The organism is Psychromonas aquimarina ATCC BAA-1526 (assembly GCF_000428725.1).
In the GTDB taxonomy this organism is placed as follows: Bacteria; Pseudomonadota; Gammaproteobacteria; order Enterobacterales; family Psychromonadaceae; genus Psychromonas; species Psychromonas aquimarina.
This window is the reverse complement of record NZ_AUAM01000031.1, coordinates 1-52638: the sequence shown is the minus strand read 5'-3', so window position 1 is coordinate 52638 and position 52638 is coordinate 1. Positions and strand designations below refer to the sequence as shown.

The following is a 52638-nucleotide window of genomic DNA, read 5'->3' as shown; positions in this document are numbered from 1 at the left end:
TTGAGGATTATGATCTATCTGCAAGATCGTTCAAGTTTTCTTAAACGATCGGCATTAAGTTTTCACTGGGCTTTTTTGTATTCAGCGCTTAATGAAGTTTATGCAACATACTGTACGTTGATAATTTCATATTCAATCGTACCGCCGGGAGTTTCGATAGCAATTTCATCATCCAGCATTTTTCCGATTAAACCGCGTGCAATCGGAGAACTGACTGAAATTAAGTTTTTCTTAATATCGGCTTCATCATCACCTACGATACGGTAAGTAACTTCATCATCGGTATCAATATTAACAATCGTTACCGTTGTACCGAAAATAACCTTACCGTTATTGGTCAGTTTACTAACATCAATAATTTGTGCATTGGATAATTTTGCTTCGATGTCTTGAATTCGGCCTTCACAAAAACCCTGCTGTTCACGCGCAGCATGATACTCAGCATTTTCTTTTAAATCACCGTGTTCGCGGGCTTCGGCAATCGCGTTCACAATTTCCGGACGCGTCACGGTTTTTAACTGTTCTAATTCGGTGCGTAAACTAGCCGCACCGGTGGCCGTCATTGGATATTGAACCATTAAAAATCACCTTATATAAACATTATTTGTGTTTACAGTATCTGTAAAAGGCAGACATTTTACGGTAATTTTCCGGTTTAGTCATTGTCTAACGAGAAAATAGAGACAGTATTTTTATAAATCTGCGCGGCCAAACAGTCTATTGATTCACTGCGCAGTGCAGCAAGCGACTCAAAAACAGAGAGAATATTAAGCGGAGAGTTATTAACCTGTACCTGCTGATAGAGAGGCATATCAGGCGCATCAGTTTCTAAAACTAAAGACTCAAGTGGTAATTGAGTGATCGTTTCATTTGTTTTTGTTGAATTAGGATAGCTAATCACACCGCCAACTCCAATTTTAAAACCTAAAGCAATAAATGCACATGCTGTTTCAAAACTTCCGGAAAATGCATGATAAACACCGCCCTGAGTAAATTTCTGCTCTTTTAGAATTTCCAGCACCCTGCCCTGCTTTTTCACAACATGCAGAATAATCGGCAGCTGCATTTTTTGTGCAAGCAGCACCTGACGGATAAAGACCTGTTCCTGCAGCTGCATATCTGCATCGGCGAACTTATCTAAACCAATCTCCCCCAGCGCAACGCACTGCTTACTATTCGTTTGTAATAGTTTTTCCAGATACTGAAAATCACTTTCTTTAAAGCAGTTAATAAAACGAGGATGAATGCCGAGCCCGTAATAGAGCTGTTTATGAGCAGCACATAGGCTAATAATATCAGACCAGCTGTCTGGAGTTGTTCCAGGAATAACTAACCGCTTTATATCCTGCTCCTGCAGTTTGTTTAATAATGTTTCGCGCTGCTCATCAAAACAGGCAAAATTCAGGTGGCAGTGGCTGTCAATAAACATATTTATCCAATCTGTAGATACAAAAAAAGCGTCCGAAGACGCTTTAATTAATAGCACAACATATATTAATGTTCGCGTGTTTTTCTAAAGTTAACTGCAGGGTAACGCTCAATCGCAAGATTCAAGTTAACCATAGTCGGCGCAACATATGTTAAGTTATTACTGCCGTCTAAAGCTAAATTATCATAAGCTTTCTTCTCAAATTCAGCCATCTTCTGCGGATCTTCACTATCTACCCATAATGCAGTTGCAACACTAATACCTTCATAGATTGCTTCTACTTTATATTCAGATTTCAAACGCTGCACAACCACTTCAAACTGCAGTACACCTACCGCACCAACAATTAAATCATTACTGCGCAATGGACGGAAAACCTGCACAGCACCTTCTTCAGAAAGCTGCATCAGGCCTTTCAACAGCTGTTTCTGCTTAAGCGGATCTTTTAAACGAATACGGCGGAACATTTCCGGTGCAAAGTTTGGGATACCTGTAAATTTAAGCTCTTCATTAGAAGTAAAGGCATCACCAATCTGAATAGTACCGTGATTATGTAAACCGATAATATCACCAGGATAAGCTTCTTCAGCAGCCGCACGATCCCCGGCCATAAAAGTAACCGCATCGGAAATACTGACCATTTTACCGGTCCGCACATGACGCATTTTCATGCCTTTTTCATATTTACCTGAACAGACACGCATAAATGCAATACGGTCACGATGTTTCGGATCCATATTCGCTTGAATTTTAAAGATAAAACCTGAAAACTCTTTTTCCGTCGGCTCTACAACACGCTGCTTCGCTTCGCGAGAAAGTGGTTTTGGCGCCCACTCCACTAAACCGTCTAATACATGGTCTACACCAAAGTTACCCAATGCGGTACCAAAATAAACCGGGGTTAATTCACCTTTTAAGAATAACTCATGGTCAAACTCATGGGAGGCACCTAAAACCAGTTCCATCTCTTCACGCAGATCTTCCGCATACAAAGGCAGTGCTTCATCAAGTTCCGGGTTATCTAACCCTTTAATGATCCGGCTGTCTTGAATTGTGTGCCCCTGACCCGTTGAATATAAGATCACTTCATCACGCAGCAGGTGATAAACACCTTTAAACTCTTTACCCATACCAATAGGCCAGGTAATTGGAGCACAGGCAATATTTAAAACTTCTTCAACTTCATCCATTAATTCTATCGGATCGCGAATATCGCGGTCACATTTGTTCATAAATGTAATGATCGGCGTATCACGCAGGCGTGTAACTTCCATTAATTTAATCGTACGCTGCTCAACACCTTTGGCTGAATCAATTACCATCAAACAAGAATCTACAGCGGTTAATGTACGGTAGGTATCTTCCGAGAAATCTTCGTGTCCGGGAGTATCCAGCAGATTAACTAAGCCGTTATTATACGGAAACTGCATCACAGAGGTTGTAATTGATATACCACGGTCTTTTTCCATCTCCATCCAGTCAGATTTGGCATGCTGACCTGATTTTTTACCTTTTACTGTACCGGCTTTCTGCAGCGCGTTACCAAACAAAAGTACTTTTTCAGTGATGGTTGTTTTACCCGCATCGGGGTGTGAGATGATAGCAAAAGTCCTTCTCTTCCTTACATTCTCTATGATGTCTTTGTTCGGCATTTATCTTTTTCTCTAATTATGTACATAACAATGTATGTTTTAATCACGTTAATTTAAGCGCGTTAAACAGGTATTGGGAATATTTTGCGCGATTATAACAAATTCGCACGATGGTTTCCTTTTGTAATTTAAATAAAAAACACTTGCTGCCTCACCGCAGTAGGACAATTAAAAATTGCCTTTTATATCAATCTCTCACTTTGTTTTTTACCTGCGCTAACTCTTTACTATACTTAATTTGTGTCCTGGTTGTTTTTTGCGGACACACAATAGTTTTATCAATGGTCTCCATTACCACAGAGAGGTTCATTTCATGAGAACTTTCCTTTTAATCTTGTTTTGCGGAACGGTAGGTGGTTTAGTTGTATCGTCGATAAACAGTATTACGCCATTTGGCATGGTACTGATATCACTAGTTATTTTGTGGGGAGCAACAAAAGCACTGGATCTAATTGAGCATTCTTATCATGACACAAAGAATGAAAAAAAAGAGTGACAGGAGATTTATGTTTTACCGCAGAAAAACTGTTAAAAGGGGCCGAACGGCCCCTTTAATGATTGGAGTTTACAAATAGGTGAACTTGTTACTACTATAAATCATAATGCCATTCAGCGTTTTTTGGATAAACACACTCACCGCAGCTATGACAGGTTCTAAGCAGGTCATCGATCAGCTTTTCAGGAATAGACCAGGAGTCCAGCTCTGCAACAACATTATCTAAAGAGTTAACCGAACCTGTAACGGTCCGCGCAATATTATGAGTTCGTTGAGCCTGCTCCAGCCCTTCCTGAAGTATCGTTTTAGCCCTTGATATTTCATTTTCATTACCCATCGCACCGGCAACCGATTTTGAAAAAACTGTATAAATCTTACTTATCTGCACAAAAAACGCATCGTCTATAGCCTGTTGTATAATATTCACAGCGAATCTCCTTACTGATAATACCAAATCCGATAATTTTCTATTCATTTATGCTTGTTAAAATGAATAGAAAATTAGTGGATTTGGTATTATTACCTGTCTCACGCCTGACTGCGTATATGCTCCCTATTAACTAAGCGCAGCCGCAGTTCATCTTTACATTGATTAAATGTAGTCCCCCTTTTCAGGTATTTCTATTACATCCCATTACGACCACACAAAAAATATGGGTATAAAAGTAAGGATCAATAGTTATTTCAACCAAAATCAAATAAGACAATGATTTAAAACAGTTAAATGTAAAGCTGCTTATATCGTAATATGGATGGTGATAAACAAGTTATTTAGAAGGGAGTGATAACTTTGAGCTGGTTGTGTTTTATTTATAGCTGATACTCAACTTAGGCGGAGCTTAGTAAAGCTTACCCGGGATTAAAATTACACTGCAGGTTTAATTTTTTAAACCTGCAGTGCATACCTTAATCTAACTTACAGCTGTTATTTCAGCTGACGCTATCGGCGTTTTTTTCGCTTATCACCTTAGCTTTCTTATTTTGTTTACCTGCCAGATTACTTAAATGCAGTCCTGATAAGGTTAATGCAATACCGGTAATAGAGCCGATCAATGCTAATGAACCAAACCAGATTAGTCCAACCAGAGTTAAGGTTTCATTTTTAATCTCTTTATAGTGGCTGACATTATCAACGTATGATGCCATACGGTAAACTTGATTAGACAAGGCCATTGTATTAGCTTCAATTTCAATCACGCGAATATCATAACGCAGTTTAGTGTTCTCCAGCTTCAGTTCTTTAATGTAATCATTTTCATTTGAAAATTCGCTGTTAACCCGCTCAAGTTTGTTCTCGAGATTGAGCAGTGACTGTCGTTTTTCTTTAGACAACTGGCGCTGTCTTTTCGCCAGATTCTGGCTGCTGGCATTAGCCGCCTGCTTATAACTGCGCGACAGCGATTCCACCTGTTGACTTTTATGCTTAATCATATCGTCTTTAAGCGCTAATAATTCAGCATAATAATCATCTAAAAACTTAACTGATTCCAGATTAGGTTTTTTACTTTCCCCGGTAATGGTCCGATTATTAATACTATTCAGCTGGTTTTCTGCGTAACGGATCTTTTCATCATAATCTTTCTTCACGGTTGCTGAAGTAAAGAAGTTGGCATCATCCAGAGCTTGTTTTTTTTCTGCTGTCAGGGCATTAATTTGTCCAAGCAGACGCGCACGCTCCTGTTTAATGGTGTCCGCACTACCCTGGAAATTTTTCATGCTCGACTGGAAACGCTGTTCTTTTTTAGCTGACAGCTCCTGCAGCAGGGCTGATTTTTCAACTTTAAGCTGATTCAGCTCTTTTCTTGCTTTAGCAAGTGAGCTTCGCAGCGGCTGCACATTCTTGGATAAACGTTCGTTACGCTTAACCGCACTGCTGTACCGCGCCTTATAGCTGCTGTAAACATTGTTTTTATCCGATGCTATTTTTTCAGTTTTGTCACTGAAATTCTGAAATGCGATCTGAATGTTTTCGTTATTGACTTCGATCTGGTTTTCAATACGGCTGATTTCAATTTCGCTCAGGTTTATCTGGCTGTTAATTGATGAAAATGCCCTTTCAAAACCATTGAGCAGAGTTTCAAAGGTAATCAGTGACAAAAAACAGATGATAAGCAGATACATAACAAATGATTTTTTAGAGTGCCATAATCCGATCACAAAAGGAATTTTAGTCAGCTCAACTAGGGAGATCATTACAAATGGTGCAGATAAAGTAAAAGAACTGACCATATTGTCGCCGCCGGCAACTAGTGAGATTGAAATGCAAAGACCAATAAAAACAACAATAATTTCAACAATCCAGGCTATTTTACGTAAAAATCGACTGTGTCTGTGAAGTTCATGTGCACCGTTATCCATAACACTGCCGCTATTTAAAGCAGCTCCAATAATATCGCTCATTTGCTTAATGACTACCTCATAATTAATAAAATGATACTTTCAATACAATAATATTTCTGCTTAAAAGAGAGAAAAAACAGAATGTTACTGACTATTAAAAGTACTGTTAGTACTTGTTTTCCACTCTTTATATGAACAAAATAACAGCACTGAACTGTCTATAGTAACTCAACTGCTGAAGTTCGTATACTAACTCAAGCTGGTTACAATTTGCAGGGACAGCAATCCACATCTGAGATGAGCATCATATCTTTTGCGCTTTCTTCTACCCTCAAACCAGTATGAGCAGCCGATATCACAGCTGATTGAATTACCTTTTGCTAAGTCAGCGCTATTACATCTAAATGGAGATAAAACAGCAGCCTTTATAATTTTTCACCGCAAAGAGATAACAGACAGAATTAAGATTCAATACCTGTTAAGATAGCGGATTAAATAATTGTTCAATAAAAATGGTGTCCCATGAAATTACTAGTACGCAACCTTGCCGCCGCAACAACCGAAGAAAAACTAAAAAGCTTATTTATCGAACACGGCACAGTGCAGTCGTGTACCTTGGTATTAGACAAAGTAACCGGAAAATCTAAGGGTTTTGGTTTTGTTGAAATGCCCAAAGCCGGTGAAGCAAAAGCGGCAATGAAAACATTAAACGGCTATAAATTGGCGGGTAATTTAATTCGAGTAAAGAAAGCCGAAGCGAAAAAAAATAATACGGAAGTAAAAATTGAAGCCGCAGAGCCTGCACCAGTAAAAGTCAAGAAAGCGCAGCTAAAACCAGAAACATCAGTAGAAATGCAAAGCAATGAAAATAATGCCATGAATATTTACGGCACAATCAAGAAATCTGACGACTAGTTTTAACCGCCAAATTCATTAAGTAATGCCGTTAAGCTTTAACAGCATTACTTACCTGCCAGCTTATTTTCCTGCATTTTTCTCGATAAAAGATCAAAGCGGCTTAAACACAGCAAACCTACACTTTTCCTGTCTACAGCAGCCAGTTTAAACACGCTCCAGTACTGCTCTGCAGTGACTGTTTTTACCTGAGCAGTGGAATAAGCCTTAAGCTCAAGCACACTATCGTTATACATTTCACTGTAATAATTGAACATAGCTTTATCGTCTAATTCTACAGAAATATCGCTGCATAACTGATAGTTAGCTAATGAACGTCCTAATATTTTTAAGTCCTGTTCAGCAGCTGCAGCCGCAGACAATAATTGCGCATTAAACAACAGAACAAAAATCAGTAATTTATTCATAAGTACCTGTAAACAAAAAAGAGACACTAGGTCTCTTTTTTGTCAGCCCAGATTTAGTTAAGCAAGCGCCTGTTCGAAGTCTGCTAATAAGTCAGCCGTGTTTTCAATGCCGATTGAACAGCGAACCATATTTTCACTGATGCCCATCTCCTGACGAATATCTAAGCCCATTTCATGATAAATGGTCGGCGCAACCGGTAATGCTAATGTGCGGTTATCACCCAGATGAGTTGCACTGATAACGACATTGAGTTTATTTAACAGCTCACAGCAGTCCTCACCTTCAACAAGATCAAAACTTAATATTGCACCAAACTTTTTAAACAGACGTTTGGCAGTTTCATGCTGCGGATGACTTTTTAATCCAGGGTAATAAACTTTAGCAACTTTCGGGTGCTGCTCAAGGAACTCGGCTAGTGCAGAAGCATTATCACACTGGCGATCCATACGCAGTTCCATTGTTTCACTGCCGACAGAAATCAGATGAGCCGTTTGCGAGCTTACACAAGCTCCCATATCACGCAGTCCCTTTTTCTTAATCTGGCTGATTCCCCACATTCTGCTGTCGCCCTGGCGGTAAGCCTCAAAGATATTCGGGTAACTTTGCCAGTCATATAAACCACTGTCGGTAACAGAGCCGCCTAACGCGTTGCCGTGTCCGGCAACATATTTTGAAAGCGAGGTCACAATCAGACTTACTTTAACTTTTCGAGCATCAAACAGGTAGCTTGAAGTTAATGTATTATCAATAACATAAACAAGTTTTTCCGCTTCACAAAAATCACCGATCTCCTCAAGCGCACTAATTTGTGTGACCGGGTTAGCAATTGTTTCAACGAATACCATGCGAGTATTTTCGCGGCGGGCTGCTTTTACCTGCTCTATATCCGTTGCATCAACTAGAGAAATTTCAATACCGTAACCTTCAAGAGTGCCTATCATGCTGCTGGTATTGCCGAATAAATAACGGCTGCAGATCAGGTGATCACCGGACTTTAACAATGATAAAAAGGTGGTAACAATAGCGGCCATACCCGAAGAAAAAACTAAGGTCGCAATGCCGTTATCCATCTGCTTAATTTTATGCTGCAGGGCATCGTTGGTTGGTGTAGATGATCGCGCGTAAGCATGGCCGGGATGACCTTGAAAAACATCAATTAAGCCTTGAACATCATCAAAGCCGAAAGGTACTGAGTTATGAATAGGCGCATGCACGGCACCGAATTCTAAATTTAATAAACGATCTGAATGCACTATCTTTGTTGTAAAACCTTGCTCTGACATCTCAATTCCTTCGGTTATTTTATTAAAACGTTAGTCTGCATTAAATAATTAATTGTTTTTTAAAGTATTATGCTTAGTCGGTTAAGCATTATACAGAGATAAGGAACTAAGTTGAAATCGAATCTATATAGTATTTTCGTCTTTCTTATTGGTTTATTGGTAACTTATATCGTCAGTGATTACTATCAGAAAACACAGTCTGCAGCTCATAAACAGGAAGTTATCAGCGAAAGCCAGAAAATAAGTCACAATATCCAGCAGCAGATTTTAAAGTATGCACAGCAGCTGCAGTTAACGGCTCAGAGCTGGTCAGCAGCGGCAGAAATCAATCAGCACTGGGCACGCCAGATCCGCGCACTGAAGCGCCTTAATCCGCATATTATAGATATAAAAATATATGATTTTACAGGTAATAAAGACTTAAACATCAGCACTGCTGATTACGTCCGCTTTGACAGTGAATTACAACAAGCCCAGCAGGCTAAACACCGGGAATATCTACCCAAACGGCTGCCTGTTTCAAATCAGAACAGAATATTTATGAGTCCGGTTTTTGTATTAACTAACAATAACACTGCCGTTTATATACAAACCCCTATTTTTATAAATAACAAACTGTTCGCTTATTTAGAGGCATCAATAAATATCAGTAAGTTACTGGAACAGCAGAAACAGACATTTCAATTAACCAGCCCTTTTTCAATATCTGAAAACGGGCGGACAATTTTTTCTGTGCTTCCCGAAGCCTCGCATATAAATGATGTTCATGAGCAGCTAAGCTTCCCTGTTTTCGGCCATCAGTGGAAATTAATGGTGTGGTTAAATCCGCAGCCTGTTACCTACTTGTATGTGCCTTATATTGGAGGGTCTACAGCACTGCTTCTGGCACTGTTAACTTATTTAATTCTGTTAAATAAAGACTACAGGAATAAAATACTCAGAAAAGATGAGCGTTTAATAAAAATAAACAAAGACTTTAATGCCAGTAAATCAAGATTAATGCATTCCAATAAGCTCTCTTCGCTGGGCGAGATTGCGGCCGGTATTGCTCACGAAATTAATCAGCCGCTGCAGGTTATCTGTATTCACGCAGATTTATGCAATGAACATTTAATTAAGCAGGAGTACCACTTAGTCGATAAGAGTTTCAGAACGATATTAGCGCAGGTGGAACGTATCGAAAAAATAGTCAAGCAGGTAGGAAGTTTCGCTCGTGACAGTGAATTAGATAACTACCATGAACAGAGCCCAGCCGAGATATTTTCCAGTGTTATTAATATTGTCAGCAGCCAGTACCAGCAGGAGAAGGTTGAATTAAGGCAGGTGCTGCCGCGGTCTCTGCCGTCTGTTTACTGTAATAAAACACAAATTGAACAAGTATTAGTTAACTTGTTAATTAACGCCAAAGATGCAGTGGAGCACAGTGACAACAAAGTGGTATTTATTAAAGCACATAGCAGAAACAACTACTTATATATCGAAATATCCGACAGCGGCTCTGGTATCGAAGCAGATAAGCTGGAACGAATCTTTACTCCCTTTTACACCACAAAAGCCCTCGGTAAAGGCACAGGTTTAGGCCTGTCTATCAGTTACTCAATTATCCTGCAGCATAACGGTGAATTAAAAGTATCCAGTGAAATAGGTAAAGGCAGTACATTTTCTGTCAGCCTGCCTCTACAGAAAAGCCCTGACTAATCACTCAGTCAGGGCTTTTCTTTTAACAGTGCAGATTACTGCAGCTGCAGAATTTAACCGTCCTGGTTAATTCTACTTGCGACAGCACCCTGCTGATCTTTATATTTTGCATCACTGCGTTTGTTATACGGTCTAGCAGCCGGTGCAGACAATAGTTCAAAGTTTAATGCACCGATAGTCATTTTAGGACGCAGCGCCAGAGGCAGTTTACCGCTGTTATAAAACTCTAAAACGATTTTTCCAGACCAGCCCGGATCAATCCGGTGTGCTGTAACGTGCACCATCAGTCCTAAACGGGCAAGTGAAGATCGCCCGTCCAGCCAGCCGACAACATCAGAAGGTAAAGTAACTTCTTCATAAGTAACAGCTAAAGCCAGTTCACCTGGATGCAGAAAGAAAGCATCACCTTCTTTAATTACAATCGCTTCACTCATCACTCTGTCCAGTGATGCGGCCACTTCTTCTTTAGGTCCAGACAGATCAATATAAGGGGTTGTATGTTCACTGAACACTCTGAATTCATCACCTAAACGAATATCAACACTGACGCCTGAAATAGCAGACTGCGGCGGACGAGGATCTATTGTTATTTTCCCGGCATCTAAATATTCTTCGATATGGGTATCACACAAACGCATTTGTTTCTCCAGGCAGCTAAAGTCTTTAATTAATTTTGTGCATTATACACAATAATACAGATCACATAAAATAAGGGTAAAATCAGAAGGGGTTTAAACTATTAGGAATTTTCTTACGGGCATAAAAAAAGGCAAGTCATTGACTTACCTTCTTGTTCAATCAGAATGAGCTAATTAAAGCTCATCGAAGCAATATTAAAGAGCTACGATGTTTTCTGCTTGAGGACCTTTTTGACCTTGAGTTACAGTGAACTGTACTTTTTGGCCTTCAGCAAGAGTTTTGAAACCAGTGCTTGCGATTGCAGAGAAGTGTGCGAAAACGTCAGGACCGTTTTCTTGCTCGATGAAACCAAAACCTTTAGATTCGTTGAACCATTTTACTGTACCAGTAGTTGTAGACATAATAATATCCTATTTAATATTTTGAGTAATTAACCTTGTGAATCAAGGCATTTGGCTAGAAGTGTTGCTATTACTTATGAAGTATAGGATTCGGTACATAATACGGAACATTGAACATAAATATCAAACGAACTTTCAAGCTGGGAAAGAGTATATAGGTCTTTAAAAAACAGTACAATACCTATTTGGGAATTAAATCGAAAAATATAAAAAAAAAAACATTCTAGTTTCACGCTTAAAAATAAAGGCAATAAAATCAACAACTTTAAAAACCAACAATGTTAAAAAGATGTTAAGCCTACAATTCAACAGCTCCAACAAACTTAGCTCAGTCAGCCCTCAGCAGTTAATATTTTTGCATTTTTCAGTATTTATCCGTAATTATACCGGTTTAAAAATATGCATTACAAAACTTGTCAGTCTGCTTACTGGCTAAACAGATCTTATATTTGCTATATTGGCGGCTTAAATATTTAAATAGGAATACCAATGACAATATGGATTGATGCAGATGCCTGCCCGGTACCTGTCCGAGATATGGTTCTACGAGCAGGTCAAAGGACCTCTACAGCACTGGTTTTTGTTGCTAACTCACCTTTACCTGTCCCAAGACGCCCTTTAGTCAAAACCGTCCAGGTCTCACAGGGTTTCGACGTAGCTGATAACTATATCAGCCAACATGTTCAGACGAATGATCTGGTGATAACTCAAGATATTCCGTTAGCTGCAGAAATAGTCGAAAAAGGCATTACCGCGCTTAACCCTAGAGGGGAACTTTATACTGTGGAGAATATTCGTCAGCGTTTAGCGATGCGCAATTTTGCAGAGGAGCTTCGCAGTATAGGGCAAATCAGCGGCGGGCCGAATAAGTTTGGCGACAAAGAAAAACAGACATTTGCTAATGCGCTGGATCGCTGGTTACAAAAAAACAAGAAATAAAAAATGGGGAAATATTCCCCATTCTTCTTATACCTTAAAAAAACTTAAAGAATACGATCTGTACTATTAAGCTTAGCGGCACGCTCAGCTTCAAGATTCTTCTTCTTACGGTTTTCACAGGGTTCTGGACAGTCGCATTCTTTTTCAATGCCCACTGACGCTAATCCGCCGCAGCTTCCGCCGATTGTTTTTTTATTAAAAATATAACCGACAGCCATGGCGGCGATCACCAGTAAAAAAACGATAAATGTAGCAATAAAATATATCATTATTTTTCTTCAATAAAATAAGGTTCAAATTCCGGAGTATAAGATTCGATAAAATCATCTCCGTTTTTTACCAGCAGAAAAACCGCTAACTGATGCTGTTTCGCAAAAGCCAGACCTTTTTCAGGGCCCAGTACCGTAATAACTGTCGCTAATCCGTCAGCATACATACTGCTTGGGTGAATGACAGTAACAGAGACTAATTTATGATTAATCGGTTTACCTGTCGTAGGATCAATCGTATGTGAATAACGGATACCGTCAAATTCGTAATAATTACGGTAGTCACCGGAGGTCGCAATTGCATTATCACCAATATTAATTAAGCGCTGTACATTCTGCCCCGCTGACGGCCGTTCAATTGCCAGCGTCCAGTCTTCATTACCAGGCTTCATACCGTTAACACGCAGCTCGCCGCCGATATCAACCAGATAATTATTAATGCCTAAAGACTGCAGGTACTGTGCAATATCATCAACTCCATAACCTTTAGCAATTGAAGAAAGATCCACATAAAGCTCTGGAATATCTTTATTAAGTATATTACCACTGACTGATAAATGCTGACTGCCGACCACCTGATTTTTCTGTTCAATCAGCGACTGAGCAGGTACTTTTTCCGGACGTTTATCCGGGCCAAATCCCCACAAGTTCACTAACGGTCCAACCGTCACATCAAATGCACCGTTACTCTGCTTAAACAGCTCTAATGATGCTTCAACAACGCGGCGTGTTGCGTCTGAAACCGTTAAAGACTTTTCAGCCTGATTAAAGCGGGACAGTTCAGAGTCAGGCCGATAAGTGGACATCTGATCATTAACTAACTCAAGTCTCTTATCTATTTGTGACTGTAAAGTTTCAGTTGATAAGGCTTTATTTTCACTCAAATCACCATCTAACACATAGGTTATATGGTAATACGTTCCCATCGTTTTCCCCTGAATTTTCAGGAGTTCCGGCTCTTTTTTTGAGCACGATGAAAGAAAAAAGGCCAGCCCGATTAAGGCCAGCCATTTACTTGTAAGCTTAATCATCAGGATCAGCCAAAATCGTCAAGCATGATGTTTTCGTCTTCAACACCTAAATCTTTAAGCATCGCAATAACTGCGGCATTCATCACAGGTGGACCGCACATGTAGAACTCACAGTCTTCCGGCGCTTCATGGTCTTTCAGATATTCTTCAAGTAATACGTTATGAATGAAACCTGTATAGCCTTCCCAGTTATCTTCCGGCTGCGGATCACTTAAGGCAACATGCCATTCAAAGTTTTCATTTTCAGCGGCAATCGTATCAAAATCTTCTACGTAGAACATTTCACGCTTAGAGCGCGCACCGTACCAGAAGCTGCACTTACGTTTGGTATGCAGACGACGGAACTGATCGAAGATATGTGAACGCATCGGCGCCATACCGGCACCACCACCAACAAATACCATTTCGTTTTCAGTTTCTTTAGCAAAGAACTCACCAAACGGACCAGAGATAGTAACCTTATCACCCGCTTTTAAGCTGAAGATATAAGAGGACATTTTACCACACGGTAGAGTCAAATCACGCGGAGGCGGCGTAGCAATACGCACGTTAAGCATGATAATGCCTTCTTCACCCGGGTAGTTCGCCATAGAATATGCACGAATAGTGTCATCATCAACTTTAGATTCCAAGTCAAAGAATTTAAAGTGCTCCCAGTCACCACGGTACTGCTCTTCAATGTCAAAATCTTTATATTTAACATGATGGGCAGGCGCTTCAATCTGGATATAACCGCCCGCTTTAAATGGTACCGTTTCACCGTCAGGGATCTGCAGTTTAAGCTCTTTAATAAATGTTGCTTCGTTACCGTTAGAGATAACTGTACATTCCCATTTTTTAACACCGAAGATCTCTTCCGGTAATTCAATGTTCATGTCTTCTTTAACGTTAACCTGACAAGCTAGACGCTCACCTTCTTTCGCTTCACGTTTATTAATATGATCCAGTTCAGTCGGCAGAATATCACCGCCGCCTGATTTAACTTTAACGCGGCACTGTCCGCATGTACCACCACCACCACAGGCAGAAGAGACAAAGATCCCTGAATTTGCCAGTGCGCCAAGCAGCTTGCCGCCGGCCTGGGTGGTAATGCTTTTATCAGCATCATCATTTACAGAAATTGTAATATCACCTGTGCTTACCAGTTTTGCTTTGGCTGCTAAAATAATAACAACCAGGGCTAAAACGATAATGGTAAACATGGCAACGCCGAGAAATATTTCCATCGACTTTTTCCTTGTTATAAGGGAGGCCTAAACCTCCGTTAATTCGAATAGATTGAACAGTAATAATTACAGTTGAATACCAGAGAACGACATAAACCCTAATGCCATCAGCCCTGCAGTGACAAAAGTAATACCTAAGCCGCGTAAGCCGTCTGGTACATCAGCGTATTTCATTTTTTCACGAATACCCGCAAGCGCAACAATGGCTAATGTAAAGCCTACACCACTGCCGATACCATAAACAGCCGACTCTACTAAGTTATATTCACGCTGTACCATAAATGATACGCCGCCGAATATGGCACAGTTAACAGTAATAAGCGGCAGGAAAATACCTAATGCCTGATACAAAGCCGGAAAATGCTTATCTAATACCATCTCTAGAATTTGTACTAAGGCGGCGATAACACCGATGAAAGTGACAAAGCCTAAAAAGCTAAGATCGGCTTCCGGTAAACCAGCCCACGCTAGTGCACCAGGTGCTAACAGGTTAAAGTAGATAAGCTGGTTAACCGGTACTGAGATACCCAGTACAACAATAACTGCCACACCTAATCCCATAGATGTTTTAACTTTCTTAGATACAGCAAGAAAAGTACACATGCCGAGAAAGAAAGCTAACGCCATATTTTCTATAAAAATAGAACGAACAAAAATACTTAAATAATGTTCCATTTTATTGCTCCTTTGGCTCTACTTGTTCTGGTCTGACAGTACGGATCGCCCAGATAATGCCGCCAATGATAAAGAATGCACTTGGAGGAAGCAGTAACAGACCATTACTTTGGTACCAGCCGCCGTTTGATGTTAATGGTAAAATTTCAATACCGAATAACGCACCTGAACCAAACAGTTCGCGGAAACCGCCAACCAGAATAAGAATGAAACCGTAACCTAGACCGTTACCTATACCGTCCATAAAGCTTGGGAACGGTTTGTTTTTCATCGCAAATGCTTCTGCACGGCCCATTACAATACAGTTAGTAATAATAAGGCCGACATAAACTGATAACTGTTTAGAGATAGCAAAAGCGTATGCTTTTAATACCTGATCAACCAGAATAACCAGAGATGCAATAATCGCCATCTGTACAATAATCCGCACACTGTTGGGAATATGATTACGAATCATCGAGATAAACAGGTTAGAAAACGCACATACAAACATTACAGCTAATGTCATTACAAACGCTGTTTCTAACTTGCTGGTTACCGCTAATGCAGAACACACACCAAGAATCTGCAGTGCAATCGGGTTATTACTAACAACCGGTGAGGTTAATACTGCTTTCAACTCATTTGAATTAGCCATTATTTAGCGCTCCTTCACGTATTTTGTTAAGAAACGGACCAAAACCCTGCTCGCCTAACCAGAATGTAAAGGTATTCTCCACCCCTACTGCTGTTAATGTTGCGCCGGAAAGGCCGTCAACAATATGCTCTGAATCATCAGGAGCCTGACCTTTGGCTACTTTAATTGCAGGTTTACCATTTGAATCAAGTAATTTTTTACCCTGCCAGGCAGCACGCCAGGCCGGGTTTTCAATTTCCCCGCCAAGCCCTGGAGTCTCTCCCTGCTCATAATAAGTTAACGCTTCAACCGTATTTCCGTCAGCTTTAACAGCAACAAACGCATACATAGTTGACCATAGGCCGGCACCATGAACAGGTAAGATAATACGCTGCAGCTGGCCCTGGTCATTAGAAACTAAGTAAACCGTCGCTAGATTGGCACGGCGGCCGATTTTCGCCACATTCTGCTCAGCTGTCAGCTTGATGCTTTTTGCCGGATCTTTAGCGGCTGCCCGCTGGTCGTAAGCGGCATCATCAGGCGCAAACTCGCCTGTTGATAAATCAACCAGTTTGGTCTGAATGTTAGAGTTAAAAATTTCAGTTATTGTTTTATCCGTTTCTAACCCGGCGACAGCAAGAATGCTGCTCTGCTTATCTTTTTCTTTATTAGCAAGCTGCGTTGAGCGTAAACCGACCGCCGCGCCTGCAACAATAACTGAACAGACTAGACAGACTGCCAGTACCACCGTCATTGTTTTGCCGAATGTTTCATGTTGATTAGACATTACGAGACAACCTCCGTTTGATATTTCCCTGCACCACAAAGTAGTCAAATAACGGTGCAAACAGGTTAGCAAAGAGAATTGCTAACATCATACCTTCAGGGAAGGCTGGATTAACAACACGGATAAGCACAACCATCACGCCGATCAGAATACCGTAGGACCATTTACCCTTATCGGTAAATGATGCAGATACCGGATCGGTTGCCATAAACACCATACCAAATGTAAAGCCGCCCATAACCAGATGCCAGTACCAAGGCAGTTCAAACATATAGTTGGTATCGCTGCCGATAATATTAAACATGGTGGAAACAGCAATCATACCGATCATCACACCGGCAATAATGCGCCATGATGCAATACCGGTAATAACAATAAAGGCACCGCCGATTAAGATAGCTAATGTAGAAACTTCACCGATACTGCCCTGCATATTACCCAGAAAAGCATCCATCCAGGTTAAACCTGACTGCGCAACTGCATCCAGCCCGCCTTGAGAAGCAACACTTAAAGATGTTGCACCGGAGAAGCCGTCTACCGCAGTCCAGACCGCATCACCTGAAATATCAGTCGGGTATGCAAAGAATAAAAATGCACGGCCGGCTAACGCAGGGTTTAAGAAGTTACGTCCGGTTCCGCCGAAGATCTCTTTAGCGACAACAACACCGAAGGTAATACCTAATGCGACCTGCCATAACGGGATAGTAGCGGGAACGATTAATGCAAATAAAACAGATGAAACGAAGAAACCTTCATTCACTTCATGTTTACGCACACTTGCAAAAAGAACTTCCCAGAAACCGCCGACCATAAAGGTAACAGCATAGATAGGCACAAAGTACATAGCACCGAACAACAGGTTATCAAATAAGCCTGCACCGGAGCCCATGGTCACGCCGAGGATATTTAGAATCGCTACGCGCCAGTCATCTAATGCGGCAAATCCGCCGATAATAGCTTCATTTGCCTGGACACCGGTATTGTACATACCGAAAAACATAGCCGGGAATGTGGCTAACCAGACAATAATCATCATACGTTTAAGGTCGATACCGTCACGCACATGAGTAATGCCTTTAGTTACCAGCCCGGGAGTATAGAAAAATGTAGCCGTTGCTTCGAACAGAGCATACCATTTTTCATAACGGCCCCCTGCTTCGAAATGCGGCTCCATTTTCTCAAGTATATGCTTAAGATTCATTCTTAGCCTTCCTTCTCAATTTTGCTTAGGTTGCTGCGTAAGATTGAACCGTAATCATATTTACCAGGGCAAACATAAGTACATAATGCTAAATCTTCTTCGTCTAATTCTAAACAGCCTAATGTTTGTGCACCGTCGCTGTCGCCGACAATCAGATCACGCAGTAACATAGTCGGTAAAATATCAAGCGGCATAATACGTTCATACTGACCGATCGGCACCATGGCACGCTTGCTGCCGCCTGTTGTGGTAGTGAAAGCAAAACGTTTAGCTTTATTCAGTGCAGAAAGGAATACGTTAGCAACAGAGTGTTTATTTAAACCGGGAGCTCCCCAGCCGAATAACTCTTTCTCATAACCTTCAACAAGAGCAGATACCTGGTTATGGTAACGGCCTAGGAATGCATGGGGACCAAAAGCAGTAACACCGCATAATACCGAGCCGGAAATAACACGCACTTCCCCCTGAAGCAGTTCTCCAGCAGTTAGCTCAGCAATCGACGCGCCCATTGTGGTGCGCAGCAGTCGAGGTTTTTTAACTGCAGGGCCCGCTAAAGAGATTACTTTATCGGTATACAGCTCGCCGCTTGTAAACAGCAGACCAAATGCAATCACATCCTGGTAATTAATTGACCAGACCTGTTTAGTCAGCGATACCGGATCAATAAGGTGGATATGTGTACCGGCTAATCCGGCAGGGTGAACACCAGAAAATACTTTCTCCTGAACATTGGCCTGCGGAGATTTAGGCAGACTGCTTTCACCTTTACAGACATAAACATTACCGCCTGTTAATTGTGATAACAGCGCCAGACCGTCTATAAATGCCTGCTGATTTTCATTGATAATCAGTTCTGCATCGGCAGCCAGCGGGTTGGTATCCATCGCGGTTACAAAGATCGAAGCCGGGACCGCTTCTATTTCCGGCACTTTGCTGAACGGGCGAGTGCGAAGTGCAGTCCAGGCCCCTGATTCAACTAAATTCTCAACGATTTTACCGCGCTCTATATCAGCTAATTGTGCGCTTGCAAAAGTCGGAAAACTAATACTGTCCTGACCTGCAACTGAAATAACAACTGACTGCAAAACACGCTTTGCGCCACGATTAATCTCTTTAACTACACCAGATGCTGGAGCGGTAAACTTAACGCCGGCATTCTTTTTATCGCTAAAAAGAACCTGACCTTTTTTTACTGTGTCACCGGCTTTAACAGCCATTGACGGACGCATGCCAACATATTCTTCACCCAGTATAGCAACTTCAGTAACGGCTGGACCATTCTGAATTATCTGCTCTGGCGCTCCTGAAATAGGGAGGTCCAGTCCTTTTTTTATAGTAATCATATTTTTTTGCACTATGTTTACGGGAAGAAAAGTTAGATGCCTTGCGGCATAAAAACAATACTCGTTATGTGGTTAAAATATTTAAATTAACAACCAATTAACAAGCAGACGAAAAAATTCCAGCATATAGTACCACTATAGCGAGAGGGATTGCTATTAGTAATGACGGAGCTTACTGATTCTACTTCAAACTTTCATGTGAAATAAATTTACATAAATAAATGTTTTTTAACAAATTATGTTAATTAATGTTATCAACGGACATAAAAGGTCTTATTTCAGCATGGTAAAGTTCTATTATTTTTAATATGTAGTTATTTTCCTCCGCCTAAACAGTCGGCAGAATCGGGGGCTAAGCGGTGTTTCTCATCCCATTGAAGGGGCGTGTATGTATGCAGTGCCAGGGCGTGAACCGGGCCGGCCAGCTCATCTTTTAAAAGCTTATTCACTAAACGATGACGCTGCAGCAGTGACAGTGAGGTAAACATTTCACTTACGATGACAATTTTAAAATGTGTTTCTGAATTATCAGGTACGGCATGGCGATAACTTTCATTTTCAATCTCTAAAAATTCAGCTGAAATACCTGCCGTTATTTTTTTTTCGATTATTGTTTGTACATTCATTTTTGCTACCCTTTTAGATCTTAGTGGTAACAATAACAAAGACCTAGTAAATTAGTAATAGTTAATTATTTTCCCGGGAGCTTAAAAATACAGCTTCAGCTGCGGGAGTTACAACTCACTTAATCAGACTATCTATGGGTATATTTTGACTTCACCAACAGCGTCATTAAATGTAGGCATCACAAAATCTTTCCCCTGCTCTTATCTAAAAGAACAGAAGGAACGGCTTATTATGCTTATCGATCCGCAGTTAAACGCCCGGGCCTTTTATCCTACTCTGCTGGCAAACGGTTTTCGCCGCAGCGGTGATCAGGTCTACCGCCCGCACTGTGAACACTGCCGCGCATGCCAGTCACTGCGGATCCCTGTCGCAGACTTTAAAAAATCACGCAGTCAGAAACGCCTGCTGAACAAAAACAAAAATCTGCAGGTTAAAATCAGCGCCTGCGTCAACGAAGACTATTTTAATTTATACCAGCGTTATATCAGCCAAACTCACTCTGACGGTCCGATGTTTCCGGCATCGAAAGAACAGTATGAAGATTTTATTAAATCTTCCTGGAATGAAAGCATTTTTATAGAAATTTATGATCAGCACAAGCTTGTTTCAGTGAGTGTCACCGATGTTATAAATCATCCAGGCAGTACTGCCTGGAGCGCTTTTTACTGTTTTTATGATCCCGATTACCGGGGCTGCTCTCTGGGGAAATTTGCCGTATTAAAGCAGTTAGATTTAGCAGAAAAGCATGCTGTTGACTGGTTATACCTGGGCTATTACATAGAAAACTGTCAGAAGATGAATTACAAAACACAGTTTAATCCGCATCAGCGCTTCATTGACGGTCAGTGGTTTGATTTTGATAAATCAATGAACTGAGCATATAGTTAATATAATTAAGCAGAACGGCTCAATAAATAAGCAACAATCCTTTACCCTACCGCATAATTCTGGCATTATGCGCCGACTGAAATTAGCACAATATTAAATACAAAGGATCCATCGCCAATGGCAAAAGAAGACAGTATTGAAATGCAGGGCACAATCTTAGATACACTGCCTAACACAATGTTCCGCGTAGAATTAGAAAACGGACACATGGTTACAGCACATATCTCTGGTAAAATGCGTAAAAACTACATCCGTATTCTTACTGGTGATAAAGTAACAGTACAGCTTACACCTTACGATTTATCTAAAGGTCGTATCGTATTCCGTGCTCGTTAATTGTTAACAGCAGCGAATACCCGGTTTTTAACAGCAGTTTAAAAGCCTAATAAAAAACCAGCTTATGCTGGTTTTTTATTGTCTAAAATACCTCTGTAAAATCAATTACTCAATTCTAAAGCTTTCGCATATTCAAATTTTATATTTTCAGCGTCCGCATCCAGAGACACAGTCACACTGCCGCCGTCCTGCAGCTCACCAAATAAGATCTCATTAGCTAAAGGTTTCTTAAGCTTCTCCTGAATCAGCCTTGCCATCGGACGAGCCCCCATCGCACGATCATAACCATGCTCGGCCAGCCATTTACGAGCCTCTTCAGTCACTTCCATGGAAATCTGTTTTTTATCAAGCTGCGCCTGCAGCTGCACGATAAATTTGTCAACAACCTGATATATAACATCCAGTTCAAGGTGATTAAACCAGATAACGTTATCAAGACGGTTTCTAAATTCCGGAGAAAACAGCTTATTAATTTCATCTACTGCTTTATGTGAATCTTTCTGATCTTTAAAACCAATACTCTGCTTTTCTGTTTCACGCACGCCGGCATTAGTTGTCATCACCAGAATAATATTTCTAAAATCTGCTTTACGGCCGTTATTATCCGTTAAAGTGCCGTGATCCATTACCTGTAGCAGGATGTTATAAATATCACTGTGTGCCTTTTCTATTTCATCTAATAACAGCACCGCATAGGGATGCTTAACCACAGCATCGGTTAATAAACCGGCCTGCTCATAACCTACGTAGCCTGGAGGTGCACCTAATAAACGAGAAACCGTATGTTTCTCCATATATTCCGACATATCAAAACGTAAAAGTTCCACCCCCATCGCTTTGGCAAGCTGCTGCGTTACCTCGGTTTTGCCGACACCAGTAGGCCCGGCAAACAGGAATGAACCGATTGGTTTTAACTCTTCGGACAACCCCGAACGGTTGAGGTGTATCGCGTCAGTCAGCACGTCAATAGCATTATTCTGACCAAATACCGTCATTTTCAAACGTTCAGGTAACTTAGCAAGCTGATCTTTATCCGAACTGGTTACTGATTTTTGCGGAATACGGGCAATCTTGGCGATAATCGTTTCTATTTCCAGCACGCCGATGGTTTTTTTACGCTTACTCGCAGGTAATAAACGCATCTGCGATCCGGCTTCATCAATAACATCAATCGCTTTATCAGGAAGATGGCGGTCATTGATATATTTGGCACTGAGCTCAGCGGCAGCCATTAATGCCTTGGTGGTATAACGAATACTATGGTGATCTTCATAACGGGAACGTAAACCTAATAAAATCTGTCCTGTCTCTTTTATTGAAGGTTCGAGTACATCCACTTTCTGGAAACGGCGTGATAAAGCATGCTCTTTTTCAAAAATCTGTCCGAACTCTTTATAGGTCGTTGACCCCATGCAGCGCAGTTTACCGCCGCTTAATAAAGGTTTTAATAAATTTGCCGCGTCAAGCTGCCCGCCTGTAGCAGCTCCGGCCCCGATAATAGTATGAATTTCATCAATAAATAAAATCGCATTTTCCTGTGTTTCGAGCTGTGTTAATACGGTTTTAAAACGCTGCTCAAACTCACCGCGGTATTTAGTACCGGCCAGTAATGCGCCCATATCAAGCGAGTAGATAATATTATCTTCAATAACATCCGGTACGTTTTTATTAACAATCCGGTAAGCCAGGCCTTCAGCAATAGCTGTTTTACCCACCCCGGCTTCACCAACCAGCAGCGGATTGTTTTTCCGGCGGCGGCATAAAATCTGTACACAGCGCTCGACTTCTTTGTCACGTCCGATTAAGGGGTCGATAACACCAGATTCCACCTGCTCATTAAGGTTAATGGTAAACGGCATATCGTCATTCTGTTCAACCACAGTTTCACTGTTTTCCTGCTCTTCAAATACATCAGGAGTTGAATCAGCTGATTTGCTGATACCGTGGGAAATGTAATTAACAACATCCAGACGGGAAAGATGCGCTTTTTTTAAGAAGTACACGGCTTGTGATTCCTGCTCGCTAAAAATAGCAACCAGTACGCTGCCCGCAGAGACTTCACTGCTGCCCGATGACTGCACATGAAAGATAGCCCGCTGCAGAACACGCTCAAATGCAATTGTCGGCTGAATTTCAATCTCCTGATTACGTACTTCCGGTATGGCAGGCGTTGTTTCTAAAAAGGTCATTACTTCTAAATGCAGAGAAACAATATCAACGGAGCAGGCTGTTAATAATGTTTTAATTTCATCATTTTCCAGCAGCGCAAGCAGCAGATGCTCGATTGTCATAAATTCATGCGATTTTTCAAAAGCAATACGGAAGGCTAAATCTAAACTGTTTTCTAACGCTTTATCTAACATAAACGCCCCTTGCTGGGTTAATTACTGAGAATACCGAATGCTGTATAATACTTACGATTCTTTTTCCATTGAGCATCGTAACGGGTGTTCATTTTGTTTCGCATAATTCATGACCTGCATTACTTTTGTTTCCGCGATTTCGGCAGTAAAGGTGCCGCAGATACCCACTCCTTTATAATGAACATTGAGCATTACTTCGGTCGCGCTTTCATTATCCAGTCTGAAGAAGCGCTGTAACACATCAATTACAAAATCCATCGGTGTATAGTCATCATTATGCAGCAGCACATTATACATCGAAGGCGGAACCAGCTTAGTTTCAGATCTTTCGATCGTTGCTGATTCATTACCAGTTTGAGGGGTATTTTTATCACTCATCTTTAAGTCTAGTCTTATTTAATAAAGTTACGAAAATTATATAGGCCCGAAAGGCCTGTCAGGTAGAGCTAGATTAATGATTAGTTGGGCAATGTGCAAACTGTGATGGACAATAAAAATCAGTGACCTGCTTATTCATCAGCGGCGGCAGGTTTTAACAGCACCCGGCAGGCAGGCGGACAACCCCGTCACACTAACAGCAATTTGTAAGCACTTAAAAATACAGTAAAAAATGTGCGCCAGCCCACTAAAATGCAAAACAGATAAGGTAATATAAATGCATTATAAAAAAAACATAACCTACACAGCTTGTTAAAATTAAAGGAGAAATTTGTGAGTCACGGTGAATCTGTCTATCTAACCTTAGCAAATAAGATCAGTGAAAAGTTTAAAATAATAGAGTGCGTGGAAGCGATCGCCCTGGGCGGCTCTCAAACCAGCGGCAGCTTAGATAAACACTCCGATATTGATCTTTATATTTACTCAAGTGAAACAATCTCGCTGGCTGCACGTCAGGAGATTGTTGACAAGCTGGGAGCGAGTAAAGCCGATCTCAATCTTACCTTCTGGGATCTTGGTGATGAGTGGTTTGATTTAGAAACCGGTATTGAAGTTGATATTATTTACTGGGATAAATCATGGATAGAAGAGCAGCTGCAGCGCCTGCTTATTTCCCACCAGGCTAATATGGGTTATTCAACCTGCTTCTGGCAGACAGTGTGCAGCTCAAAAATATTGTTTGACCGCAACGGCTGGTTTGCGCAGCTGCAGAACAAATATAAAGTCAGCTATCCGGAGTCGTTAAAACAGGCGATTATAAGCAAAAACCAGCCGGTATTAAGAGATGTCATTCCGTCTTATTATATGCAGATAAAAAAAGCATTAGATCGTCAGGATCTGCTCAGTATCAATCACCGCCTGGCGGCACTGTTTGCAAGTTATTTTGATGTGCTCTACGCAGTTAATAAGGTAATGAATCCGGGAGAGAAAAAAGTATTAAACTATGTGCTGCAGAGCTGTGCTAAAGTACCGGCAGATCTGCATAAACAGGTAAATAATATCCTCCTGTCAGCAGCTGCCGGCGACAGAATTTTACTTAATCAGCTGGATGAACTGCTTGACGGGTTAGATAATCTGCTGGCAGCCGAAAATCCAGTTTAATAAAAGACATTCACAAAAAAGCCGCTGCAGAGAGAATAACAGCGGCTGATTAAGCAGTCATTTTCATTCAAATCAGTTTTTACTGATTTTATCTTTAAGTCTCTTCTGCACCACTTCAACTAACGAGTCAGGTTGAAATTTAGATAAAAAATCATCACAGCCGACTTTTTCAACCATAGCCTGATTAAAACTGCCGCTCAATGAAGTATTTAACACGATATGCAGCCCGGCCATACGCGGATCATTACGGATCTCATTTGTTAATTTGTAACCGTCCATTACCGGCATTTCAGCATCTGTTATCAGCATCAGAATCTCATCTTCGACCTTCTTACCCTGATCCGCCCAGCCCTGCAGAATATCCAGCGCCTGCCGCCCGTTACAGGCAGGAATGATTTCGATACCTAACTGCGACAGAGTACCGTCAACCTGTTTGCGTGCGGTCGAGGAGTCATCAACATGGAGAATTTTGCGCCCGATAAATTCTTGAGAAATTTCAGTATCAACAACACCTTCAGAAATACTCAGTTTATACTCTACAATTTCAGCCAGAACTTTTTCAACATCAATGATTTCCACCAGCTCTACCACCCCCTCCCGTTCGAGTTTGGTAATAGCGGTCAGATAATGGTTTCGTCCAACAGAACTTGGCGGGGGCATTATTTCCCCCCAGTTCATATTAACAATATGTTCAACTTTTCCGACTAAAAAGCCCTGTACGGTGCGGTTGTACTCAGTAATAATCAGATTACACTGCTCATCAACCGGCAGCGGTTTAAGGCCTATCGCTTCTCTTAAATTAATAACAGGAATGGATTCGCCGCGAATCGCGGCAACACCAGAAATCTTGGGATGAGAATTAGGAAGTTTGTTTAAAGCCGGCAGCTTAACAACCTCTTTAACTTTAAACACATTAATAGCAAACAACTGCCTGCCCTGCAGGTGAAACAAAAGCAGTTCAAGTCGATTTTCACCAACTAAGTTTGTGCGTTGATCCACTGTATCAAGAATACTTGCCATCTATTTGCCAATCCTATTTTTAAACGCGACTACTCTTCTGAGCATAGCTAATCTTTTCGGCAAATAAAATGTACTGCTGTTGTTTTTCTTGATTAATGGCAATTATATGGGAGCAGGCCGCTGTTTCTGCTATGCAGAGACAGCGGCCGTGACTACAAAGCAGTTAACGGCCCTGCTTTGGTTTTAAATAATGGATCACCTGATTAGAACTTCCGCGCCACTGCAGGTTGGCATCAGCTAAGGACTGTTCAAATTTTCCGTCGATCAAGACATCAATCAGATCAACTATTTCCTGCTGCTGCTGCGTAAGTTCATTTAACAGATAACCGCTCCACACCCAGATATCTTTACCGGGACATTCAGCTTTAACACGCTTAATTAATTTTAATACCTGCTCAACATTAGCTGGATGCAGCGGATCGCCACCGGACAAAGTCAGTCCCTGCTTTTTAATACGTGAATCATTAAGATCACTGATTATCTGTTCAGCAAGCTGCTCAGTGAATAGTTCACCGGCATCAGGTGACCAGGTTGACTGGTTATAGCAGCCCCTGCAGTTATGAATACAGCCGGAAACAAACAGCGTACAGCGGGTTCCCTCACCATTTAAAACATCAATCGGATAATATTTACTGTAATTCATAGAGGACTCCTAAAACAAAAACACCCCACTGTATGTGAGGTGTCTTTAAGTTGTTACTAAATAAAAAGTTTAAAGGTGTTTAACGCGGCGTTTAACTTCTTCCTGCTTACCTTCATTAAACGGACGTGCATCCGGGCTGCCTAAATAACCGCACACGCGGCGTGTTACTGCTACTTTCTCAGAATCAGAGTTACCGCAGCTCGGGCAGACAAATCCTTTACTGGTACAGTCAAACTCACCATGAAAACCACAAACATAACACTCGTCAATCGGTGTATTAGTGCCGTAGTAAGGTACACGTGAATAACTGTAATCCCAGACATCTTCTAACGCTTTAAGATTATGCTTCATATTCGGGTATTCACCGTAACAGATGAAGCCGCCGCTGGCGATTTCCGGATAAGGCATCTCAAAATCAAGTTTATCGTAAGGGTTTACAGATTTTTCAACATCTAGATGGAAGCTGTTAGTGTAATAACCTTTATCTGTTACGCCTTCTAAAACACCAAACTGTTTAGCATCTAAACGGCAGAAACGGTCACAGAGGTTTTCAGAAGGTGTTGAGTATAAGCTGAAGCCGTACCCCGTTTCCTCAGTCCAGCGCACTGTTGCCTGTTTCAGATAACGGATCATTGCAATCGCTTTTTCCTGTTTCTCTTTATCATCAAAAAGATGACCGTCAGAGCCGTGCAGAGCGTTAATTGCTTCATGCAGACCGATATAACCAAGAGAAATAGAAGCTCGTCCGTTTTTAAAGATTTCTGCAATGCAGTCGTCTGCTTTTAAACGCACGCCGCAGGCGCCTTCCATATATAGAATCGGCGCAACACTCGCTTTCACTTCAGATAAACGTTCGATACGTGTATCTAATGCTTTTTTGGCAATATTTAAGCGACTGTCTAATAATTTATAAAAAGCCTGCTCACCACCACCGGCTTCTAAAGCAATACGCGGTAAGTTAAGACTTACAACACCAAGATTATTACGACCGTCATGGATCAGTTCATTATTTTCTTCGTAAGTACCTAAAAAGCTGCGGCAGCCCATCGGCGTTTTAAACGACCCTGTTACATCAACTACTTTTTCGTAGTTTAAGATATCAGGATACATACGTTTTGAAGCACATTTTAATGCCAGCTGTTTAATATCATAATTCTGATCTGTACTTTTATGGTTTACACCGTCTTTGATTGCAAAAACCAGTTTAGGGAAAATAGCAGTTTTGCGGTTCTTACCTAAACCGGCAATACGAATTTTGAAAATAGACTCTTGAATTAAACGCGCTTCCCAGCTGGTACCCAGACCAAAACCAAAGGTCACAAAAGGTGTCTGTCCGTTTGCTGTATGCAGTGTATTCACTTCATATTCAAGCGACTGGAAAGCATTAAAACACTCTTTTTCAGTCTGCTGCGCAGCATAAGCCTGAGGTTCGCTGACCCCCCACTCTTCTGCTGTTGCTAAATGTTTCTGGTAACTTTTTGTTACATAAGGCGCAAGCGTGGTATCAATGCCGTTAATGGTTGTACCGCCGTAAATATGGCTGGCTACCTGAGCAATAATCTGTGCAGTTACAGCAGTTGCCGTTGAGATTGATTTCGGCTCTTCAATCTCTGCATTGCCCATTTTAAAGCCTTTGGTAAACATCCCTTTAATATCAATTAACATACAGTTAAACATAGGGAAAAACGGTGCGTAATCTAAATCGTGATAATGCAGCTCACCTTTATCGTGAGCACGTACTACATCACGGGGCAGGATATGTGATTTTGCATAGTGTTTGGCAACAATACCGGCCAGCAGATCCCGTTGTGTCGGGATAACCTTGCTGTCTTTATTGGCATTTTCATTCAGTAAAGAGGCATTACTCTGTTCAATCAGGCCGTAAATTTCACTGTTTAAATGACTTTTGCGCTCTCGTGCAATATCTCTGTCATGACGGTATTCAATATATACGCGGGCCAGCTCAGTATGGCCGCTTTTCATCAAACACTCTTCAACCGCATCTTGAATATCATGAATATCAACTTCAACCTGACCTTGTAACTGCCCTTCAACTTCATTGGCAACGGCAAATGCATCAACACCTTTACAGCGGGCGGCGCCGGACGCTTTTAAGATAGCTTCAGCTATACGTAAGGCATTAAAAGGGACTTGGCTACCATCTCGTTTAATAACAACAGGTTTCATAAATAACAGGGCTCCGTGATAACAGTGAAAACACCACATATAGTGTTGAGGAGGCGGATATTACACTATATATGGCTTGCATCAAGCACTTTCATTGAAGATGCACAGTAAAAATAAAGCAACTTTTAATACATAAAAACATGAGCTAGCGCAAAAAAACAGCCATAATATAAATTATACAAATAACACTTTTTATATTGCATTTTTAAGAAGCAGTTTTAGCAGGAATTTATAGGGGTAGTAATCACTATCGCTGTATTAAATATACGAGTATTAAGCGGTAAACAAAAAATGTAGCCTATGCCGAAGTAATATATCATTATGATTAAAAAATTACATTTCTCAGGTGCAACTCAGACACCAGAGCAAGTCGATAGGCAAGCATTTTATTATTTCTAGAGTCTTGATTTAATCTGTTAGAACTTTAACTTCATGCCTAAAACCTGCTCGCTTCTCATATTTGCTGATTTTTGCATTTCAATTGATAACAGGTATATACCCTATCCAGCGACTTTTATACTAAACATCTGCTGTTTTACTGCTATAATAAGGCCCGTTTTTTTGGCCTGCGCAATACACTTACACAGGTAATGGAATTAAATTTTTATGAGTGATTATTTTTTACTTTTTTTCGGTACTGTGCTGGTTAACAACTTCGTATTAGTAAAGTTTTTAGGTTTATGCCCTTTTATGGGTGTTTCTAATAAAGTAGAAACCGCTGTCGGCATGTCCTTTGCAACAACGTTTGTTTTAACCTTAACCGCTGCACTCTCCTATATTGTTAATAACTTTATCCTGCTGCCGCTGGATCTGCTTTATCTGCAGACCTTGAGTTTTATTCTGGTCATTGCTGTGGTTGTGCAGTTTACCGAAATGGTAATGCATAAAACCAGCCCTACTTTATACCGCCTGCTGGGTATCTTTTTACCCTTGATTACCACCAACTGTGCCATTTTAGGTCTGGCACTGCTGAACATTAATGAAGGGCATGACTTTGTTGAGTCAATTATTTACGGATTCAGTGCCGGTGTTGGTTTTTCCTTAGTACTGGTGCTTTTCTCCTCCATGCGCGAACGTTTAGCCGCCTCCGATGTGCCTCTGCCTTTTAAAGGCGCATCAATTGCCATGATCACCGCAGGTTTAATGTCTCTTGCCTTTATGGGCTTTACCGGCCTTATTAAATAATAGATTTGATCAAACGGAATAAATACAGATGATAATCAGCATTGCTATCGCCATTTTAACGCTTGGAATTTTAGGCGCCCTGTTCGGCTCTTTATTAGGTTACTCTTCAATACGTTTTAAAGTAAAAGAAGATCCTATTGTTGAAGAGTTAGATGCTATTTTACCACAGACACAATGCGGCCAGTGCGGCTACCCCGGCTGCAAGCCTTATGCTCAGGCTATTGCCAACGGTGAAGAGATCAATAAATGCCCGCCCGGCGGACAGGCCGTTATGCTGCAGTTAGCAGAGCGCATGGGCATAGAACCGCAGGCACTGGACGGCGAAGAAAAACCCAAACTAGTCGCTTTTATCCGTGAAGACCAGTGTATCGGCTGTACTAAATGTATTCAGGCCTGTCCTGTTGATGCAATTATAGGCTCAACCCGGCAGATGCATACGGTGATCAGTGATGAATGTACCGGCTGCGAGCTATGCGTGGCACCATGTCCGACAGACTGTATCGATATGAACCCGATTGCTTTAACAACACAAAACTGGCAGTGGGATCTCAACCGTATTCCAACAAAAATCAACACTGAGCTCTAGCATGACAACACAACCAATTAACCTGCTCAGTGAAGAGCAGCTTGCACAAATATCTTCCGGAAAACAATGGACTTTCCACGGCGGCGTTCACCCCCAGGAAAACAAAATTCAAAGCAGCGGCAGTGCTATCTGTGATGCCGGTATTCCCGAATTTTTAGTTATCGGCATTGAACATAAGGGACATAGCCCGGAAATGCTGGTCAAAGTCGGTGATCCGGTATTAAAAGGACAGGCACTGACCAAGGTTTACGGTGCTATGGTAGTGCAGCATGCCAGCAGTTCAGGTATTGTTCATGCAATAGAAAAGCGCACTGATCTTCATCCTTCCGGTCTGCCGGTACTGTCAGTTGTGATTAAAACTGACGGATTAGACCGAAGCATTGCTTATAACAAGCCGGATAATTTCCGGGATGCTCCAAGTGTCACCCTGATTGAAACTATTCAGCATGCAGGTATTGTCGGACTCGGCGGAGCAGGCTTTCCAAGTCATCTGAAACTTTCTCATAGTGACGGCATTAAACTGCTTATTATCAATGCAGCTGAATGCGAACCATACATTACAGCTGATGACCGCCTGATGCAGGAGCATGCTCAGGAAATTTTTCAGGGCATTGAAGTGCTGGAGCATATCCTGCAGCCTAAGTTAATCGTTATTGCTGTTGAAGATAATAAACCACAAGCGGTAGAAGCACTGCAGCTGGCACTGCAGAAGATGCATTTAACCCTGCGGGCTGAGCTTATTATCCGCACCATTCCGACACTTTACCCGTCCGGCAGTGAAAAGCAGTTAATTGAAATAATTACCGGCAGACAGACACCGCTTGGTAAGCACCCTACCGAGCTTGGCATTGTCATGCAGAATGTCGGTACTGTATTTGCCGTAAAAGAAGCGGTTGTTGACGGAAAACCGTTAACTTCCCGTATTGTCACATTAACCGGTGATGCCCTGCGCAAAAAAGGTAATGCCAGCGTGCGTATCGGCACGCCGATTCAGTACCTGTTAGATAAATATCAGCTTAATAGTGAAACTGCGCAGAAACTCATTATCGGCGGGCCTATGATGGGTTTTTCCATCAGTCACGGAGATATTCCGGTAACTAAAACCTGTAACTGTATCCTTGCACCGACAGTACAGGAGATACCGGCCCCCTCTGCAGAAATGTCCTGTATCCGCTGCGGCGAATGCGCTCATGCCTGCCCGGCTTCGCTGCTGCCGCAGCAGTTATTATGGTACTCACAGAGTAAAGACCACGATAAGTTAGATGACTATAACCTGTCGGCCTGCATTGAATGCGGTGCATGTGCTTTTGTCTGTCCAAGTAATATCCCTCTGGTTGAATATTACCGTGTTGCTAAAGCAGAAATTAATACCGCCGAGCAGGAAGCTAAAAAAGCAGAAACAGCCCGAATTCGTCATAAGAATCGTGAAGCACGCTTAGAACAGGCAAAAATTGACCGCCAGGCAAAACATAAGCAGGCAGCTGAAAAACGTAAACAGCAGTTAAAAGAGAAAAACGGCGGTGAAGATTTAATTGCAGCGGCGCTTGCACGCGCTAAAGCCAAAAAAGCAGACAGCGCTGCAGGTGAAAACAGTGAGCAGGCTGATACTCCGAAAAGTGCAGCTGCAGCGGCTGTCGCCCGGGCAAAAGCTAAAAAAGCAGCCTTAGCTGAAGCGGCATCTGAAAGTTCAGCCACTGGTACTGCTGATAAACCTAAAAACGATGCAGTGGCGGCGGCTGTTGCCCGTGCTAAAGCCAAGAAAGCAGCTCAGGCACAGCAGGACTCACAGTCAGATGTTGCAGAAGAAACTCAGCTTGATCCTAAAAAAGCAGCCGTAGCAGCTGCTATTGCCCGTGCTAAAGCCAAGAAAGCAGCTCAAGCACAGCAGGACTCACAGTCAGATATTGCAGAAGAAACTCAGGTTGATCCTAAAAAAGCAGCCGTCGCAGCTGCGGTTGCCCGTGCTAAAGCTAAAAAAGCAGCGGCACAGCAGAACAGCGAAACGGCTGAACCAGAAGAGGCGCCGAGCGATCCTAAAAAAGCAGCCGTCGCAGCTGCGGTTGCCAAAGCCAAAGCGAAAAAAGCAGCTTCCGCAAATGCAGATCAACCCGATAACAGTGCTGTTACTGCCGCCCGTGAAAAACGCAAAGAGCAGGCTCGCCTGCATAAGCAGGAAAAACAGCAGCTGGCAAATGAAGCAGTAAAAAATAGTTTAGATACAGCTCTCGATAAAAACTCCACGGCGGCTGAAGATAGAAAAGCGAAAATAGCGGCGGCAGTTGCCAAAGCAAAAGCCAGACAAACCGCACAAAAGGATCAATAAATATGGCATTTATGAATTCAAGCTCTCCGCACCAGCGTCAGAGAAGAACCACTTCGCAGATAATGGTGATGGTGATCCTGTGTTTAATTCCCGGCGTGTTTTTACAAAGTTATTTCTTCGGCATTGGTAACTTATTACAGATAACACTCGCTTCAGTCGTGGCCCTGGGAAGTGAAGCGCTGATATTAAAATTACGCAAACGCCCAGTTTTAAGAAGCTTAAAAGACGGCAGCGCGCTGTTAACCGGTTTACTGATTGCAGTTTCGATTCCGCCGTTATCACCATGGTGGATTGTGGTGATAGGTACAGCTTTTGCCGTGATCTTTGTTAAACAGCTGTACGGCGGACTGGGACAAAACCTGTTTAATCCGGCAATGGCGGCTTATGTAGTGCTGTTGATTTCATTTCCAGTACAAATGACCTCCTGGATCCCGGTGCAGTCATTACATCCTTTTTCACTGACCTTTATGGATCAGCTAAGCGCCTTTTTAAGCGGCTTTACATTAGACGGATATACGGTAGCACAGCTGAGTGTCAGCATTGACGGTTTAACCATGGCAACACCGCTTGACACTGCCCGTAATGCGCTACATTCTGGTTTTACCATCACAGAAATGCTTAACAGTGCAGAGTTTAAAGCTTCATCGGCACAGGCTATCCAGTGGGTTAATGTCGGCTTTTTATTCGGCGGATTAATATTATTATATAAGCGTATTATTCAGTGGTATATCCCGGCAGCCTTTCTGGCCGGCTTAGTCAGCTTCTCTTTTATCGCTTTTGCTTATAATCCGGACCTTAATATCTCGCCTCTGTTCCATATCTTTTCAGGGGCGACTATGCTTGGGGCATTTTTCATCTTAACCGATCCGGTCACCGCAGCCACTACCGTAAAAGGACGCATTTTTTATGGTTTATTAGTTGCGTTAATTGTAGTTATTATTCGAAATATCGGCGGTTATCCCGATGCCGTTGCATTTGCAGTACTGCTCGGCAACATGTGTGTGCCGCTTATCGACTATTACACCCAGCCGAAAGTTTACGGAGGCCGTGCCTAGTATGTTCCCTACTATTAACCGCCACACCCTGTTATCAGCAGCTTTTGCACTATTACCTGGTTACATGAGCGCAGCGCTTATTAATCATAACACCCAGCCGAAAGTTTACGGAGGCCGTATTTAATATGTTTCCTACTATTAGCCGCAACGCTCTATTATTAGCCGCTTTTGCCGTTGTCTGTACCGCCTGTATTGCTCTTGTCAGTGTATTGACCAAGCCGGTTATTGCTCAGCAGGAGCAAAGAGCATTATTAAAAACACTTAACCAGCTTATTCCTGAAGAGTCCTATGATAATGATATTTATGCCACCTGCTTCACTGTCACAGATGAAAACCTGTTAGGCAGTAAGGAGCCGCAGCAGGTCTTTATCGCTAAAAAAGATCAGGACCCGGTAGCATTATTCTTAGAAGCAAGCACCCTGCGCGGTTATGCCGGTGAAATAAAAATACTGGTCGGTATCTATAAAGACGGAAAGGTAGCCGGCGTACGGGTTACCCGCCATACGGAAACACCCGGACTTGGTGATAAAGTTCAGCTTAGTAAATCAAACTGGATAAATTCATTTACCGGAAAGTTTTACCACGAGTCAGAGGCGCATCGCTGGGAAGTTAAAAAGAATAACGGTGATTTTGATGCATTTACCGGGGCAACCATCACCCCCCGCGCCGTGACGCTTGCGGTCAAGGATGTTTTGATATATTTCCAGGATAATAAACAGCAGCTGTTCAGTCACCCGGCAGATTGTGGAGAAAAGCAATGAACCAGCAGGTAGAAGAAATCGAAAGCCAGCAGACAGCAGAAGCAGAGCAGGGTATTTACAAAGAGTTAATGTACCAGGGATTATGGAAAAATAACCCGGGTATTGTACAGCTCCTGGGGTTATGCCCCCTGCTTGCGGTCAGCAATACATTAACCAATGCGTTAGGCTTAGGGTTAGCGACGCTGTTTGTACTGACTGCATCAAACTCACTGATCTCACTTATTCGTAATCATGTGCCTAAAACGATTCGTATTCCCGTTTTTGTTATGATCATCGCCTCATTAGTAAGCTGTATTCAGCTGCTTATGAATGCATTTATCTACGAGCTTTATCTTTCTCTGGGGATTTTTATTCCGCTGATCGTAACCAACTGCATTATTATCGGTCGTGCAGAAGCATTTGCATCAAAAAACACTGTCAAGCATGCTGCTTTTGACGGACTGATGATGGGACTGGGTTTCAGCGCTGTACTGGTTTTATTAGGTGCAAGCCGCGAAATTTTAGCCCAGGGTACCCTGTTTGACGGCATCGAAACATTATTAGGTGACTGGGCGCAGTTTCTGACTGTCACTCTCTATCATACCGATACCAGCTTTTTATTAGCAGCCCTGCCGCCGGGCGCTTTTATTATTATGGGTTTGATCATTGCGCTTAAAAACAGCATTGACCAGAAGGCGGAAAAATAATGAACAAAGAAAAACGTCGTGAAATATTAACCCGCTTACGTGACAACAACCCGAATCCGCAGACTGAGCTGAACTACAGCACGCCCTTTGAACTGTTAATTGCGGTTATTTTATCTGCGCAGGCAACGGATGTGGGTGTTAATAAAGCCACCGATAAACTCTATCCCGCAGCTAATACCCCGGAAGCGATTGCTGCATTAGGGCTGGACGGGTTAAAGCATTATATTAAAACCATCGGCCTTTATAACAGCAAAGCGGCTAACGTTATTAAAACCTGTCAGATGCTGGTTGAGCTTCATAACAGTCAGGTGCCGGAAAACAGAGAAGCACTGGAAGCCCTGCCCGGTGTCGGCCGAAAAACCGCCAATGTAGTATTAAACACAGCATTCGGCTGGCCGACCATCGCCGTAGATACTCATATCTTTCGCGTTTCCAACCGCACCAAACTAGCTATGGGTAAAAATGTAGACCAGGTAGAAGAGAAGTTATTAAAGGTGATCCCGGCTGAATTTAAAGTCGATGTACATCACTGGCTTATTCTACACGGCCGTTATACCTGCATCGCCCGCAAACCACGCTGCGGCAGCTGTATCATTGAAGACCTCTGTGAGTTCAAAGAAAAAACAAGTGATTAGGAGCTTTATACTGACTCATACGAACCGGCACTGAGCCTGTCAGCGCCATCGTATCCCTCATTCATCTTTGGGATATTTAGTGTTAGCTTTCTAAGCGAAGCGCACCAGAATCCTTTACTAATACCATCAAAATATAGCCAAAAATAGACTTTTGTACTTTCTTCACTATCATCACTTCACGGTTTTGCTCTTGTTCTGACTTATATAACAGATTTGCAGCTGTTTTATGTCATCTGTTTAGAAGAGCAAAAAGAAACCTAAAGTTAAAAGAGAAATACATTTCTAAACATCTTTGTGCTCAGAACCGCCATTTTTCAAGTGTTCGATAAGCAGTCGGAGCGGCAGCATCGATTTATACTCCCTTGGGAAATAGATGTTCATGCTTGGTAACGTAGTCAGGTGTTCTGTCAGGACCTCTACTAGCTTTCCACTTGCTAAGGCATCGGTGCAGTAATCCCGAAATGTAAAGGTCAGTCCAAGTCCCTGAAGTGCAAGATCAATCGTGGCAGGTGATGAATTAGCGATCAGATTGCCGCGGACTTCGACTGGATAGGCTTTCTCTGAACCATCAAAGATCCAAGGGGCTAATTGTCCTGAACTGGGGAACCGATAGCGCAAGCAGTTGTGATTTAATAGATCGCCTGGGTCACATGGCTCACCATACATTTCAAGGTATTCCGGACTGGCGACAACAGCTGTTTTCAGCGGTTCACTGAGGTTGATCGCAACCATATCTTCAGCAATGAGTCCGCCTATGCGAAACCCTGCATGCAGTCCTTCATCCAGAATATCCGTCAAAGCATCGGTTATTGACAATTCGACCTCTATCTCAGGGTATTTTTTCTGGAAGCTGGCAAGTTTGTTTCGGACTAACAGAAAGTAAGCAAACTCAGGGATCGCAAGCTTTAGCGAACCACGCTCAGCATGCCCTGCGGTTTTTGCACTGTACAAACCTTCGTCTAACTGCTCGAAGGCGGGGCCTGTACGGCGTGCCAGCGCCCGCCCAGCTTCGGTCAGGCTTATCGAGCGGGTTGTTCGAATAAACAGCGCTGTACCAAGCTGCTCTTCAAGCTTTTTTAACTGATGGCTTACCGTTGAAGGTTTAACGCCAAGGTCTTGAGCTGCACCACGCAGGCTTTTTTTGCTGACAATAGCATTAAATACTTCGAGTGTAGCAAGAGGAAGACGCATTATTAGATTTCATTCACTAGTTAGATTGATAATCGGTGTATTGTTTATTTTAGTAAGGTTAATTAAAGTAAGCAATAAGAAAACGACATATTAATTATCAACTGAGGCCAGCTTTATGAACATTCTTGTACTAACTGCTCATCCGGATCTTTCTTCTTCAACCGCTAATCGAAAGTGGTTTGAGGCATTGTCAGATGTTGAAGGGATAGTTACCCGTGACTTAACTGCCGTAGGCGGGGCTGAAATGCGTTTTAATCCTTCTGTTGAGCAGGCGCTTCTTGAACAGGCCGACCGCATAGTGATGCAGTTCCCGTTCTATTGGTACTCTTCACCGCCCGTCCTTAAGGCTTGGATTGATCAGGTGCTGCTGTCTGGTTTTGCCTATGGTCACGGTGGTGACAAGCTGCAGGGTAAAGAACTGTTACTTGCAGTCTCTACTGGCGGGCCGGCTGAAAGCTTTCAGGCAGGGGCATTTAACCGCTTTACCATGAATGAATTTCTAACCCCTTTTGAGCAGACCTCACTTATGGTCGGCATGAACTATCTGCCGCCGTTTGTGCTTCATAGTGCTATGAGCAGAGACAAAAGCAAACTCGAAGCCAGTACTTCAGAGCTTATTTCGTATGTGACAAGTCCTCGACTTAAACAGCGCAGCAGACAGGCATATTAATTTACCAGAATAACGTTCAATACAACGGGCATGATGTCTGTAAGAGAGATCACCCGATAACTTAACAGCTAGGAAAAGAAAATGGAAAATTTACAAAAGAAAGTCGTATTAATCACAGGCGGCGGAACTGGAATTGGTAAAGCCACGGCATCTGCCTTTATCAAAAAAGGAGCAACTGTGGTCATTACCGGCCGCAGACAGGCTGTTCTTGAGCAAACAACACAAGAATTAGGAACGCAGTCTTACGCTATTGCCGGAGATGTTAGTAAAAATGGTGAGCCGAGCCGAATTATTGAAGAAGTGATCAGTAAATTCGGGCGATTGGATGTTCTGGTGAATAATGCCGGAACGGGCAGTATGGGTCCACTTTCAGAAACAACTGATGAGGTAATTGAAAGCATTTACCGTACTAACGTGTTTGCACCGTTAGCTCTTATTCGTGAAGCAACTACTCATCTTGCTAAGAATAAAGGCGCTGTGATCAATATTTCATCCGTAACATCAAGCGGGCTGATGCCGGGGGTAGCCGCTTATGCTTCTTCAAAGGCCGCAGTGGACCATGCAACTCGACTACTCGCTGCCGAGCTAGGTCCAATGGGTATCCGAGTTAACGCAGTCGCACCAGGTCTTACAGACACAGATATCACAGCCGATGTTAAGTCAAATGAACAAATGCTGGGAATGATTATCTCGCAAACCCCAATGGGGCGTCTTGGTGAACCTAAAGATATTGCAAATGCGGTTCTATTATTTGCCGACAACCGTGCCGGCTGGATCACAGGACAATGTGTACAAGCCGGAGGAGGTTATTTGCTGTAGAGTATTTGAATTTTGATCTCTTATGGCACCTGAATTAATGCTGTTGAAACGGCTTAATAACCCATTATCTCGAGTTTAGATTAAATATAAAAAACGAGTTTTTACACTCGTTTTTTTACTTTATTTTGCAAAAACCACTGACTTTTCGCCATGTAGAAAAACACGATGCTCAATATGCCAGCGCACTGCGCGCGACAGAGTCTGACACTCAATATCTCTGCCCTTAGCAGCTAAATCCTGCGGATAATAACTGTGATCCACGGTTTCTACTCCCTGAGTAATAATCGGCCCTTCATCGAGGTCATCACTGACGTAATGCGCCGTTGCTCCTACCAGTTTCACACCTTTGTCATAAGCCTGATAATAAGGTTTTGCGCCCTTAAAACCTGGTAATAAAGAATGATGAATATTGATTGCCCAGCCGGACAGCTTTTTACACATCTCATTGGATAATACCTGCATATAACGCGCAAGCACCACTAAGTCTGCCTCACACTGTTCAACCACCTGCCATACCTTAGCTTCCTGCTGCGGCTTAGTTTCTTTGCTGATAGGAAAATGATAATAAGGAATACCATGCCACTCTGCTAATTCCTGCAGATCCGGATGATTAGAAATAATAGCCGGGATCTCAATATCCAGATCTCCGGTACGATAACGGTAAAGCAGATCATTAAGACAGTGATCATGCTTAGAAACCATAATCACCACTTTTGATTTATAAGATTTTTTAGATAACGTCCATTCCATATCAAAACCGGCGGCTTTACTGCTGAAACCATCGATAAAGCTGTCACGGTCAAACTGATTATCCTGATCCGGCCTGAATTCAATACGGATAAAAAAACGCTGTTTATCAGTATCATCAAATGAATGGATTTCATTAATATAGAAGCCCTGTTGATAGATATAACGTGTCACTATATCAACAGTGCCGGGGCGGCTGGGGCAGCTGGCGGTGATTATCTGTGTATCAGAAAGCTGACTTTGCTGTACTTGTGAGAGTGACATAGCTGTTCCTACTTTGACTGAAAAAGCCATAGTAATTAAACTGCAGCAGCGCACCACTCAAATATTTCACAAAGATGATCTATGCCCGTCGAAAGCTGCAGAAATGTTAAATAATGCCCTGCATATCATATTTACAGTAATTAAAAAGAACAGTGTATATGTATCAAACAGTTACCGGGCGCATATAATTCAAGCGGCCCGGTATCAGAGTGCTGTTACTGCAGTTTAAACTGACCAACAATAGAAAGCAGCTGTTCATTACCACTGGCAAGACTGCGTGTACTGTCCATGGTCTGTACACCGTTTTCAGTAAGCTGCGTGACCATGCCCTGAATTGCGCTCATATTGCGGTTAATCTCATCCGTTGCCGAGCTCTGCTGCTCTGCTGCCGTTGCAATCTGTACACCAAGATCATTGATCTTAACCACAGATACCGTCATTGAATCCAGGCTGTTATTAACATTTGAAGTGGTATCAGCCGTCTGCTGACAGCTGCGTTTAGTATCATCCATTGCCGTAACAACGGACTCCGTGCCCTTATTCAGCTTAGTCAGCATGGCATTAATCTCTGAGGTGCTCTGCTGTGTTCTGCCGGCCAATGCCCTGACCTCATCCGCAACAACAGCAAAGCCTCTGCCCTGCTCACCGGCACGGGCAGCTTCAATGGCAGCGTTCAGAGCCAGTAAATTTGTCTGATCAGCAATTTCACCAATCACACCTAGAACAGAGCCGATTTTCTGCGTATCTTCACTCATGGTTTGAATACTTAACGCCATCGAATCAACTTCACCAACTAAAGAAGCCACACTTTTAACCGCGCCGTTAACCACTATTTTTGACTGCTCGGCCTCTTCGCTTGTATCTTGGGTAAACACCGCCGACTGCGATGCACTCTGGGCAACACTTTCAGCGGCTGAACTCATCTGATTGACAGCTGTTACAGCCTGATCCGTCTCTGACGCATGCGCTGATAAAACCGTATTATTCATCTCTGTCTGTGCTTTAAGCTCTTCAATCCCTTCAGAAATATATTCCGTTGATTGAGAAACTTCGAGCATCATAGTCTGCAGATTAGTAATAAATATATTGACCGCTTCGGCTATTTTTCCCAAATCATCTTTGGTATTAACTTCCAGGCGGCGGGTCAGATCACCATTACCTTCAGACAAACTTACCACCGTTGATTTCAGAGCCAGAATTGGGCGGTATAAACGATTCAGCACCAGAAGAATAACAGCAATCGCCAGTACAATTAACAAGGCAGCGGTCAGCAAGGACTCACTAAGATTTTCATCAATTTCCGCATAAACAACTGATTTATCAATACCAACAAGAAAGTGCCAGCTAGTCTGCTCATCCAGTTTAAGCGTTTTAAAGAAAGCTACTTTATCAACACCACCTAAGCTGTAATTGAAAAGGCCGCTCTCTTTTGTAAGCATTTCCCGGTTCAGCTCAACTAACTCCGGGAAGTCTGACAGTCTAGTTTTTCCCGGAATATCAACTTCACCGGTCGATGCGATAGTTGTTCCCTGAGCATTGTAAAGGGCACTCATCGCACCGGAGAAAGAGGACTGCTTAACCATTTCAGCAATCAGCTTTAACTCAATATCGGCAAGCAGCACACCACGAAATTTGCTGCGGTAAAAGAAGGGTTCAGCAATACTGATCATTAAGCTGCCGGTTACGGCATCTTCATACATTCCGGTGATCACTGTACTGCCTTTTTGTTTAGCTGATTTATACCAGTCTCGAGTACGCGGATCATAAATCGAAACATCACGCATACCGCTGGCTGCACCGTATGACCGGCCGTCATCAAAACCCACAACAATATCAGTGGCTTTAGTTGCATTTGCTATCTGTCTGGTCATTAAACCGATCTGAATATCACCGCGATCCGTTGCAAAATCCGGCGCAGTAGAAACTAATGCGTCCTTAATTGTATGGAACCAGGTAGTTATTTTATCCGATGTGCTGTCTATCTGAAGCATCGAATAGCGGTCAACATTTTTAAATACAGATGTTGATATCTGACGGTAAGAGAGAAAGGTTGATACAGCCAGTGAGACTGTCAGTAATAATATAGTGACCGTAATAATCCGGCCTTTAAAGCTATTTAATATGTTCATGTAATGATCCATCATCAGCGGCAGTCCGATAATTTTATATTCATTGCTGTCTGCGAATAATTTATTTAATCAGCGGAATGACCATAATACGTAAAACTTATGCTTTAAACATCAACTTTAAAGCAAGGGGTGCGTATAATTACATACAATTAACTAAAATGATTGTTTTAATTTCGTAAATAATAACCATAATATCAGTCTATTAATATGAAGCTTAACAGACGGCACAAACATCAATTAAAAACCAATAATAAGCCAATAAGAAACAACAAAACAGCAAAAGTTGTCATCAGTACAGAGAGTATTCAGCTCAACGCCTCAAACAGTGCTGAAAAACAACAACGGCTTCAAGCACCGTCAATAACACACAAAACAAAGAAAAAAACTTTGGCTGTCACGCTTTTCTGCGATAACGTAATAATCTAATCAGCACCCGTAACCGCCTGAATTATTATAGAAACAGAGAGACTGAAATGGACAGCTCAGCAATAAAAGCACCAAGCTTTATACATGCATTAATTACCTTTTCGGCAGTCTGCGCAATAATAGGCCTTGGACTATTTGTTTATGCAGTAAACCTGCACAGCTTACTGCTGCTCTGTCTGTTGACCGCCGCGGGCAGCGCCTGGTGTTTATACCGCGGTGACTTCAGTCCCGTTATTAAAGCCATGAATTCAGGTATAGAGCGCGCTTTAACATCCATCTATATCTTTTTGATGATCGGTGTATTAATCGCGGCCTTTATTCAAAGCGGCACCGTCGCGACCCTGATCTATTACGGGCTGACATTTATCTCGCCCAGTATCTTTTTACCAGCCGGATTAATTCTCTGCAGTCTGATGTCACTCGCCACTGGAACCAGCTGGGGGACGGTCGGCACCGCAGGTGTGGTTCTGATTGCAGTCGGTACCGCTATGGGTATCCCGGCGCCTGTTGTTGCAGGAATGATTATCGCAGGTGCTACCTTCGGTGACAAAATGTCACCAGTATCCGACACCACTAATCTGGCGGCTATGGCGGCCGGTACAGAACTGACACAACACATCAAGTCAATGCACAGAACCACCGGACCCGCTTACCTTATTACCCTGCTGGCTTTTACTGTGATCGGTATGCAGTATGCGGAAAACACCGTGCCGGCCGATAATATCAATCTGCTCCTTAACGGCCTGCAGCAGACTTATCAGATACACATTATTAACCTGCTGCCGCTGCTGACTATGCTTTTATTGATCTATCTAAAAGTCAGCGCGCTGCCCGCTATGTCTGCAGCAGCGGCAGCCGCAGTTCTTTTAGCGCTCACGGTGCAGGACGCGCAGCTGACCCAGGTACTTAATGCTTTATTCAGTGGAGGAAGCGCCGATAGCGGCATAGCAGCCTTAGATAACCTACTCACCCGCGGCGGTATCAGCGCCATGATGTGGACATTATCACTGGCACTGCTGGCACTGGCATTGGGCGGGATCCTGGATAAATTCGGCTTTTTACAGGTTTTAATCTATAACCTGCTGCGCAGTGTAAAACGCCAGGCCAGTCTGATTACCATGACCATCAGCAGCTGTTTTATCGGCAATATGACCCTCGGTGAAGCTTATATGTCGATTATTCTTAACGGCCAGTTATACGGCGAAGCCTATGACCAGCGGGGAATCGACCGCTCTGTACTGTCGCGATCCTTAGAAGAAGGGGCAACATTAACCACAGCGCTGATCCCCTGGACTACCGGAGGCGCATTTTTTGCCGCAACACTCGGCGTTAATGTTCTTGACTACGCCCCCTGGGCCATTCTCAACTGGTTAAACCCACTGATCGCAATATCATTTGCCTATGGCGGTGTCAGTTTAGTTAAGTCCCAAACAGGTATAACCCGAGTATAAAATGCAGAGTTATAATTAATAAAATCGACTTGATGACATTGAGGTGACAAATGCGCTTTCGTTTTAACTATACTATGCGATATGCAAGTCAATAAAACAAATCTGATAAAATCAAACAGTTTAAAAATATTTGCTCTGTGCTTAGCCTTAGCCGCCTGCTCTTTTGCTGTTTTACCGCAGGCTGATAAACCGGCAGGCAGTCTGCAGAGTCAGTGGCAGCAGTTTATAGAGCTGGCTTCTAAGCTGCCGCTTCAGACGCAGATTAAACTGGATAAACTAAGCCTTTTTCCCGTAACTTTACTTAAAAGCGACAGCAGCTACCCGAATTTTTCTAATTACACCTGGGAGCAGATTATATTTATCCATCAAGTTCAAAAGTCCTGTGTGTTAAAAGAATCACCACAGCACTCTGACAATAATTTTTCCCGCGCTATCGAGTTCGAACTGTCCTTATGTCAAGGCGCACTGCTCAATAACAACTGGTTTAACAAAGGGGAAAAAATACACCCGGCTGGCGGCAGTTATGCGGACAGGTACCTTGCATTTCTTAACAAAACAACCTCAAGAGAAGCAGAGAAGTTTCTGGCTTCGTTTAAAGGCGCTCTGACGTTAGCAAACCCGCTTCATCCTCTTTATAATGATTTTTCAGGCTTAACAGCCAAAGGCAGTGATGCCCTGCTTTCCGGTTATCATTCCTATTTAGCACAGGACGGCAGGCTGTGGTTAAACAGCCAAACGGGTATCTCAGCTATTGAAGAAAAACAATGGAGCGCACTGGCGGACAGGCTTGCCCTGCAGATAAGTACGATCCCTGCAAACGGCGAGACAGGAAAAAGCTGTGCTTACCGTTATTCCAACCTCTGTATTGAGCAGCTGGACAATAGGGTTCAATGGAGCAGCATATTAATCGTACTGCTTGGCCTTTCTATCCTGTTTATTGCTGTAAAAAGTGCGCTTGAGAGGCGGGAAGAGGCCAAAGAGCGCTACTTTATTTTACAGCTTCTTACTCATGAATTAAGAACACCAGTCTCCAGTTTAGGATTTACCGTTGAACAGTTTCGAAATCAGTACGATTATCTTAATAAAGATACCCAGCTGACATTCGGCCGCCTGCTGGCTGACTACCAGAGACTCGCGCAGCTGACTGAAACCAGCAAAGGTTTTTTAAGCGCAAATCCCGGGGAGCGCTTCCAATATCAAACGGCTTACCTCTCAGAATGGCTTGAACATTTACTGAAGAAACATAAATTAGATTACCAGTTAGCAGATGACGCGCAGTTAACCCTGCCTTTCTACTGGTTAGGCATCTGCCTGGATAATCTGCTCCGTAACGCACTTCAACACGGAAAAGGAGCAGTCTCTGTCACAGCGGCAGTAAATAAGAAGCTGACTATTGAAGTTCAAAACCAAGGCAATTTTCCCTCTTTTTGGCAAAGAAGAGTAATACAATTTACTCAATCCAATAAAAAATCAAGCGGCAATATGGGCATTGGCCTGACGATTGTCGCTCGACTGATGAATAAAATGGGAGGCAGGCTGATCTGCAGCCGTAATCCGACTCGTTTTACCCTGGAGCTGCCGTTGTGATAAATATTCTGCTGGTTGAAGATGATATATTGCTTGGTGAAGGCCTGTCGAAATTTATTATGGAACAGGGCTATCAATGCTGCTGGGCGAAAGATGCACAACAAGCTAAAAGCGCTTGGTTTACTGCAGATTTAGTGATTCTGGATCGCCAGCTTCCTGAAGGGGACAGCCTAATCTGGCTGCCCGAACAGCTGATGAAAAAAGCACTTCCGGTGATCGTTCTCACGGCAAAAATAGAAGTGGAACAGCGAATTGAGGGACTGCAGGCCGGTGCGAAAGATTACATGGTTAAACCCTTCTCTCATCAGGAACTGCTGGCTCGAATCCAGGTACAGCTTAGACCGCTTGGCGAAGCAAAACTCTGTTATAAAGCGCTCAGTATTGATTTATCAACACGCAGAATATGCTTTCATGGCAAAGAGATCCATTTGAAACCAAAAGAGTTTCAACTACTGATCTTATTTGTACAGAACCAGGGACGAGTATTTCATCGCGATGAACTGCTCAACAAAATTTGGGGATTTCAGGCTTTTCCTTCCACCCGCACCGTAGATAACCATATTCTGCATTTAAGGCAGAAACTGCCGCCGCTTGATATCGAAACATTACGTGGTGTGGGTTATCGCTTAAAAGAGGTAGAAGGCTGATGCCCTCAAAACTATTAATACATTTACTGGCAGCTTTTATAGCGGCCCTGTCAACGAACTCGCCAGCAGATAACTGGTTTGCTGAAACGCCGTTAGCGTCTGCCTATTCAGCTTTGGCAAATAACAATCCTGAACTTGCCTGGCAGGAAATGCAGCTTGCATTAGCCGAGCAGGAGATCAATCCAGCTCACTGGTCAGCGGTTAAAAATGCTATTATTGAAAAAACGCAATGCGGCAGGTTACTTTCTTCAAGTGTTCATACTGACAACAAAAATCGATATAGAATAAAATTATCACTGCAGCAGAAAACCAATCTCGTACAACAAAGCTTTCAGCTAAAGGTTGCAATAGAAAACCCTCCCCAAGGCACCCGGGTTGAACTGACTGACCGACGGGGAAAAGTTTGGTTAAGCGGCATAACAGCTGCACCACAAGATGATTATATTGAGGTAGAAAGCAATGAACTTTTGAATCTGCCCAAGCCGGGATATTTTGAACTGCATATTGCAGATTTGATCTACCCCTTAGTGCTAAGCAGAAATAAAGAGGGCAATTGGCTTGAACTGATTAATGATACACAAAGCCCTCTTGCCGTTTATCTGCCGACACCTTCCTCCGGCTGCGCACCTGCAAAAGTGACCTGGCAATGGTTCACTCAGAACTTCCAGATAATCGGATGGCCGCAGCCTGTTTCAGTCAACGGGCAAAACCAGCCTCAGCCGCCGGGTCCTCAACCAGAAAATGCTAAGTGGCTGAGCACAACAGTTTCAACTTATGAATATCAGGGGGGAGTGAAAGTCGAGTACCTGCAGAGGCTCACTGTTCCTGCCGGATACTACCAGTTTTAATAGAGACATAGTGGTGACATTTCTAGCAGTTACTTCGGGTGTAATAGACTTACACTTATATCACGGTAACTATTAGATGAAAACTCAACTTAAAAGACAGTTAATTGGCTTGGTAACATTATTTGCAGCGTCATCAAGCAGCGGCGGCATCATTGAACTTTCCGAAGGTAAGCAGACTGTGCAGATTAATCCGGACAGCCTGGAAATTTTATGGCAGAAAAAAGGAACGCAGATCCCTGTTAACCAGGGGGCTCTTACAGCAGCAAAGCTGCCTCAGTTAGCCGCTAACCATTCAAAACTATCTGCAGATTCTGCAGCCTGGACACTAATCCCGAGTAAGATAAGGGTCTACACCAAACTCAACAAGGGTGAACTGCTGATTCGATTTGATGCATCTGAAATACAAACTATCCAAAGACAAAAACCACTGAAACTGACTTGGTTTAATCTACCTGAAGAAAGTACTCAAACCCTGTATCTGCCCTTTAATGAAGGTATGCGCATACCGACGAATCATGCTGTCTGGGCTAAATATCTGCAGGATAATTATTCTCCGAGCAATACCACGCAAGATCTGAAAATGCCCTTTTGGACTGCGCAGTCGCAGCCGTTAAGCAATAAAAGCGCAATACCGCAGTATGTGAATTACCAGCTGGTTACTGCAGCTAATAACAGCTTGAACTTTACTATCAGCGGCAGTAAAAGTGATATGCAGGCAAGCCACAGCTTTACTGTATTGAACAAAAATGAACCCTTTGAGCTGCTGATATCGCTGGGAAGTGAGCCTCTTTCCGGGGCTAAGCGCTATCGAAGATGGCGTGAAGAACAAGGTTTAGCGATTTCTCTTTCTCAAAAACTTGCTAAACAGCCTAAGCTTGAACGCTTAATCGGCGCAACTCATGTTTATCTCTTCGGCAGTGAATTATTATCAGTAGAAGATGTGTCAGACTGGTGGGGATTAAAAGAGTGGTATTTCGGACAGAACGATCTCAAAGTAACAGCTGAAGCAGAAAAAACACTTAAAAAACTACGAAAAGGCATAGACAGGTTAAATAGATATAACAAGCGGGTGCTGGTCGACAGCATTGCTGACTCGCTAAAAGAAAAGATTAAGGTTAAAGCAAAAGCTCAAGACAGCAATTATATCGAAGATCAGTACCAGACAGCCCAGAAACAAAAGGAGTACCTTGTCCGCTATGCGGGACAGTACCTAATTGCCAATGAACTTTGGGGGCAGGCAATTTCTAAAGGTATGGTGAATAACCTTGAGCAGGCGGGTCTGAAAAAACTATGGCTGGGAGTAGACAAATGGACGTCGGCGTTTTATCAGCCTCAAGTTGTGGAACAGGCCAAAAGTGCCGGTTACCTGATCGGCACTTATGATTCCTACAATACCGCTGTTCCACCGGGGCTCAACGACAACTGGTTAACGGCTCAGCTGCCGAAACATATGCGCCTTAACTGCGCCATCGAAAACGCTGACGGCAGCCGGAAAAAAGGCTTTCGCGGAAACGGCTTTTATCTGAATCCGGCCTGTGGAAGAGAATATGTCCAGCAGCGCATTCAAGACATAATTAAATACGGCCGGTTCAATAGTTTGTTTCTTGATGTTGACGCAACGGGCATGGTCAGGGAAGACTACGCATATCAAAACAAAGGTATGAACGAGACTGATATGCTTAAAGCGTTTAATGAGCGTATGCAGTGGATAGTCGACAAGCAGGATGTAGTGCTGGGCTCAGAAGATGGAAATTCGCTGACAACAGCAGGCATTGCATTCGCTCATGGAATGGAAACCACTGGTTTTGGCTGGAGCGATAATGAGATGTATAAAGATCGCCAGTCACCTTACTTTTTAGGGGCCTGGTATCCGGATCATAAACCCGCGTATTTTTTTAAAAATGCGCAGGTGAAGACACCTTACAAAGAACTGCTTTTTGCCCCGCAGTACAAGATACCGCTCTATCAAACCGTCTTTCATAATGAGCTGAACAACAGTCACCACTGGCATAATGACAGTTTAAAATTCTCTAATGTTCAGATGCAGCGGGACTTAACCAGCATGCTCTACAATACCCCGGCTATGGTTCACTTAAACCGCACTGAAGCGAACTCTAAATATGCCCCTCGTATTAAAGCACTAAAGCACTATCAGCAGGGATTTATGCCAATTCACCAGGTGTTGTGGGATGAGAAACTAGAGAAATTTGAATGGCTTTCAAAAAACGGACTAGTACAGCAGACAACTTTCAGTGACGGCAGCCGAATTATTGCCAACTACTCTTCCAGAATGCAGACAGTAGCGAATGGTGAGCGTATTCCAGCGGGCTCAATTACGGCCAACCTCAGTAACGGGGAAAAAGTTGAATGGGCATCAAAAATATTTAGGGTAAAGACACCAAAAGAGAGCAGTTCTGCCGGGCAGATACAAAAAAACCGAGTTTTGAGACTCGGTCTTCTTAATGCACCAATGAAGTGAACGTTTAAGCTTCGCCTTCCGTACCGCGGAAACGTTTGGTAATACCGTTTAAGAAGTTGCGTAATAACTGGTCGCCGCATACTTTATAGTTGCGGTGATCTTTCTTTCTGAATAATGCAGACAGCTCTGATTTTGAAACCGGGAATTCAGCAGAGTCTAATGCAGCCAGCATATCTTCTTCTTTGAAATTCAGGGCAATACGTAATTTACGTAAAATATCATTATTCGGCATTACCGCTTTAGCAGGAAGAATAATCGGGCTGGAGCCCTCTTTTTTACCGCGTTTTTCATTGATAAGGCCGTCTAAGAATAAAGATAAAAGACTGTCACGACAGAATACAAAATTATCTTCACCCTCTTTTGCCATGATGCTATGCAGGTAATTTTCATCAATTGCATTATCGACAGACGCAAAAATTTCTAACATTTTTTTATCGTTAAGTTGTAACGCATAACGTACACGTCGTAAAACATCATTAGTGATCATAATTTCTCAATAGTTAGTAGGTAATAATAAAGGGGCGTACTATACAGAATATTCAAGCCGGGCGCTAATCACCCGCCTGTAAAACATTCAATATTTCATTAGCGATTAAAGTTATTACATCCACGGATACGGCATTTCCCGCCTGCTTGTACAGATGTCCGTTAGACATATTTTCCGGCAGCTGATAACCGTTACCCACAGGAAACCCCTGCAGTTTGAATGTTTCCGCCGGAGTTAATTTGCGTACACCGTCTTTAACTTTAATTAAAGCAACATTATGACCGCCGGTACCCATATTAGCCGTTAATGTAGGGCAGACACCGCTGGAGTTTTTGCGCACATACATACCGCGTCGTACCTGGTAAAATTCAAACTCCTGATCAATCTGCTCGGTGATATTAATACGCTCTTTTCTGCGTTTAGCAGCAGGCAGCGAAGCGTACTCAGATTCGCTGATAAAATAATTCGGGTATTTATCTCTGCTGTAATAATAAGACTGCAGCTTCGATTTATCAGCTTTCAGATCCAGCACCCGGCTGATATTGTCGCGTCGGTTTACTTCTGAATGATCTTTCTTAAACTCATGTAAACGATCAAACATAGTAAAACGCTGTGCATCGGCTTCATTTAAGAAACAGACAATAAACATACGCTCACGATTCTGCGGTAAGTTTGTATATTCTTTAGTATTTAATACGACATCTTTAACCGTATAACCAATGCGTTCAATTTCCTGCTTGATCACCTGATAGGTATTACCTTTATCATGACCGCGCAGATTTTTTACATTTTCCAAAAATAAAATACGCGGTTTATGCGACGTTTTTTCAAGATCCGACACTAAATTAATAATGCTGTAAAAAAGATTACCACGCTGATCATCAAAACCTTTGCGGGCTCCGGCGATACTAAAAGCCTGGCAAGGGAAACCACCGGTTAAAATATCGATCGGCTGTGCTAAAATCTGCTGTTTTTTATTTTCAAAATGCAGTTGTTCTTGAGCGTTTTCGGCACGTTCAGGTTTAACAATTTTTTCAATATCACCAACAATCAGATCATGTTCAAAATTCAACTGGTAGGTTTTTGAGGCGTGTGCATCCATTTCATTTGCCCACACTAATTCATAATTAGCACTTTCATGACTAGCATTTTTAAAACCAAGACAAACGCCGCCTACACCTGCAAATAAACTGCCTACTTTGTAATTCATTACTTATTCCAATACTGATTGTTTGAGATCCTGACAATCACCAGCATATTCACTGTGATTATCAGCACCCGTAATTATTGTTCATGCTGGTTTTCAAACGGTACCAATAAACTCAGCGAAGTAGTTTAATAATACAAATCGAATAACAGTTTTTGATTTTAAATCATTTAATAAAGCAAAGCTGCTTTTAAATATTAAATGCTCAATAAATATTAAGCATTACCTTTAACTTTTAACTGCTGCTCAGCCGCAAAGTCCAGCATGCGGTTTAAAGAAACTAACGCACCTTGTGCAACTTCCGGATCAACATCAATCTCATGTCCAGAGGCATCGTTTAATGAGTCATAAATCGCTTTAAGACCGTTCATCGCCATCCACGGGCAGTGTGCGCAGCTGCGGCATGTCGCGCCGTTACCGGCAGTTGGTGCAGCCAGCATCTCTTTATCCGGGCAGGCCTGCTGCATCTTGTAAAAGATACCGGTATCTGTTGCCACAATCAGCTGTTTATTAGGAAGCTCTTGCGCAGCTTTTATCAGCTGGCTGGTTGAACCAACCGCATCCGCCAGTTTAACAACACTCTCTGGTGATTCAGGATGAACTAATACAGCAGCATCTGGATATACAGCTTTCATATCACGCAGTGCACTGGCTTTAAACTCATCATGAACAATACAGTCGCCCTGCCACATCAGCATATCCGCTTGGGTTTTTGCTTTTATATAACTGCCGAGGTGACGATCTGGTCCCCAGATGATTTTTTTGTCTTCACTGTCAAGGTGCTCAACAATCTCTAATGCAATGCTCGAAGTAACAACCCAGTCGGCACGAGCTTTAACAGCTGCAGATGTATTTGCATAAACAACAACGGTACGGTCCGGGTGCTGGTCGCAGAACTCACTGAAACTTTCAATCGGACAGCCTACATCTAAAGAACATGTCGCTTCCAGCTCCGGCATTAATACATTTTTATGCGGTGTTAAAATTTTTGCTGTTTCGCCCATAAAACGAACACCGGCAATAATCAGCGTTGACGCCTGATGGTCACGGCCGAATCGGGCCATTTCCAGTGAATCGGCAACATAACCGCCAGTTTCTTCAGCTAATGCCTGAATTTCAGGGTCGGTATAATAGTGAGCAACTAAAACAGCATCTTTTTCGATTAATAACTGCTTAATTTTATTTTTGTAATCGATCTTCTCTTGCTCTGAAAGTACAACAGGTTTTGCCGGGAAAGGATAATCAGAACCAACAAGGGGAGAGAATTTGCTCATCATCGTCTCTTAGATATTAAAAATGGGTGCAAATTATACCGTGCTCAAGAATAAAAACGACAATTAAAATAGTCTTAATTATATTAAAAAAATAATTATCAATAAATTTATGTAGTTATAGCAGTTTGAGTTTTTATCAAGGAGAGAACTGGTGGGCCGTGAAGGATTTGAACCTTCGACAAATGGATTAAAAGTCCACTGCTCTACCAACTGAGCTAACGGCCCGAATA

At 42.5% G+C, this 52638-nt stretch carries 50 protein-coding genes and 1 tRNA gene; 21 read left to right on the top strand and 30 right to left on the bottom strand.

Features of this window, described 5'->3' with window-relative positions; all coding sequences use genetic code 11:
• Positions 1-98: 98 nt before the first annotated feature.
• The 5 genes from greA to G337_RS0112760 all read right to left on the bottom strand — a co-directional run bounded on the left by greA (position 99) and on the right by G337_RS0112760 (position 5977).
• Positions 99-578, bottom strand: coding sequence for a transcription elongation factor GreA (gene greA, locus G337_RS0112790; protein WP_028864241.1), 480 nt, complete (start codon positions 576-578; stop codon positions 99-101).
• Positions 579-655: 77 nt separating this feature from the next.
• A complete protein-coding gene (locus G337_RS0112785) occupies positions 656-1429 on the bottom strand; it encodes a TatD family hydrolase (protein ID WP_028864240.1) in 774 nt (257 codons plus the stop codon).
• Between the two features lie 65 nt (positions 1430-1494).
• Positions 1495-3081 carry a peptide chain release factor 3 gene (prfC, locus tag G337_RS0112780; protein ID WP_028864239.1) on the bottom strand — a complete coding sequence of 529 codons (1587 nt, stop codon included), beginning with the start codon at positions 3079-3081 and terminating at the stop codon, positions 1495-1497.
• A gap of 590 nt (positions 3082-3671) precedes the next feature.
• A complete protein-coding gene (locus G337_RS0112765) occupies positions 3672-4004 on the bottom strand; it encodes a hypothetical protein (protein ID WP_028864237.1) in 333 nt (110 codons plus the stop codon).
• Between the two features lie 503 nt (positions 4005-4507).
• A complete protein-coding gene (locus G337_RS0112760; RefSeq protein ID WP_028864236.1) occupies positions 4508-5977 on the bottom strand; it encodes a coiled-coil domain-containing protein in 1470 nt (489 codons plus the stop codon).
• Positions 5978-6439: 462 nt separating this feature from the next.
• Between G337_RS0112760 and G337_RS0112755 the strand changes: the two genes are divergently transcribed.
• A complete protein-coding gene (locus G337_RS0112755; protein WP_028864235.1) occupies positions 6440-6832 on the top strand; it encodes an RNA recognition motif domain-containing protein in 393 nt (130 codons plus the stop codon).
• 47 nt (positions 6833-6879) lie between these two features.
• On the opposite strand, the gene G337_RS0112750 is transcribed toward G337_RS0112755, so the two are convergent.
• The gene (locus G337_RS0112750) at positions 6880-7239 is read right to left on the bottom strand and encodes a hypothetical protein (protein WP_028864234.1); all 360 of its coding nucleotides are present in this window, start codon (positions 7237-7239) and stop codon (positions 6880-6882) included.
• A gap of 57 nt (positions 7240-7296) precedes the next feature.
• Complete coding sequence (locus tag G337_RS0112745; protein WP_028864233.1) at positions 7297-8523, bottom strand: cystathionine gamma-synthase family protein; 1227 nt, start codon at positions 8521-8523, stop codon at positions 7297-7299.
• A 111-nt stretch (positions 8524-8634) separates the two neighbouring features.
• Between G337_RS0112745 and G337_RS0112740 the strand changes: the two genes are divergently transcribed.
• On the top strand, positions 8635-10221 hold the full coding sequence (locus G337_RS0112740; protein WP_028864232.1) for a sensor histidine kinase: 1587 nt from the start codon (positions 8635-8637) through the stop codon (positions 10219-10221).
• 53 nt (positions 10222-10274) lie between these two features.
• Here G337_RS0112740 and dcd read toward each other — a convergent pair whose 3' ends face one another.
• On the bottom strand, positions 10275-10859 hold the full coding sequence (gene dcd / locus G337_RS0112735; protein WP_028864231.1) for a dCTP deaminase: 585 nt from the start codon (positions 10857-10859) through the stop codon (positions 10275-10277).
• A gap of 195 nt (positions 10860-11054) precedes the next feature.
• The gene (gene cspE / locus G337_RS0112730) at positions 11055-11261 is read right to left on the bottom strand and encodes a transcription antiterminator/RNA stability regulator CspE (protein ID WP_019613006.1); all 207 of its coding nucleotides are present in this window, start codon (positions 11259-11261) and stop codon (positions 11055-11057) included.
• A gap of 489 nt (positions 11262-11750) precedes the next feature.
• Here cspE and G337_RS0112725 point away from each other — a divergent pair, with 489 nt between their 5' ends.
• A complete protein-coding gene (locus G337_RS0112725) occupies positions 11751-12200 on the top strand; it encodes a YaiI/YqxD family protein (protein WP_028864230.1) in 450 nt (149 codons plus the stop codon).
• Between the two features lie 44 nt (positions 12201-12244).
• Here the strand turns inward: G337_RS0112725 and nqrM are convergent, their stop codons facing one another.
• The 9 genes from nqrM to G337_RS0112680 all read right to left on the bottom strand — a co-directional run bounded on the left by nqrM (position 12245) and on the right by G337_RS0112680 (position 19974).
• Positions 12245-12469: a (Na+)-NQR maturation NqrM gene (gene nqrM / locus G337_RS0112720; RefSeq protein ID WP_028864229.1), complete on the bottom strand. Its 225-nt coding sequence runs from the start codon at positions 12467-12469 to the stop codon at positions 12245-12247.
• Positions 12469-13500 (bottom strand): FAD:protein FMN transferase, encoded by a 1032-nt coding sequence (locus G337_RS0112715; protein ID WP_028864228.1) that lies wholly within the window; start codon positions 13498-13500, stop codon positions 12469-12471. Before G337_RS0112715 ends, nqrM begins: the two co-directional genes overlap by 1 nt.
• Before the next feature lie 5 nt (positions 13501-13505).
• Positions 13506-14726: an NADH:ubiquinone reductase (Na(+)-transporting) subunit F gene (nqrF, locus tag G337_RS0112710; protein WP_028864227.1), complete on the bottom strand. Its 1221-nt coding sequence runs from the start codon at positions 14724-14726 to the stop codon at positions 13506-13508.
• 66 nt (positions 14727-14792) lie between these two features.
• Positions 14793-15401, bottom strand: coding sequence for an NADH:ubiquinone reductase (Na(+)-transporting) subunit E (gene nqrE, locus G337_RS0112705; protein WP_028864226.1), 609 nt, complete (start codon positions 15399-15401; stop codon positions 14793-14795).
• Between the two features lies 1 nt (position 15402).
• On the bottom strand, positions 15403-16038 hold the full coding sequence (locus G337_RS0112700; protein WP_028864225.1) for an NADH:ubiquinone reductase (Na(+)-transporting) subunit D: 636 nt from the start codon (positions 16036-16038) through the stop codon (positions 15403-15405).
• On the bottom strand, positions 16031-16804 hold the full coding sequence (locus G337_RS0112695) for a Na(+)-translocating NADH-quinone reductase subunit C (protein WP_028864224.1): 774 nt from the start codon (positions 16802-16804) through the stop codon (positions 16031-16033). The genes G337_RS0112700 and G337_RS0112695 overlap by 8 nt, the downstream gene beginning before the upstream one ends.
• Positions 16797-18005, bottom strand: a complete 1209-nt coding sequence (locus G337_RS0112690) for an NADH:ubiquinone reductase (Na(+)-transporting) subunit B (RefSeq protein ID WP_028864223.1) — start codon at positions 18003-18005, stop codon at positions 16797-16799. Before G337_RS0112690 ends, G337_RS0112695 begins: the two co-directional genes overlap by 8 nt.
• Positions 18006-18007: 2 nt before the next feature.
• On the bottom strand, positions 18008-19348 hold the full coding sequence (locus G337_RS0112685) for a Na(+)-translocating NADH-quinone reductase subunit A (protein WP_028864222.1): 1341 nt from the start codon (positions 19346-19348) through the stop codon (positions 18008-18010).
• A gap of 314 nt (positions 19349-19662) precedes the next feature.
• Complete coding sequence (locus G337_RS0112680) at positions 19663-19974, bottom strand: BolA family protein (protein WP_028864221.1); 312 nt, start codon at positions 19972-19974, stop codon at positions 19663-19665.
• Between the two features lie 145 nt (positions 19975-20119).
• Here G337_RS0112680 and G337_RS0112675 point away from each other — a divergent pair, with 145 nt between their 5' ends.
• Together G337_RS0112675 and infA are read left to right on the top strand one after the other, a co-directional pair.
• Complete coding sequence (locus tag G337_RS0112675) at positions 20120-20851, top strand: arginyltransferase (protein WP_028864220.1); 732 nt, start codon at positions 20120-20122, stop codon at positions 20849-20851.
• Between the two features lie 129 nt (positions 20852-20980).
• On the top strand, positions 20981-21199 hold the full coding sequence (gene infA, locus G337_RS0112670) for a translation initiation factor IF-1 (protein ID WP_019613018.1): 219 nt from the start codon (positions 20981-20983) through the stop codon (positions 21197-21199).
• Between the two features lie 101 nt (positions 21200-21300).
• On the opposite strand, the gene clpA is transcribed toward infA, so the two are convergent.
• Entirely contained in the window at positions 21301-23562 is a 2262-nt protein-coding gene (clpA, locus tag G337_RS0112665) for an ATP-dependent Clp protease ATP-binding subunit ClpA (RefSeq protein WP_028864219.1), read from the bottom strand.
• Between the two features lie 51 nt (positions 23563-23613).
• Positions 23614-23940, bottom strand: coding sequence for an ATP-dependent Clp protease adapter ClpS (clpS, locus tag G337_RS0112660; protein WP_028864218.1), 327 nt, complete (start codon positions 23938-23940; stop codon positions 23614-23616).
• Positions 23941-24273: 333 nt separating this feature from the next.
• Between clpS and G337_RS0112655 the strand changes: the two genes are divergently transcribed.
• A complete protein-coding gene (locus tag G337_RS0112655) occupies positions 24274-25101 on the top strand; it encodes a nucleotidyltransferase domain-containing protein (RefSeq protein WP_051303230.1) in 828 nt (275 codons plus the stop codon).
• A gap of 72 nt (positions 25102-25173) precedes the next feature.
• On the opposite strand, the gene G337_RS0112650 is transcribed toward G337_RS0112655, so the two are convergent.
• The 3 genes from G337_RS0112650 to nrdD all read right to left on the bottom strand — a co-directional run bounded on the left by G337_RS0112650 (position 25174) and on the right by nrdD (position 28951).
• A complete protein-coding gene (locus G337_RS0112650) occupies positions 25174-26121 on the bottom strand; it encodes a chemotaxis protein CheV (protein WP_028864216.1) in 948 nt (315 codons plus the stop codon).
• A gap of 163 nt (positions 26122-26284) precedes the next feature.
• A complete protein-coding gene (nrdG, locus tag G337_RS0112645; RefSeq protein WP_028864215.1) occupies positions 26285-26764 on the bottom strand; it encodes an anaerobic ribonucleoside-triphosphate reductase-activating protein in 480 nt (159 codons plus the stop codon).
• Between the two features lie 69 nt (positions 26765-26833).
• Entirely contained in the window at positions 26834-28951 is a 2118-nt protein-coding gene (gene nrdD / locus G337_RS0112640) for an anaerobic ribonucleoside-triphosphate reductase (RefSeq protein ID WP_028864214.1), read from the bottom strand.
• Positions 28952-29557: 606 nt separating this feature from the next.
• On the opposite strand from nrdD, the gene rsxA reads away from it, so the two are divergent.
• Genes rsxA through nth form a run of 8 tightly spaced genes read left to right on the top strand, consistent with a single transcriptional unit; the run spans position 29558 to position 36182 of the window.
• Positions 29558-30136, top strand: a complete 579-nt coding sequence (rsxA, locus tag G337_RS0112635) for an electron transport complex subunit RsxA (protein WP_028864213.1) — start codon at positions 29558-29560, stop codon at positions 30134-30136.
• 28 nt (positions 30137-30164) lie between these two features.
• Positions 30165-30722, top strand: coding sequence for an electron transport complex subunit RsxB (gene rsxB / locus G337_RS0112630; RefSeq protein WP_084605365.1), 558 nt, complete (start codon positions 30165-30167; stop codon positions 30720-30722).
• 1 nt (position 30723) lies between these two features.
• The gene (gene rsxC, locus G337_RS0112625) at positions 30724-33045 is read left to right on the top strand and encodes an electron transport complex subunit RsxC (RefSeq protein WP_037027436.1); all 2322 of its coding nucleotides are present in this window, start codon (positions 30724-30726) and stop codon (positions 33043-33045) included.
• Positions 33046-33047: 2 nt separating this feature from the next.
• Positions 33048-34100, top strand: coding sequence for an electron transport complex subunit RsxD (gene rsxD, locus G337_RS0112620; protein ID WP_028864210.1), 1053 nt, complete (start codon positions 33048-33050; stop codon positions 34098-34100).
• 1 nt (position 34101) lies between these two features.
• The gene (locus tag G337_RS29425) at positions 34102-34224 is read left to right on the top strand and encodes a hypothetical protein (RefSeq protein WP_281170209.1); all 123 of its coding nucleotides are present in this window, start codon (positions 34102-34104) and stop codon (positions 34222-34224) included.
• A gap of 1 nt (position 34225) precedes the next feature.
• Positions 34226-34861, top strand: a complete 636-nt coding sequence (rsxG, locus tag G337_RS0112610; RefSeq protein WP_028864209.1) for an electron transport complex subunit RsxG — start codon at positions 34226-34228, stop codon at positions 34859-34861.
• On the top strand, positions 34858-35547 hold the full coding sequence (locus G337_RS0112605; RefSeq protein ID WP_028864208.1) for an electron transport complex subunit RsxE: 690 nt from the start codon (positions 34858-34860) through the stop codon (positions 35545-35547). Before rsxG ends, G337_RS0112605 begins: the two co-directional genes overlap by 4 nt.
• Positions 35547-36182, top strand: a complete 636-nt coding sequence (gene nth, locus G337_RS0112600; protein WP_028864207.1) for an endonuclease III — start codon at positions 35547-35549, stop codon at positions 36180-36182. Before G337_RS0112605 ends, nth begins: the two co-directional genes overlap by 1 nt.
• Before the next feature lie 282 nt (positions 36183-36464).
• Here the strand turns inward: nth and G337_RS0112595 are convergent, their stop codons facing one another.
• Positions 36465-37373: a LysR family transcriptional regulator gene (locus G337_RS0112595; RefSeq protein WP_028864206.1), complete on the bottom strand. Its 909-nt coding sequence runs from the start codon at positions 37371-37373 to the stop codon at positions 36465-36467.
• A 115-nt stretch (positions 37374-37488) separates the two neighbouring features.
• Here G337_RS0112595 and G337_RS26195 point away from each other — a divergent pair, with 115 nt between their 5' ends.
• Complete coding sequence (locus tag G337_RS26195) at positions 37489-38043, top strand: NAD(P)H-dependent oxidoreductase (RefSeq protein WP_037027434.1); 555 nt, start codon at positions 37489-37491, stop codon at positions 38041-38043.
• An 81-nt stretch (positions 38044-38124) separates the two neighbouring features.
• The gene (locus G337_RS0112585) at positions 38125-38862 is read left to right on the top strand and encodes an SDR family NAD(P)-dependent oxidoreductase (protein ID WP_028864205.1); all 738 of its coding nucleotides are present in this window, start codon (positions 38125-38127) and stop codon (positions 38860-38862) included.
• Positions 38863-38982: 120 nt separating this feature from the next.
• Here the strand turns inward: G337_RS0112585 and purU are convergent, their stop codons facing one another.
• Positions 38983-39873, bottom strand: coding sequence for a formyltetrahydrofolate deformylase (purU, locus tag G337_RS0112580; protein WP_028864204.1), 891 nt, complete (start codon positions 39871-39873; stop codon positions 38983-38985).
• 215 nt (positions 39874-40088) lie between these two features.
• Positions 40089-42002, bottom strand: coding sequence for a methyl-accepting chemotaxis protein (locus G337_RS0112570; RefSeq protein ID WP_028864202.1), 1914 nt, complete (start codon positions 42000-42002; stop codon positions 40089-40091).
• Between the two features lie 473 nt (positions 42003-42475).
• Between G337_RS0112570 and nhaC the strand changes: the two genes are divergently transcribed.
• The 5 genes from nhaC (at position 42476) to G337_RS26190 (ending at position 49440) form a co-directional block, all read left to right on the top strand.
• On the top strand, positions 42476-43879 hold the full coding sequence (gene nhaC, locus G337_RS0112565) for a Na+/H+ antiporter NhaC (RefSeq protein ID WP_028864201.1): 1404 nt from the start codon (positions 42476-42478) through the stop codon (positions 43877-43879).
• Between the two features lie 81 nt (positions 43880-43960).
• The gene (locus tag G337_RS0112560) at positions 43961-45466 is read left to right on the top strand and encodes an ATP-binding protein (protein WP_051303228.1); all 1506 of its coding nucleotides are present in this window, start codon (positions 43961-43963) and stop codon (positions 45464-45466) included.
• Positions 45463-46113: a response regulator transcription factor gene (locus G337_RS0112555; protein ID WP_028864199.1), complete on the top strand. Its 651-nt coding sequence runs from the start codon at positions 45463-45465 to the stop codon at positions 46111-46113. Before G337_RS0112560 ends, G337_RS0112555 begins: the two co-directional genes overlap by 4 nt.
• Positions 46113-46961, top strand: a complete 849-nt coding sequence (locus G337_RS0112550) for a DUF2861 family protein (RefSeq protein WP_051303226.1) — start codon at positions 46113-46115, stop codon at positions 46959-46961. Before G337_RS0112555 ends, G337_RS0112550 begins: the two co-directional genes overlap by 1 nt.
• A gap of 76 nt (positions 46962-47037) precedes the next feature.
• Positions 47038-49440 (top strand): glycoside hydrolase, encoded by a 2403-nt coding sequence (locus G337_RS26190; RefSeq protein ID WP_084605363.1) that lies wholly within the window; start codon positions 47038-47040, stop codon positions 49438-49440.
• A gap of 4 nt (positions 49441-49444) precedes the next feature.
• On the opposite strand, the gene G337_RS0112540 is transcribed toward G337_RS26190, so the two are convergent.
• The 4 genes from G337_RS0112540 to G337_RS0112525 all read right to left on the bottom strand — a co-directional run bounded on the left by G337_RS0112540 (position 49445) and on the right by G337_RS0112525 (position 52633).
• Complete coding sequence (locus G337_RS0112540; protein ID WP_028864197.1) at positions 49445-49927, bottom strand: YehS family protein; 483 nt, start codon at positions 49925-49927, stop codon at positions 49445-49447.
• A 64-nt stretch (positions 49928-49991) separates the two neighbouring features.
• Positions 49992-51137: a DNA (cytosine-5-)-methyltransferase gene (gene dcm / locus G337_RS0112535; protein WP_028864196.1), complete on the bottom strand. Its 1146-nt coding sequence runs from the start codon at positions 51135-51137 to the stop codon at positions 49992-49994.
• 212 nt (positions 51138-51349) lie between these two features.
• On the bottom strand, positions 51350-52408 hold the full coding sequence (gene nadA, locus G337_RS0112530; RefSeq protein ID WP_028864195.1) for a quinolinate synthase NadA: 1059 nt from the start codon (positions 52406-52408) through the stop codon (positions 51350-51352).
• Positions 52409-52557: 149 nt separating this feature from the next.
• Positions 52558-52633 (bottom strand) — tRNA-Lys (locus G337_RS0112525).
• Between the last annotated feature and the right edge of the window lie 5 nt (positions 52634-52638).

What these genes read in the sequence shown, in the direction of transcription:
- greA (WP_028864241.1), bottom strand. Translation starts at nt 578, where the DNA reads ATGGTTCAATATCCAATGACGGCCACCGGTGCGGCTAGTTTACGCACC.
- G337_RS0112785 (WP_028864240.1), bottom strand. Translation starts at nt 1,429, where the DNA reads ATGTTTATTGACAGCCACTGCCACCTGAATTTTGCCTGTTTTGATGAG.
- prfC (WP_028864239.1), bottom strand. Translation starts at nt 3,081, where the DNA reads ATGCCGAACAAAGACATCATAGAGAATGTAAGGAAGAGAAGGACTTTT.
- G337_RS0112760 (WP_028864236.1), bottom strand. Translation starts at nt 5,977, where the DNA reads ATGAGCGATATTATTGGAGCTGCTTTAAATAGCGGCAGTGTTATGGAT.
- G337_RS0112755 (WP_028864235.1), top strand. Translation starts at nt 6,440, where the DNA reads ATGAAATTACTAGTACGCAACCTTGCCGCCGCAACAACCGAAGAAAAA.
- G337_RS0112750 (WP_028864234.1), bottom strand. Translation starts at nt 7,239, where the DNA reads ATGAATAAATTACTGATTTTTGTTCTGTTGTTTAATGCGCAATTATTG.
- G337_RS0112745 (WP_028864233.1), bottom strand. Translation starts at nt 8,523, where the DNA reads ATGTCAGAGCAAGGTTTTACAACAAAGATAGTGCATTCAGATCGTTTA.
- dcd (WP_028864231.1), bottom strand. Translation starts at nt 10,859, where the DNA reads ATGCGTTTGTGTGATACCCATATCGAAGAATATTTAGATGCCGGGAAA.
- cspE (WP_019613006.1), bottom strand. Translation starts at nt 11,261, where the DNA reads ATGTCTACAACTACTGGTACAGTAAAATGGTTCAACGAATCTAAAGGT.
- G337_RS0112725 (WP_028864230.1), top strand. Translation starts at nt 11,751, where the DNA reads ATGACAATATGGATTGATGCAGATGCCTGCCCGGTACCTGTCCGAGAT.
- nqrM (WP_028864229.1), bottom strand. Translation starts at nt 12,469, where the DNA reads ATGATATATTTTATTGCTACATTTATCGTTTTTTTACTGGTGATCGCC.
- G337_RS0112715 (WP_028864228.1), bottom strand. Translation starts at nt 13,500, where the DNA reads ATGATTAAGCTTACAAGTAAATGGCTGGCCTTAATCGGGCTGGCCTTT.
- nqrF (WP_028864227.1), bottom strand. Translation starts at nt 14,726, where the DNA reads ATGGAAATATTTCTCGGCGTTGCCATGTTTACCATTATCGTTTTAGCC.
- nqrE (WP_028864226.1), bottom strand. Translation starts at nt 15,401, where the DNA reads ATGGAACATTATTTAAGTATTTTTGTTCGTTCTATTTTTATAGAAAAT.
- G337_RS0112700 (WP_028864225.1), bottom strand. Translation starts at nt 16,038, where the DNA reads ATGGCTAATTCAAATGAGTTGAAAGCAGTATTAACCTCACCGGTTGTT.
- G337_RS0112695 (WP_028864224.1), bottom strand. Translation starts at nt 16,804, where the DNA reads ATGTCTAATCAACATGAAACATTCGGCAAAACAATGACGGTGGTACTG.
- G337_RS0112690 (WP_028864223.1), bottom strand. Translation starts at nt 18,005, where the DNA reads ATGAATCTTAAGCATATACTTGAGAAAATGGAGCCGCATTTCGAAGCA.
- G337_RS0112685 (WP_028864222.1), bottom strand. Translation starts at nt 19,348, where the DNA reads ATGATTACTATAAAAAAAGGACTGGACCTCCCTATTTCAGGAGCGCCA.
- G337_RS0112680 (WP_028864221.1), bottom strand. Translation starts at nt 19,974, where the DNA reads ATGAATGTACAAACAATAATCGAAAAAAAAATAACGGCAGGTATTTCA.
- infA (WP_019613018.1), top strand. Translation starts at nt 20,981, where the DNA reads ATGGCAAAAGAAGACAGTATTGAAATGCAGGGCACAATCTTAGATACA.
- clpA (WP_028864219.1), bottom strand. Translation starts at nt 23,562, where the DNA reads ATGTTAGATAAAGCGTTAGAAAACAGTTTAGATTTAGCCTTCCGTATT.
- clpS (WP_028864218.1), bottom strand. Translation starts at nt 23,940, where the DNA reads ATGAGTGATAAAAATACCCCTCAAACTGGTAATGAATCAGCAACGATC.
- G337_RS0112650 (WP_028864216.1), bottom strand. Translation starts at nt 26,121, where the DNA reads ATGGCAAGTATTCTTGATACAGTGGATCAACGCACAAACTTAGTTGGT.
- nrdG (WP_028864215.1), bottom strand. Translation starts at nt 26,764, where the DNA reads ATGAATTACAGTAAATATTATCCGATTGATGTTTTAAATGGTGAGGGA.
- nrdD (WP_028864214.1), bottom strand. Translation starts at nt 28,951, where the DNA reads ATGAAACCTGTTGTTATTAAACGAGATGGTAGCCAAGTCCCTTTTAAT.
- rsxA (WP_028864213.1), top strand. Translation starts at nt 29,558, where the DNA reads ATGAGTGATTATTTTTTACTTTTTTTCGGTACTGTGCTGGTTAACAAC.
- rsxB (WP_084605365.1), top strand. Translation starts at nt 30,165, where the DNA reads ATGATAATCAGCATTGCTATCGCCATTTTAACGCTTGGAATTTTAGGC.
- rsxC (WP_037027436.1), top strand. Translation starts at nt 30,724, where the DNA reads ATGACAACACAACCAATTAACCTGCTCAGTGAAGAGCAGCTTGCACAA.
- rsxD (WP_028864210.1), top strand. Translation starts at nt 33,048, where the DNA reads ATGGCATTTATGAATTCAAGCTCTCCGCACCAGCGTCAGAGAAGAACC.
- G337_RS29425 (WP_281170209.1), top strand. Translation starts at nt 34,102, where the DNA reads ATGTTCCCTACTATTAACCGCCACACCCTGTTATCAGCAGCTTTTGCA.
- rsxG (WP_028864209.1), top strand. Translation starts at nt 34,226, where the DNA reads ATGTTTCCTACTATTAGCCGCAACGCTCTATTATTAGCCGCTTTTGCC.
- G337_RS0112605 (WP_028864208.1), top strand. Translation starts at nt 34,858, where the DNA reads ATGAACCAGCAGGTAGAAGAAATCGAAAGCCAGCAGACAGCAGAAGCA.
- nth (WP_028864207.1), top strand. Translation starts at nt 35,547, where the DNA reads ATGAACAAAGAAAAACGTCGTGAAATATTAACCCGCTTACGTGACAAC.
- G337_RS0112595 (WP_028864206.1), bottom strand. Translation starts at nt 37,373, where the DNA reads ATGCGTCTTCCTCTTGCTACACTCGAAGTATTTAATGCTATTGTCAGC.
- G337_RS26195 (WP_037027434.1), top strand. Translation starts at nt 37,489, where the DNA reads ATGAACATTCTTGTACTAACTGCTCATCCGGATCTTTCTTCTTCAACC.
- G337_RS0112585 (WP_028864205.1), top strand. Translation starts at nt 38,125, where the DNA reads ATGGAAAATTTACAAAAGAAAGTCGTATTAATCACAGGCGGCGGAACT.
- purU (WP_028864204.1), bottom strand. Translation starts at nt 39,873, where the DNA reads ATGTCACTCTCACAAGTACAGCAAAGTCAGCTTTCTGATACACAGATA.
- G337_RS0112570 (WP_028864202.1), bottom strand. Translation starts at nt 42,002, where the DNA reads ATGAACATATTAAATAGCTTTAAAGGCCGGATTATTACGGTCACTATA.
- nhaC (WP_028864201.1), top strand. Translation starts at nt 42,476, where the DNA reads ATGGACAGCTCAGCAATAAAAGCACCAAGCTTTATACATGCATTAATT.
- G337_RS0112560 (WP_051303228.1), top strand. Translation starts at nt 43,961, where the DNA reads ATGCAAGTCAATAAAACAAATCTGATAAAATCAAACAGTTTAAAAATA.
- G337_RS0112550 (WP_051303226.1), top strand. Translation starts at nt 46,113, where the DNA reads ATGCCCTCAAAACTATTAATACATTTACTGGCAGCTTTTATAGCGGCC.
- G337_RS26190 (WP_084605363.1), top strand. Translation starts at nt 47,038, where the DNA reads ATGAAAACTCAACTTAAAAGACAGTTAATTGGCTTGGTAACATTATTT.
- G337_RS0112540 (WP_028864197.1), bottom strand. Translation starts at nt 49,927, where the DNA reads ATGATCACTAATGATGTTTTACGACGTGTACGTTATGCGTTACAACTT.
- dcm (WP_028864196.1), bottom strand. Translation starts at nt 51,137, where the DNA reads ATGAATTACAAAGTAGGCAGTTTATTTGCAGGTGTAGGCGGCGTTTGT.
- nadA (WP_028864195.1), bottom strand. Translation starts at nt 52,408, where the DNA reads ATGAGCAAATTCTCTCCCCTTGTTGGTTCTGATTATCCTTTCCCGGCA.